The 41,727-nt window shown below is 36.6% G+C and carries 48 protein-coding genes; 35 read left to right on the top strand and 13 right to left on the bottom strand.

Annotation, left to right across the window (positions count from 1 at the left end; all coding sequences use genetic code 11):
- Positions 1 to 100 precede the first annotated feature (100 nt).
- Entirely contained in the window at positions 101 to 289 is a 189-nt protein-coding gene (locus CHI06_RS07695) for a YkvS family protein (protein WP_090758199.1), read from the bottom strand.
- Between the two features lie 220 nt (positions 290 to 509).
- Between CHI06_RS07695 and CHI06_RS07690 the strand changes: the two genes are divergently transcribed.
- From CHI06_RS07690 to CHI06_RS07650, 9 genes are all read left to right on the top strand, one after another.
- Positions 510 to 704 carry a hypothetical protein gene (locus tag CHI06_RS07690; RefSeq protein WP_095247841.1) on the top strand — a complete coding sequence of 65 codons (195 nt, stop codon included), beginning with the start codon at positions 510 to 512 and terminating at the stop codon, positions 702 to 704.
- A gap of 65 nt (positions 705 to 769) precedes the next feature.
- Positions 770 to 2,260 (top strand): glycerol kinase GlpK, encoded by a 1,491-nt coding sequence (gene glpK / locus CHI06_RS07685; RefSeq protein ID WP_095247840.1) that lies wholly within the window; start codon positions 770 to 772, stop codon positions 2,258 to 2,260.
- Between the two features lie 35 nt (positions 2,261 to 2,295).
- Entirely contained in the window at positions 2,296 to 3,951 is a 1,656-nt protein-coding gene (locus CHI06_RS07680; RefSeq protein ID WP_095247839.1) for a glycerol-3-phosphate dehydrogenase/oxidase, read from the top strand.
- 326 nt (positions 3,952 to 4,277) lie between these two features.
- Positions 4,278 to 4,544, top strand: coding sequence for a phosphocarrier protein HPr (locus tag CHI06_RS07675; protein ID WP_095247838.1), 267 nt, complete (start codon positions 4,278 to 4,280; stop codon positions 4,542 to 4,544).
- Positions 4,544 to 6,256, top strand: a complete 1,713-nt coding sequence (gene ptsP, locus CHI06_RS07670; RefSeq protein WP_095247837.1) for a phosphoenolpyruvate--protein phosphotransferase — start codon at positions 4,544 to 4,546, stop codon at positions 6,254 to 6,256. The genes CHI06_RS07675 and ptsP overlap by 1 nt, the downstream gene beginning before the upstream one ends.
- 111 nt (positions 6,257 to 6,367) lie before the next feature.
- A complete protein-coding gene (locus CHI06_RS07665; RefSeq protein ID WP_095247836.1) occupies positions 6,368 to 7,153 on the top strand; it encodes an SDR family oxidoreductase in 786 nt (261 codons plus the stop codon).
- Positions 7,154 to 7,244: 91 nt separating this feature from the next.
- Entirely contained in the window at positions 7,245 to 7,718 is a 474-nt protein-coding gene (locus CHI06_RS07660; RefSeq protein ID WP_095247835.1) for a hypothetical protein, read from the top strand.
- A gap of 157 nt (positions 7,719 to 7,875) precedes the next feature.
- Positions 7,876 to 8,754 carry an NAD(P)-dependent oxidoreductase gene (locus CHI06_RS07655; protein ID WP_095247834.1) on the top strand — a complete coding sequence of 293 codons (879 nt, stop codon included), beginning with the start codon at positions 7,876 to 7,878 and terminating at the stop codon, positions 8,752 to 8,754.
- Between the two features lie 68 nt (positions 8,755 to 8,822).
- On the top strand, positions 8,823 to 9,002 hold the full coding sequence (locus CHI06_RS07650; protein WP_095247833.1) for a hypothetical protein: 180 nt from the start codon (positions 8,823 to 8,825) through the stop codon (positions 9,000 to 9,002).
- Positions 9,003 to 9,020: 18 nt separating this feature from the next.
- Here CHI06_RS07650 and CHI06_RS07645 read toward each other — a convergent pair whose 3' ends face one another.
- The 3 genes from CHI06_RS07645 to CHI06_RS07635 all read right to left on the bottom strand — a co-directional run bounded on the left by CHI06_RS07645 (position 9,021) and on the right by CHI06_RS07635 (position 11,194).
- Positions 9,021 to 10,187, bottom strand: a complete 1,167-nt coding sequence (locus CHI06_RS07645) for an aminotransferase A (protein ID WP_095247832.1) — start codon at positions 10,185 to 10,187, stop codon at positions 9,021 to 9,023.
- 166 nt (positions 10,188 to 10,353) lie between these two features.
- Complete coding sequence (locus CHI06_RS07640; RefSeq protein ID WP_095247831.1) at positions 10,354 to 10,554, bottom strand: hypothetical protein; 201 nt, start codon at positions 10,552 to 10,554, stop codon at positions 10,354 to 10,356.
- A gap of 163 nt (positions 10,555 to 10,717) precedes the next feature.
- On the bottom strand, positions 10,718 to 11,194 hold the full coding sequence (locus CHI06_RS07635) for a YkyB family protein (protein WP_095247830.1): 477 nt from the start codon (positions 11,192 to 11,194) through the stop codon (positions 10,718 to 10,720).
- A gap of 238 nt (positions 11,195 to 11,432) precedes the next feature.
- On the opposite strand from CHI06_RS07635, the gene CHI06_RS07630 reads away from it, so the two are divergent.
- Positions 11,433 to 11,720, top strand: a complete 288-nt coding sequence (locus CHI06_RS07630) for a hypothetical protein (RefSeq protein ID WP_095247829.1) — start codon at positions 11,433 to 11,435, stop codon at positions 11,718 to 11,720.
- 85 nt (positions 11,721 to 11,805) lie between these two features.
- Here CHI06_RS07630 and CHI06_RS07625 read toward each other — a convergent pair whose 3' ends face one another.
- On the bottom strand, positions 11,806 to 12,684 hold the full coding sequence (locus CHI06_RS07625) for a metallophosphoesterase (protein ID WP_095247828.1): 879 nt from the start codon (positions 12,682 to 12,684) through the stop codon (positions 11,806 to 11,808).
- 205 nt (positions 12,685 to 12,889) lie between these two features.
- Positions 12,890 to 13,714 (bottom strand): C39 family peptidase, encoded by an 825-nt coding sequence (locus tag CHI06_RS07620; protein ID WP_257009195.1) that lies wholly within the window; start codon positions 13,712 to 13,714, stop codon positions 12,890 to 12,892.
- A 159-nt stretch (positions 13,715 to 13,873) separates the two neighbouring features.
- Between CHI06_RS07620 and CHI06_RS07615 the strand changes: the two genes are divergently transcribed.
- The 13 genes from CHI06_RS07615 to CHI06_RS07555 all read left to right on the top strand — a co-directional run bounded on the left by CHI06_RS07615 (position 13,874) and on the right by CHI06_RS07555 (position 24,588).
- Entirely contained in the window at positions 13,874 to 15,085 is a 1,212-nt protein-coding gene (locus tag CHI06_RS07615; RefSeq protein WP_095247827.1) for an EAL domain-containing protein, read from the top strand.
- Between the two features lie 68 nt (positions 15,086 to 15,153).
- Positions 15,154 to 15,393, top strand: coding sequence for a hypothetical protein (locus CHI06_RS07610; protein ID WP_095247826.1), 240 nt, complete (start codon positions 15,154 to 15,156; stop codon positions 15,391 to 15,393).
- A gap of 182 nt (positions 15,394 to 15,575) precedes the next feature.
- The gene (locus CHI06_RS07605) at positions 15,576 to 16,079 is read left to right on the top strand and encodes a DUF3993 domain-containing protein (RefSeq protein WP_095247825.1); all 504 of its coding nucleotides are present in this window, start codon (positions 15,576 to 15,578) and stop codon (positions 16,077 to 16,079) included.
- Positions 16,080 to 16,258: 179 nt separating this feature from the next.
- A complete protein-coding gene (locus CHI06_RS07600) occupies positions 16,259 to 16,495 on the top strand; it encodes a YkuJ family protein (protein ID WP_095247824.1) in 237 nt (78 codons plus the stop codon).
- Between the two features lie 137 nt (positions 16,496 to 16,632).
- On the top strand, positions 16,633 to 17,085 hold the full coding sequence (gene cbpB / locus CHI06_RS07595) for a cyclic-di-AMP-binding protein CbpB (protein WP_095247823.1): 453 nt from the start codon (positions 16,633 to 16,635) through the stop codon (positions 17,083 to 17,085).
- Between the two features lie 51 nt (positions 17,086 to 17,136).
- A complete protein-coding gene (locus tag CHI06_RS07590; protein WP_095247822.1) occupies positions 17,137 to 18,648 on the top strand; it encodes an MDR family MFS transporter in 1,512 nt (503 codons plus the stop codon).
- A gap of 112 nt (positions 18,649 to 18,760) precedes the next feature.
- Entirely contained in the window at positions 18,761 to 19,642 is an 882-nt protein-coding gene (locus CHI06_RS07585; RefSeq protein ID WP_095247821.1) for a LysR family transcriptional regulator, read from the top strand.
- A 78-nt stretch (positions 19,643 to 19,720) separates the two neighbouring features.
- The gene (dapD, locus tag CHI06_RS07580; protein ID WP_095247820.1) at positions 19,721 to 20,431 is read left to right on the top strand and encodes a 2,3,4,5-tetrahydropyridine-2,6-dicarboxylate N-acetyltransferase; all 711 of its coding nucleotides are present in this window, start codon (positions 19,721 to 19,723) and stop codon (positions 20,429 to 20,431) included.
- A gap of 62 nt (positions 20,432 to 20,493) precedes the next feature.
- Entirely contained in the window at positions 20,494 to 21,612 is a 1,119-nt protein-coding gene (locus tag CHI06_RS07575) for an N-acetyldiaminopimelate deacetylase (RefSeq protein WP_095247819.1), read from the top strand.
- Between the two features lie 153 nt (positions 21,613 to 21,765).
- Positions 21,766 to 22,314, top strand: a complete 549-nt coding sequence (locus CHI06_RS07570; RefSeq protein WP_095247818.1) for a peroxiredoxin — start codon at positions 21,766 to 21,768, stop codon at positions 22,312 to 22,314.
- Positions 22,315 to 22,385: 71 nt separating this feature from the next.
- On the top strand, positions 22,386 to 22,841 hold the full coding sequence (locus CHI06_RS07565; RefSeq protein WP_095247817.1) for a TlpA family protein disulfide reductase: 456 nt from the start codon (positions 22,386 to 22,388) through the stop codon (positions 22,839 to 22,841).
- Between the two features lie 111 nt (positions 22,842 to 22,952).
- Positions 22,953 to 23,858: a DUF4349 domain-containing protein gene (locus CHI06_RS07560; protein ID WP_095247816.1), complete on the top strand. Its 906-nt coding sequence runs from the start codon at positions 22,953 to 22,955 to the stop codon at positions 23,856 to 23,858.
- Between the two features lie 70 nt (positions 23,859 to 23,928).
- The gene (locus CHI06_RS07555; protein WP_095247815.1) at positions 23,929 to 24,588 is read left to right on the top strand and encodes a potassium channel family protein; all 660 of its coding nucleotides are present in this window, start codon (positions 23,929 to 23,931) and stop codon (positions 24,586 to 24,588) included.
- Positions 24,589 to 24,740: 152 nt separating this feature from the next.
- On the opposite strand, the gene rnjA is transcribed toward CHI06_RS07555, so the two are convergent.
- On the bottom strand, positions 24,741 to 26,408 hold the full coding sequence (gene rnjA / locus CHI06_RS07550) for a ribonuclease J1 (RefSeq protein ID WP_095247814.1): 1,668 nt from the start codon (positions 26,406 to 26,408) through the stop codon (positions 24,741 to 24,743).
- A 6-nt stretch (positions 26,409 to 26,414) separates the two neighbouring features.
- A complete protein-coding gene (locus CHI06_RS07545; RefSeq protein WP_095247813.1) occupies positions 26,415 to 26,624 on the bottom strand; it encodes a DNA-dependent RNA polymerase subunit epsilon in 210 nt (69 codons plus the stop codon).
- 530 nt (positions 26,625 to 27,154) lie between these two features.
- On the opposite strand from CHI06_RS07545, the gene CHI06_RS07540 reads away from it, so the two are divergent.
- Positions 27,155 to 27,925 (top strand): Cof-type HAD-IIB family hydrolase, encoded by a 771-nt coding sequence (locus tag CHI06_RS07540; protein WP_095247812.1) that lies wholly within the window; start codon positions 27,155 to 27,157, stop codon positions 27,923 to 27,925.
- 43 nt (positions 27,926 to 27,968) lie between these two features.
- Here CHI06_RS07540 and def read toward each other — a convergent pair whose 3' ends face one another.
- Positions 27,969 to 28,523, bottom strand: a complete 555-nt coding sequence (gene def / locus CHI06_RS07535) for a peptide deformylase (RefSeq protein WP_095247811.1) — start codon at positions 28,521 to 28,523, stop codon at positions 27,969 to 27,971.
- Between the two features lie 185 nt (positions 28,524 to 28,708).
- Between def and CHI06_RS07530 the strand changes: the two genes are divergently transcribed.
- The 5 genes from CHI06_RS07530 (at position 28,709) to lpdA (ending at position 34,689) form a co-directional block, all read left to right on the top strand.
- A complete protein-coding gene (locus CHI06_RS07530) occupies positions 28,709 to 29,377 on the top strand; it encodes a YkyA family protein (protein WP_095247810.1) in 669 nt (222 codons plus the stop codon).
- A gap of 341 nt (positions 29,378 to 29,718) precedes the next feature.
- Positions 29,719 to 30,834 carry a pyruvate dehydrogenase (acetyl-transferring) E1 component subunit alpha gene (gene pdhA / locus CHI06_RS07525; protein ID WP_095247809.1) on the top strand — a complete coding sequence of 372 codons (1,116 nt, stop codon included), beginning with the start codon at positions 29,719 to 29,721 and terminating at the stop codon, positions 30,832 to 30,834.
- A 3-nt stretch (positions 30,835 to 30,837) separates the two neighbouring features.
- A complete protein-coding gene (locus CHI06_RS07520; RefSeq protein WP_095247808.1) occupies positions 30,838 to 31,815 on the top strand; it encodes an alpha-ketoacid dehydrogenase subunit beta in 978 nt (325 codons plus the stop codon).
- A gap of 120 nt (positions 31,816 to 31,935) precedes the next feature.
- On the top strand, positions 31,936 to 33,270 hold the full coding sequence (locus CHI06_RS07515) for a dihydrolipoamide acetyltransferase family protein (protein ID WP_095247842.1): 1,335 nt from the start codon (positions 31,936 to 31,938) through the stop codon (positions 33,268 to 33,270).
- A gap of 3 nt (positions 33,271 to 33,273) precedes the next feature.
- Positions 33,274 to 34,689 carry a dihydrolipoyl dehydrogenase gene (gene lpdA, locus CHI06_RS07510; RefSeq protein WP_095247807.1) on the top strand — a complete coding sequence of 472 codons (1,416 nt, stop codon included), beginning with the start codon at positions 33,274 to 33,276 and terminating at the stop codon, positions 34,687 to 34,689.
- Between the two features lie 414 nt (positions 34,690 to 35,103).
- Here the strand turns inward: lpdA and CHI06_RS07500 are convergent, their stop codons facing one another.
- The gene (locus CHI06_RS07500) at positions 35,104 to 35,538 is read right to left on the bottom strand and encodes a DUF1885 family protein (protein ID WP_095247805.1); all 435 of its coding nucleotides are present in this window, start codon (positions 35,536 to 35,538) and stop codon (positions 35,104 to 35,106) included.
- Between the two features lie 161 nt (positions 35,539 to 35,699).
- On the opposite strand from CHI06_RS07500, the gene CHI06_RS07495 reads away from it, so the two are divergent.
- A complete protein-coding gene (locus tag CHI06_RS07495) occupies positions 35,700 to 35,999 on the top strand; it encodes a DUF3055 domain-containing protein (RefSeq protein ID WP_095247804.1) in 300 nt (99 codons plus the stop codon).
- A 167-nt stretch (positions 36,000 to 36,166) separates the two neighbouring features.
- Positions 36,167 to 36,289 carry a GapA-binding peptide SR1P gene (locus tag CHI06_RS07490; protein ID WP_095247803.1) on the top strand — a complete coding sequence of 41 codons (123 nt, stop codon included), beginning with the start codon at positions 36,167 to 36,169 and terminating at the stop codon, positions 36,287 to 36,289.
- 52 nt (positions 36,290 to 36,341) lie between these two features.
- Here the strand turns inward: CHI06_RS07490 and CHI06_RS07485 are convergent, their stop codons facing one another.
- On the bottom strand, positions 36,342 to 37,814 hold the full coding sequence (locus CHI06_RS07485; protein ID WP_095247802.1) for an aminotransferase class I/II-fold pyridoxal phosphate-dependent enzyme: 1,473 nt from the start codon (positions 37,812 to 37,814) through the stop codon (positions 36,342 to 36,344).
- Between the two features lie 203 nt (positions 37,815 to 38,017).
- Between CHI06_RS07485 and CHI06_RS07480 the strand changes: the two genes are divergently transcribed.
- Together CHI06_RS07480 and CHI06_RS07475 are read left to right on the top strand one after the other, a co-directional pair.
- Entirely contained in the window at positions 38,018 to 38,977 is a 960-nt protein-coding gene (locus CHI06_RS07480) for an NAD(P)H-dependent flavin oxidoreductase (protein ID WP_095247801.1), read from the top strand.
- A gap of 45 nt (positions 38,978 to 39,022) precedes the next feature.
- The gene (locus tag CHI06_RS07475; protein ID WP_095247800.1) at positions 39,023 to 39,295 is read left to right on the top strand and encodes a UPF0223 family protein; all 273 of its coding nucleotides are present in this window, start codon (positions 39,023 to 39,025) and stop codon (positions 39,293 to 39,295) included.
- 144 nt (positions 39,296 to 39,439) lie between these two features.
- Here the strand turns inward: CHI06_RS07475 and CHI06_RS07470 are convergent, their stop codons facing one another.
- On the bottom strand, positions 39,440 to 40,072 hold the full coding sequence (locus tag CHI06_RS07470) for a YktB family protein (RefSeq protein ID WP_095247799.1): 633 nt from the start codon (positions 40,070 to 40,072) through the stop codon (positions 39,440 to 39,442).
- 177 nt (positions 40,073 to 40,249) lie between these two features.
- Here CHI06_RS07470 and CHI06_RS07465 point away from each other — a divergent pair, with 177 nt between their 5' ends.
- Positions 40,250 to 40,444: a hypothetical protein gene (locus tag CHI06_RS07465; RefSeq protein WP_095247798.1), complete on the top strand. Its 195-nt coding sequence runs from the start codon at positions 40,250 to 40,252 to the stop codon at positions 40,442 to 40,444.
- Positions 40,445 to 40,637: 193 nt separating this feature from the next.
- On the top strand, positions 40,638 to 41,435 hold the full coding sequence (locus CHI06_RS07460; RefSeq protein ID WP_095247797.1) for an inositol monophosphatase family protein: 798 nt from the start codon (positions 40,638 to 40,640) through the stop codon (positions 41,433 to 41,435).
- A gap of 35 nt (positions 41,436 to 41,470) precedes the next feature.
- Here the strand turns inward: CHI06_RS07460 and CHI06_RS07455 are convergent, their stop codons facing one another.
- On the bottom strand, positions 41,471 to 41,656 hold the full coding sequence (locus CHI06_RS07455) for a YlaF family protein (protein WP_095247796.1): 186 nt from the start codon (positions 41,654 to 41,656) through the stop codon (positions 41,471 to 41,473).
- Positions 41,657 to 41,727: the final 71 nt, after the last annotated feature.

Here is a 41,727-nt window from a genome sequence, read left to right as displayed (position 1 = left end):
CGCGGAAAGCGAAGTGCCTGGAGCGGAAATCAACAGACCATTTACACAGCCTACAAATAAAAAGGCAGCCTTTGGCTGCCTAATCTACAAAGCTATGAAATTAATAAGCGCTTTCTTTTACGATCTTATAATTTTTATGGTTTACAACAGTCCGTTGATCCAATTCTAGATCACGGTAATTATCCATTAGCGTCAGGTCGACTATGACAGAATTTTCATTTACCTTTTCTACAATCCCTTTTAATCCGCCGCGGAATTCAATGATATTTCCAACTTCTGCTTTTTTCATTAGTCTCTCTCCCTTTACTTGACAAATTGTAGATACTTATTTACATAACAGTTTGCACTACTTTTATAGTTTCGTAAAGGGTTTTATTTGACAATTTCGTTAATTATTAATAAAAAATGCAATCGTTTTCATTTGTTACCTTATTTTCAGGGGATAAAGGTGCAAATGTTGACTATTATCATGAATCTTACTATAAAATGTTAGTGAGGTGATGAAGAATATGCAGGAACAATATGTGAACGATATTTTAGAAAAACTAAGATTAGGTGAACTTTCAGAATACTATGTAAAGAAGGAAGACTTTATGGAATTTCGTCAGTTCCTTGTTAAAAGGGAAGACTTTAAACATTTTCGCGGCATAGGTCAGCGGGGTGGAGATGTATTATATCAATATTTGAAAGAGCCTAGAAGCTAACATTAGAATTATCCATCTAGTTTTATAAATAGAAAATAAACCATATAGTGAATAGGGGGATTGCTTTGGAGACATTTATTCTCTCTATAGACCAAGGTACAACCAGCTCAAGAGCTATTCTATTCAATAAGCAGGGAAAAATTGTTTTTTCTGCACAAAAAGAGTTCACTCAGTATTTTCCTAGACCAGGCTGGGTGGAGCATAATGCAAATGAGATTTGGGGTTCAGTGCTGTCAGTTATCGCTGAAGTATTGTCTGAATCGGGAATAAAACCAGAGCAGATTTCTGGAATAGGTATCACCAATCAACGGGAAACCACGGTAATTTGGGATAAGGAAACAGGAGAACCTATATATAATGCAATCGTTTGGCAATCAAGGCAAACAAGTGATATTTGCGAGGAATTGAAATTAAACGGCTATAGTGACCTTTTTCGCTCGAAAACGGGTCTTCTTATAGATGCCTATTTTTCAGGAACAAAAGTAAAATGGATTTTGGATCATGTTGATGGTGCGCGTGAAAGAGCATCGCAAGGCAAGCTTTTATTTGGAACGATTGATACTTGGATCGTTTGGAAGCTTTCTGGAGGTCGTGCACATGTAACCGACTATTCCAATGCATCAAGGACACTAATGTTTAATATATTTGACCTCCAATGGGACGATGAATTATTGAAGATATTGGATGTTCCCAAATGTATGCTTCCTGAAGTGATGCCCTCCTCTCAGGTTTATGCGAAAACCGTTGATTATCACTTTTTTGGCAGGGAAACACCAATCTCTGGGATTGCTGGTGATCAGCAGGCAGCACTTTTCGGGCAGGCATGTTTTGAGCCGGGTATGGCTAAGAATACGTACGGAACAGGTTGTTTTATGTTGATGAATACTGGAGAAAAAGCAGTCCGGTCAGAGAATGGCTTATTGACAACTATTGCCTGGGGGCTGAACGGGAAGGTCGAATATGGTCTTGAAGGAAGTATCTTTGTTGCAGGCTCTGCTATTCAATGGCTTCGTGATGGTTTGAGGATGTTTAAGGAAGCTAAGGATAGTGAGTCCTATGCTGGCAGAGTGGAATCCACGGATGGTGTATATGTTGTTCCTGCATTTGTTGGATTGGGGACGCCCTACTGGGATAGTGATGTACGAGGTGCTGTTTTTGGCTTAACAAGAGGAACCATGAAAGAACATTTTATCCGGGCCACTCTCGAATCATTAGCCTATCAAACCAAAGATGTACTATCAGCTATGGAATCAGATTCATTAATAAAACTGAAAACCCTTCGCGTAGATGGTGGTGCCGTGAAAAATAATTTATTAATGGAATTCCAATGTGATATTTTAAATGTACCAGTAGAAAGAACGAAAGTAAGTGAAACAACTGCGCTTGGAGCTGCCTATTTAGCAGGTCTTGCAGTAGGGTTCTGGGAAAGTCAGGAAGAAATATCAAAACAATGGGCAACCGATCGAAAATTCATTCCGAAAATGGCAGAAGAACAGCGTGACAGCTTATATAATGGCTGGAAAAAAGCAGTGGAGGCTGCGATGACTTTTAAATAAAATTAATGGTCTTTTTCTATTTAGGAGGAAAAGGGATGAAATTTTCTAACATAAATAGAAATGAAATGATTGGTAGCCTTAAAAATAAGGAATTTGATGTTCTAGTTATTGGCGGGGGGATTACTGGTGCAGGGATTACACTGGATGCCGCAACTAGAGGTATGAAAACTGCACTAGTTGAAATGCAGGATTTTGCTGCTGGAACATCTAGCCGTTCAACCAAATTGATTCATGGCGGACTTCGTTATTTAAAACAATTTGAAGTAAAAATGGTAGCTGAAGTAGGTAAAGAAAGAGCAATTGTTTTTGAAAACGGCCCTCATGTAACAAAACCTGTATGGATGTTACTTCCGATTTATAGAGAAGGAACTTTTGGAAGGCTGAGCACATCGATAGGCTTAAGACTGTATGATTTTCTGGCAGGAGTAAAAAGTAATGAGCGAAGAACCATGTTAACAAAAGAACAAACATTAGAAAAAGCACCATTGCTAAAGAAGGCAGGATTAATAGGGAGCGGCTACTATGTCGAGTATCGGACGGATGACGCGCGTTTGACAATTGAAATCATGAAAGAGGCATTTCTATTTGGTGCATCACCAATAAATTATACAAAGGTTGTTAACTTTGTTTATAAAAATCAAATGGTTGCTGGTGTCGTTGTTGAGGATCAGTTAACAGGAGAAAAATATCAGATTTGTGCTAAAAAAATTATTAATGCTGCGGGTCCATGGGTGGAGGAAGTGCGTGAACTCGATCATTCTAAAAATGGGAAAACCTTGCAATTGACTAAAGGTATCCATCTTGTGATAGATCGAAGCACTTTTCCCTTGAACCAATCCATTTATTTTGACACCCCTGATGGAAGGATGGTATTCGCTATCCCTCGTGATGGAAAAACGTATGTTGGCACAACGGATACTTTTTTTAATCAAGATAAGCTCCAGCCTTTCATTACTAAAAACGATCGAGAATACTTAATCAATGCAATTCAATACATGTTTCCTGAAGTGGCAATTAACGATGCTGACATTGAATCAAGCTGGGCTGGGTTAAGGCCACTCATTTATGAAGAAGGCAAGGAGGCATCGGAAATATCACGTAAGGATGAAATTTGGGAGTCAAAAACTGGTTTGCTTACGGTAGCTGGAGGAAAATTAACGTGTTATCGAAAAATGGCAGAAGCCATTGTTGACCGATTATCAGTAAGTCTGGAAAAGGAACAAAGAATCAGTTACCAAAACTGTAAAACAAAGAAATTGCCTATCTCCGGTGGTCATGTAGGAGGTTCGCACAATTATCCTGCTTTTACAAAAGAAAAAACGGCTAAGGGTATCGAAAAAGGGCTAACTTCATTAGAGTCAGAAAAGTTAGCTCACATGTATGGTTCCAATGTTGATGTGGTTTATGATTTACTATTGGAGAATAAAAGTGATGCGTTAAAATACGGTATTCCAAATCAGCTGTTTGCAAAGCTAGTTTATTCGATCCAATGTGAAATGGTAGCAACACCAACAGATTTCTTTACAAGGAGAATTGGAGCTGTCCTATTTAATATTCATACTGTCCACTCCTATAAACAACAAGTAATAGATTATATGGCCGAGAAATTAAAATGGGATGACACAATCAAAGAATTGCACACAAAAGAATTGGAAACGGCTCTGAAAATTGCATCTGATACAATTAATTGAACGAAGACGAAGCTGCCTAAATGGTCAGCTTTTCTTTTTTTAAAACAGGTGAAAGATGTGACAAAATAGTGAACTTTATTAAAAATACAAGATGTCGATTTTTTAATGCGCTTACATAAATGGTTTTTTGTTGTCTGTATTGTTTGAAAATGTTATCCTAGCAATTGTATGAATTTCAAAAAATAAATGAGGCTAGCTGTTTACATACTCCATCTTCTTTTGGAGAAAATATAACAATTAGTTCAGTTATACTTATCTGACTATATGCTGTTAGATATGGAATAGCCAGTGTCATTTTACATTAACGAGAAGGAGTTTGATTGAACATGGCAGAAAAACAATTTAAAGTAATAGCTGATACAGGGATTCACGCAAGACCTGCAACCCTGCTTGTACAAACTGCGAGCAAATTTGATTCAGAAATCAATTTAGAATATAAGGGTAAAAAAGTTAACTTAAAATCCATTATGGGTGTTATGTCTCTTGGAATTGGCCAAGGAGCAGATATCTCAATTAGTGCAGAGGGCAGTGACAGTGCAGAAGCATTAAGAAGCCTTGATGAATTATTGAAAAAAGAAGGACTGGCTGAGTAATGACATTTTTACAAGGAATTGCTGCTTCGAATGGCATTGCCATTGCAAAAGCATATCGGTTAGTAGAACCAAACTTATCATTTGAGAAACAAACAATAGAGGATGCAGATTCAGAGGTATCTCGTTTTAAGGAAGCTATAGAGAAATCTAAAGCAGAACTTGAGGCAATTCGCGATCGTGCTCAGGTTGAACTTGGTGCAGATAAAGCAGCAATCTTTGAGGCGCATTTACTTGTCCTTACTGATCCAGAATTAAATGGACCAATTGAAGATAAGATTAAGTCAGAAAAAGTAAATGCAGAAGCTGCATTAAAAGATACTGCAGACATGTTTGTTATGATGTTTGAACAAATGGACAATGAGTATATGAAGGAACGTGCTGCCGATATACGTGATGTTACAAAGCGCGTTCTGTCACATTTACTAGGCGTACAATTAGTAAATCCAAGTAGGATCGCTGAAGAAGTAATTATTGTGGCAGAGGATTTAACACCATCCGATACTGCTCAATTGAACCGACAGTACGTATTAGGATTTACAACAGATATCGGTGGACGAACTTCCCATTCTGCGATTATGGCTCGTTCCATGGAAATTCCAGCTGTAGTTGGAACAAAAAGTGCTACAGAAGATATTAACAATGGTGATTTAGTCATTGTCGATGGTCTAAAAGGTGAAGTACATATTAATCCGACTCCTGAACTGGTGGAAGAATATCGTAACATTCATCAGCAATATGAGGCTCAGAAAACCGAATGGGCAAAGCTTGTCAATGAAAAAACGGTATCAGCGGACGACCATCATGTTGAATTAGCTGCTAATATTGGTACTCCTAAAGACTTAAAGGGAGTAATTGAAAACGGTGGAGAAGGTGTAGGACTTTACAGAACTGAATTCCTTTATATGGGAAGGGACCAGCTTCCTACTGAAGAAGAACAATTTGAGGCTTATAAAGCTGTTTTAGAGGGTATGAATGGTAAGCCAGTGGTTGTTCGTACTTTAGATATTGGCGGCGATAAGGAGCTTCCCTACCTTCAATTGCCAAAAGAGCTTAATCCATTTTTAGGTTTTAGAGCCATTCGTTTATGTTTAGAGGAACAGGATATCTTCCGTACTCAGCTCCGAGCGCTTCTCAGAGCAAGCATTTATGGTAACTTAAAAGTAATGTTCCCGATGATTGCAACGTTGGATGAGTTCCGTGAAGCTAAGGCAATCCTTGAAGATGAAAAACAGAAGCTTATTACTGCAGGCCAAAAGGTTTCCAACAGTATTGAGCTAGGGATTATGGTTGAAATTCCTTCAACTGCTGTTTTAGCTGATCAATTTGCTAAAGAGGTTGACTTCTTTAGTATTGGTACGAATGATTTAATTCAATATACAATGGCGGCTGACCGGATGAATCAGCGTGTATCCTACCTATACCAGCCATATAGCCCGTCTATTCTACGATTGGTGAAGATGGTTATTGATGCTGCACATGCAGAAGGTAAATGGGCTGGGATGTGCGGTGAGATGGCTGGAGACGAAACAGCAATCCCACTTCTAATTGGTCTTGGATTAGACGAGTTTTCAATGAGTGCAACGTCAATCCTTAAAGCACGGTCACAAATTAAAAAGTTAAGTAAAGCCGAAATGGAGAAGCTTGCCAATCAGGTTTTAAATATGCAAACAACGTCACAAGTAATTGATGCTGTTAATGCTGCAACAAAATAATACATGATTCAAAGAGGCAGAGTAATTCTGTCTCTTTTTGTCGTACATGTTTTAGGAATAAGAGGGAATTTTTAGTATAATGGAAATAGACAAGTTAAAGGGGGATCTATGATGGAATTAAATCTTAGCGGGAAAACAGCACTCGTAATTGCTTCCAGCCAAGGGCTAGGATTTGCTATCGCTCAAGCGTTAGTGAAAGAAGGAACGAATGTAATGATTTCGGGCAGGGATGAGGAAAAACTTAAAAAGAAGGCTGAGGAATTAGAATCTATCGGGATGGGGAAGGTTGTTTTCCAAAAATCAGATATCACAAAGACAGAAGATATTAAACTACTTGTATCAAAAACAATAGATACATTTGGTGGTCTTCAACTACTTGTCAATAATGCAGGCGGTCCACCGGCAGGAACGTTTGAGGATTTAACAGATGATGAATGGCAAAGTGCATTTGAATTAAATTTATTATCATATGTACGTGTCATTCGTGAAGCATTGCCCTACCTAAAAAAGGATGGAGGAAAGATTCTTAACATCGCTTCATCTTCAATTAAAGAGCCAATACCAGGCTTAATACTCTCTAATACCTTTCGAACCGGTATCGTTGGACTATCTAAGTCATTAGCATCTGAATTTGCTTCATACAATATCTTAATCAATACAATCGCGCCAGGTCGCATAGCAACTGATCGTGTTAGGCATTTAGATCAAATTAATGCGGATAAACAAGGAGTCGACATAAATACGGTTGAATTATCAATGAAAGAGACAATTCCTCTTAAGAGATATGGAACACCTGAGGAATTTGCCAATGTAGCAGCCTTTCTTCTATCAGATGCTAATACCTATATGACTGGGAGTTCGTTTTTAGTTGATGGAGGCATGATTAAAGCTATTTAACCTCACAGTTATTATTCCAATAATCAACCTCATTTTACGTTTATTACCAAAAAAATTTGGTTAAGGTAAAAACATAAAGGAGTGTTTAAACATGCTGAGAAGTATAAAACTGGTTTTTGTTCTAGTGTGTATCATGTTTATTGGAACTTCACTTACTGGTTGTGGATTACCCCTATCAAAAGAACTAATTGTTAATCGTTACGCCGATGCCTTGTTAACAAAGAATAATGAACTTCAATTCCGCTTCAGAATCAATAATGAAATATTAGATAGACATGAGTTATATAAAGTAAAGGTTACGATCCATGATGATCAGCTTGCGGCTGCAATTGGTAAACGTGAAATCATATACGGAGAAGATCAAGTTCTAAATGGAGAATATTTAGAGGTAGAGGGTAAAAGTGAAAAATATATTTTTATGGACCCGCTCCCCCTAAAGGAAGATTTACACATCTATGAATTAAAGAATATGATTGAAAAAAATCAAGCAGTTTCAATCGAAATATTCAATAATCAGGAAGTTTTTGGACGTGTCTACTTAACAAATTTTTCATCAGAGCTATGAAATTATTGGTTATCTTGATTTGAACTAGGAGAAACTATGTAAGTGCATAAATTTGGAGATTGAGCACGATAACCGGAAAGTACTTAGTTCCGGTTTTTTTGCGTTACTCCATATATAATAAAAAGGTGAAAATACGAAATCGGAGGATTGATTTATTTTGTTAACTCCAGGAAATACTGTAATTGGTTTTATTGGGACAGGAGTAATGGGGAAAAGTATGGCAGGACATTTAATGGCAGCGGGGTATCCGTTAATTGTTTTTTCAAGGACCAAGGAAAAGTCGGGTGAACTATTAGAAAAAGGCGCTATTTGGGTAGATACACCAAAAGAAATGGCAGAGAAGGCTAATGTTATTATTACAATGGTTGGCTATCCTTCTGATGTGGAAGAAATTTATTTAGGGGAAAATGGCTTAGTTAATAATGCTAGATCAGATAGTTATCTTATCGATATGACGACTTCAGCCCCATCACTTGCAAGGAGAATATATGAGGCTGCAAATGAAAAAGGTATTCATACCATTGATGCCCCTGTCTCTGGCGGTGATGTTGGTGCACAGGAAGCGAAACTGTCCATTATGGTAGGCGGAGAAGAATTAGACGTTGAAGCGATAAGACCACTTCTAAATCTCCTGGGAACAAATATTGTTTATCAGGGAAAAGCAGGTGCAGGACAGCATACAAAAATGTGTAATCAAATTGCGATAGCTTCAAATATGATTGGTGTTTGCGAGGCCATCATTTATGCCGAAAAAGCAGGATTAAATCCAGAATCAGTGTTAAAAAGTATTACCACTGGCGCTGCTGGAAGCTGGTCATTAAGCAATCTTGCTCCAAGAATGCTGAACGGGAATTTTGAACCAGGATTTTACATAAAACATTTCATTAAGGATATGAAAATCGCATTAGAAGAAGCAGAGCAAATGGAAATGAAAGTTCCTGGTTTAGCTTTGGCAAAATCGCTGTATGATCAACTTGCTGAAATGGGCGAGGAGAATAGTGGAACACAGGCATTATATAAATATTGGAAGTCCTAATACGAGTTGTATAAATTCCTCCTGTTTTCAAAAAATAAGCAAGAAGCTGAAATAGGAGGAAACTTTATATGGCTAAACGAACAAAAAAGAATGACCCGCAGCAAAAAAACAAAAAGGGATTCGATTCTGCTGTCTTAAATGAAGAATTTGCTCATGAAATGGGATCTGCAGCAACAAATAAAATTCATAAAGATAAAGCAAAAAAAGAAAAAGCATCCAAAAATAATGGACAATACAAAGGTCAATAACAGAAATACCCTCACATTTTAGCAGTGAGGGTGTTTTTTATTATTTAAAAATTGTTGCATCCTATTTAACCCAGTCTCCAGCGTTTCGAGTGAACAGGCATAGGAAAGTCTAAAATAACCTTCACCGAATTCAGAGAATGCACTTCCAGGAACTACAGCTACCTTTGCTTGATGTACCATCTCAAGAGCAAAGTCAAAACTATTCACAGGGATTGATTCAGGGATTTTAACAAAGAAATAAAATGCCCCATCTGGCTTAACTACACTTAGCCCCATTTCAGTAAGACGATTGTAAACATAGTCTCGTCTTTGGATATATTCCCTTTTCATCGGGATAGCATCATCCATTCCCGTGGTTAATGCTGCTAAAGCTGCTTTCTGAGCAATTGAATTAGCACAGGATACATTGTATTGATGTACCTTTAATATGTGCTTGGTAATATCTTTAGGAGCGAATAGGAAGCCAATTCTCCATCCAGTCATCGAATGAGATTTTGACAATCCATTAATTACGATTGTTTTCTCTTTTAAAAAGGAAGCAATCGAAAGATGGTGCTGATCATAAGTGAGCTCGCTGTATATTTCGTCTGCAAGGACAAAGATTTCTCTCTCTTTCAAGTAATCAGCAATTTCTTTTAACTCAATTTCAGTGAGGCTTACTCCTGTTGGGTTTGATGGGTATGGTAAAACAATGCAGCGTGTCTTATCGGTGATATAAGGTTTAATCATTTCTAACGTAAAACGGAACTGATTCTTCCTTATATCGACATGAACTGGAACTGCTCCACACATACGAATAATTGGTTCATATCCAGGATAAATAGGTCCTGGCAGGATAACTTCGGTCCCTTCCGTTAGAATGGTTCTAAAGGATATATCAATAGCCTCACTTGCACCCATTGTGACAATGACTTCAGATTCTGATTCATAGGAAAGACCATATTTTTTTTTAACAAAATCGCATGCGGCAGTTCGTAATTCAATGATTCCAGCATTAGGTGTATAGGAAGTGAAATTTTCCTCTATGGCTTGAATGCCAGCCAGCTTTACATGCTCTGGTGTATGAAAATCTGGCTGTCCAATTGTAAATGAAATCACATCATCTATATGAGATACCATATTATAAAATTTTCTGATGCCTGAAACCTCTATTTCTTGAACTTTGGTATTAATTAAATGCTCCACCCTTGTTCATCCTTCCATCGCTTTCATGAATACTCTGATTATAAACAGATTTATAGAAATATTCTACAATAATGGACTAGAGTAAGTAGAGAGAATATAAAAACAGCCTGAATGATTTTCAGGCTGTTTTTTTAGGGGGGAGTTTATATCAAATTATAGAGTATTATTAATAACCATAGTCCCAATCAACTTCATCTTCATGCCAGAAAACGGGAGAGACGGAATCGAAAGTAACAATTTTATTATCTAACTTGCAGCTGCATTGATCACAGCCACATTGGTTTTTTATTTCTTCGAATACTGTTTGCTCAACATCTTCAATAAATGTAATCCTCTGGTCTTGAAAAAGAATCGCTGTCCCTTTCATGTTTAAGGCACCTCTTTATGATTTAGTCTTCTTATGATTGTATTGTAAACTTGATCGTTAAAAGGGTCTATAACTTGTGAGAGAGTTCACAAAATTATCAATAAATTGTAGCGAAATTATGTACAAAAAAATACGTAAAAAGGCCAGGTGAAATTTGGCCTTTTTACGTATATCGTTCGCCTAACTTTTTGAAAATCGGTTTTTGATATGGACGGTTTTTTCGATGATTTGAAGGTGGTTGTTCCATTTCTGTAATGCCCGTATATTGCTGTAATATGCCTCTTGCTTGGTTAAGAGAAAGTGAGGTTTTTGGATTTCTCACACTTCCATCTAATTTGCCCAAATGAGGAAGCTCAGCAAAATCAGACTTTGTAGGAGGAATATGAAAAGTATAATGGCCGCACTGAACGAGGACATCCGATTGCTGTTTGCTATTACGAGGATTTTCCGAAAAATGAAGTCCTACTTTTTTTGCTTTGCCTTCATCTATTAATTTTTTTAATGATTCATGCTTAAGTTTATATAAATATTTGGGGTTCGTTGCTGTTTTGGCATGGCGATTAACAATAAAGAGCGCTTGTGAGAGGTTATCTATCGTTAGCTTTCCTTTTGGGTGGGGGATTTCCCTTTCATGAGTCAAGTTATGTACTCCTTTCAAATTAAAAACAGAGCAAACCTAATTCCTATAGTTTCCATATATTCTTTTAGGTTCCTACGGTCAACTTAAGATATAATGTTATTTTTAAGTTTTAGTGAAATAGTCATTATTTTCTTTAAATTGTTTATCTTTATTATGATTTAATTGTAAAATAGAAATACAAGAAAGTAAAAACATTATTGTAAAAAAAGAGAACTTTTTACGTTTAAAGGATGAGAAAATGGATTTCAAAAGCGAATCGAATAAAGAACTAGTACTGGATACAGTGAATAAGAAAATCCAAAAAATTATTTTTGATATAATATTTCAGCATCTCCAGGATATGGTTTATGTGATGAAGGTGGAAGAGGGTCCTTCTTTTCGATATCTGTTTGTTAACGAGGTGGGTTTGAAAAAAGCAAACCTTCCACTAGATGTAATAGCAGTCAAGTGGAGTTCCTTAAGAAAGCTAATTGCCATAAAATTCAGGTATATTATTTTTCAAAGCCTATCCCTGCAAAAGACCTAGAGGAAAAGTTTTTATTAAATAAACACTTTAATGAAAATAGAAGTAATAATTAAAAAATCCTTGCAAATTAGTGAGTAAGGATTTTTTAATCGGTTTCCGTTGAAATCAAGGTAAATACCGTCAATTCTGGTTTTGCCATGAACCGAAAAGGGAGTCGTGTTGTGCCAATCCCTCGATTTACATATAACGACAATGGATTAATCTCACCAATGGAATAATACCCTTCAGGATAATTTTGTGCAAAAGGCGGAATGACAAGAGCCCCCACGAAAGGGATTTTCACCTGACCTCCATGACTATGTCCGCTTAACTGCCAATGTATTTGATAAGTTGAGGCTTCATCGGCAACATCAGGAGCGTGAGATAACAGAAGATTAAACGAGCTCTCTGGTATATGTTTCATGGCTAATTGTAAATCAGGTCTGCCTAGCATTCGATCGTCTATACCTAATAGAGAAATAAAACTTCCATCCTTTTGCTTAATAGGGAGGGATTCGTTTAACAGGAGAGTGAAATTGGACATTTCCATTAGATTTTTATAAATTTCTGAACCATAGCCTCCATGGTCATGGTTTCCATATATACAATATTTACCGATTGTTGCCTTTAATTGCTGTAAAATAGGCGGAACTTTATTTATTTCATTATATTTATTTGGCTCGTCCAATAAGTCTCCTGTGAAAAAAATTAAATCGGGCTGAAGTTGATTAATTTTATCAACTAATTTCTTTAATTGTTTTATATTGTAATGAAAACCTAAATGAGTGTCGCTAAATTGGACAATTTTCACTCCGTTAAAACTAGTAGGAATTAAGGAGTGCTTGATTTCAATGTGATTTATTTCGAGAAGTGAAGGTTCAATTCTATTAGCATAGAAGTAACCGCCTGAACCAAGACCAAAAACAGTTAGAAGTGTACCAAAGGTACTTTTCAGGAAAGATCTCCTTTTCATTTTTTTAGGCATAATTTTATTACCAACCCATCTCCAATTTTTTTCTGTGTAAAAGTAGAGTCATTCGTATTTTCTTTAAAAATGGACGATTTTGCAAGCGAAAAGGCAGAATGAATTTTTATATAAAAAGGTATATAATAGTTCATATTCTAAAATAAATAAAAAATTCCTATTAAAAAGCAGCCTTTTGGCTGCTTTTGTATGTCGCGTCTGCATATTATTTATAACTTACTGCCCGGCTTTGAAGTGCTTTCCAGGAAGCGATAAAATTTTCTTTTCCAACTCTTACTTGTTTTCTGCCAGAAAGCGGGTCATTCAAGTAAACATAATTTGCATCATAACCCACTAGGACAACAGCATGCAAATCCAATGGTGTTTTAATAACTTGCTGTCCGTGATACCAAGACTCCCAGCGGTCAGGTAATCGATAATCTCCTGTTGTCCAAACCACTACAGGGTAACCAGCAGAAACGTGCTCTAGAACTCGTTCAAAGGGCTGGTTTGTTAAGTTAACAGCTCTGCCAGGAAGTTTTTGATTAACCAGTGCTTCCATTGGTTTGTCGAATACTGCATAACCTGCCTGCTTACCGGTCATATCTCCAACAAAACCATCTGCAGGGTTGCCCCAATTTAATATATCACCATTAGAAGATCTTTTGATAGGGTCCGGATCTTTCTGAATGGAGCGATACAAATCCATTTTGTCTGTTTTCACACCTGCAAAGTTTAAAACCATGGCAAGGCTTGTCACTTCACATCCATATCTTAACTCAGGATTTTGTTTAATTAAAGCAACATCCAGCATCATTGAATCCTTTTTAGCTGGTTGTGATACTGGCTGTTTTACGATTGTGTTTGAAATTGTCTGCTTTTTATTTTCAATATTAGTGGTTGTATTTTTAGTTTTTTGAATTTCAGGTTTCGGTACTTGTTCATATATTTCTGTGTAGTTTTGCTTATCTGGCTGTTTAGAAACTGTTTCATCTGCATTATTACATCCAAACAGTGGAAGGATTGATACTATCAAGCAAAATTTTTTCAATTGTTATCCTCCATTCATATGGACTTGGTACTATCATTCGGAAGTTTCGAGTTGCCTATGATGGTATTCTTTTGGAAAAGAACATGATGTGCAAGTTGAGCGTATTGTATATAAGGGTATGGTATAATGAGGAAAATCTTTTTTACGGAGGGTGCTTGAATGGATGCATTGGATATCCTAACGGATCTTGAAAATGTCATTCCTTATTTTCAACCAATTTTTAGTGCCGATGAGCAGCGTGTAATTGCTTATGAGGTTTTAGGTAGATATCAATCAGAGGGCAGCATTATCAGCTTGGGCAGCTTTTTCCATGATGATAGTATTCCAGACGAATACAAATTCGAAGTTGACCAATTGTTAGTTCAAAAAGCGTTAGAACGTGCATTTGATCTTGAAGATGATGTTAGTATCTATTTGAATCGTGATGCCGATTTACTCATGTATCGACATGGAGAGCCATTTTTACAAGAACTGCTGGCTTTTGAAAAAAGAGGCTTGAATTTAAAGAGAATAGTCCTTGAAATTTCTGAAGGAAATTATAAGGGTGATTTTGCTCAATTAGATCATTTACTACAATATTATCGAACGTATGGGATAAAAGTTGCTATTGCAAGTATAAATAGTGACACAAATTTCTTTGAACGAATTGGCCAATTAGGTCCTGAAATTATTAAGATAAATTTACGTGCTTTAAAATCTAATGCAACGGCTGCAAGCTTTACGGATGTTTTATTTTCCTTATCATTATTAGCAAGAAAAATCGGAGCCACATTACTTTTTGAAAATATTGAAATGAGTTACCAGCTTCAATTTGCATGGAAAAATGGCGGGAGATATTATCAAGGATTTTATCTGCATCCCCCTGCCCCGGAATTTATTGAGCGTGAATTACTAAAACAGCGTTTAAAAGTGAAATTCCATGACTTTATCGCATATGAAAAAAGAAAACTGGAAGCAATATATTCAGCAGCAGAATATTTTCAAAATAAAGTACAAGATATATTAATTAAGAATAAAAAGGCAAATTATGAAGAGTTGTTTACTTCGCTCATAAAAGAAATGGATCAAATTGCCTTTCGAATGTATGTATGTGATGAAGATGGTTTTCAGAAATCCTCGAATATTTTAAAGGGTGAAAGCGGCTGGTATTCCCAAAAAGAATATATTGAAAAGAATTGGAGCTGGCGTCCCTATTTTTTAGAAAATATCATTAAAATGAGAAATGAACGCAAGGGGATATTATCTGATTTATATAGTGATATCGAAACCGGAGAGACCATTCGAACTTTCTCCATTCCTATAAATGGAAGTGATTACTTATTTATTGATATTACCTATCAGTATTTATTTGAGAATGACCAATTGTTATAACTTATCTAGTATAGAATGGTTCATACGGTGGAATTTTAATAGAAACATTATTAAAGGAGAAATCGCTCATGAATCTGTTTGTTAATGCCCTATCCATAGTTATTGTTGGAATTCTTGCGGTTTCGCTTATTTATACATTGTCAGTGGCCAGACAGAAAAAAGCAGTTGAAGGAGATTTGGATACAAAAATAGCTGAGCCAGTACAAAGACATATTTATATGAGCAATCCGATTTTTTGGGCATATGGTATATTTTTTACCTTAGTTCTGTTTATCATCCTTTTTGTTGCAATCACTTTCGTACGTTAGGGCCTCATAGAGGCCTATTTTTTATCAAGATTTTTCGGGGACTCTCCTTAGATATGCAAATAATTTGTAGGTTAATGTCTATTACTGATATTTTTTTACGATTTATTTTTGCGATTATTAGGAATATTTGTTGTTAAAATGAATAATAACCTAAGATTTTTACCGTGAGGAGGAAAAGGAAAATGAAGAAAACTTTACTATTACTTCTTGTCATCTTATTATTAATACCTTTGTCCCCAACGGCAAAAGCAAATCTAAGTACTAAAAAAGAGATATTTAGCATGCTCCAGGAAGCCTTTCAAGTTCAGGTCTCTCTGAGTGAACGGACTAGAACAAAAGAAGAAATTTATGATTTATTAAATCCCTACTTTTCAGAAGCTTATCAAAAGTTGTTTTGGAAAGAGAGCGTTTTTGAAGAGAAAGGGAAATTTATTACATATGGTTCGGATTTTGCACTTTTTTATATTCCCTTTTTCCACTATTCGGATAAAACAAAAGTAATCTTTTTACCCGAAAGCATTTATGTTTTTGAATTTTTCCCTGCCACCATAGATGGTCCAGTTGGCTACGAAGATCATTTTGAGGGGGTATTATTAAGAAAAGTGGATGGAGGATGGAAGGTGGACGAATATTTGTATAATAATATCCCTGATAGCATTTTGAAGAAAGCAAATATAAGTAAATAAAAAAAGTTTCCATTTTTTTCACTTTTACATGGACAGATGCGGTCTGTTATTTTATTCTTTTAATATTGGCATATTCACCAGATGAAATTATGCTGGAAAAAATCCATAAGGATAGAAATATACCAAAAGAGAAACATAACAGTAGAAAGTTTGCTTGTGTTTGAAAGGAGACGGAGCATATGTCACAGCTTCAAGGGATATTAACACGGTTAAAAAACCTTCAGGAACAGTCTAATGGAGGTGAGCCGGCACAACGCTATTTTGAAGTAAATGGCGATAGAAAGTGTCAAGTAACATTTCATCCAAAAACAGAAACCTTTGAATTAGAAATATATAATGAAAAGGAAAAGCCAAAACGCTATCAATTTGATAATGTAGACATGATTACAATTGAAATTTTTGATTTAATTCAATAGGAGCCGGCAACGGTTCCTTATTTTTTTCTTTTTTAACTTCATTTCTTATTTATTACTTTTTCATAAAAAAAACCAGTTCTCCGAGAACTATGGTAGAATATACATGTGGTAAAACAAACATTGAGGAGTTTTCGGCGATGATTAGTCTTCACAGTGGTGAATTTTTAGAAATAGATATACGAAAATTAATGATACCTTCTGAACGGGTAGCTCATGTGCAGGTTGGAAATAATCTAGAGCATGCATTATTAGTCCTTACTAAAAGTGGATATACAGCAATACCCGTACTTGATCCGCATTATAAACTACATGGTCTTATTAGCACTCCTATTATAATGGATTCAATTCTTGGACTTGAAAGGATTGAGTTTGAACAATTAGAAAAAAAAAGAGTGGAAGAGGTTATGAATCATTCTGTTCCACGAGTAAAGATTACGGCTTCAATCAAAACCTGTCTTAGACTCTTGGTAAACCATCCATTTCTTTGTGTTGATACGGAAGATGGTTATTTTGAAGGAATATTGCCTCGAAGTACAGTGTTAATGCAATTGAATTTGGACGTAAACAAGATGAATAAAAGTGAAAAATAAGGCTCCCATAAGGGGGCTGTATTATTTTATTGAGAAACATGAGGTGTAATAATGGCTAATCCAATTACCAAATCTAAGAGAGGAAGGACGAATAGACCACTTGTACTAGCAGCCGTAATGCTAGCAATGTTTATGGGAGCGATTGAAGCAACGATTGTTTCAACTGCCATGCCTGCTATTGTTGCTGACTTAGGTGGCTTTACTCTCTATAGCTGGGTTTTTTCAGCGTATCTATTAATGAATGCGGTAACAGTCCTGATTTATGGGAAATTATCTGATCTTTTCGGTAGAAAACCGATTCTCTTTATTGGAATCACTATCTTTTTAATTGGCTCCATCCTCTGCGGCTTTGCGACTTCGATGGAAGCACTTATTATTTTTCGATTAATCCAAGGGTTTGGGGCAGGTGCTGTTACTCCGATTGCAACCACTATTGTTGGTGATATTTACTCTGCCGAGGAAAGAGCAAAAGTTCAGGGGTATTTAGCAAGTGTATGGGGAATCTCTGCTGTTACGGGACCAGCAGTAGGTGGAATACTCGTTCAATATGTAAGCTGGAATTATGTTTTTTGGATAAATATTCCTCTAGGGATTCTTTCTTTGATTGGTATAGGATTCTATCTTCACGAGAACGTTGAAAAGAAAAAACATGAAATTGATTACATAGGTGCATTCCTATTAACTCTGTCTATTTCCTCATTTATGTTTTTGTTAGTGGAGGGCGGAGGACGATGGTCATGGGGCTCCTGGCAAATTGTCAGCTTAATTGTCATATTTATTGTAACGATTAGTCTGTTTGTCTATCACGAAGGCCGGGCGAAAGAGCCTGTAATGCCCTTTAATATTTGGAAGGAACGATCTATTTTTGTTGCGAATGTAACCTCTTTAACTACGGGTATTATGTTGATAGGAATTTCAAGTTTTCTTCCTACATTTGTTCAAGGGGTAATGGAACAAACACCAATCGTTGCAGGATTTACATTAACAGCTATGTCCATTGGCTGGCCTATTGCTTCGACGCTTTCTGGAAGGATGCTTATTTCATTGGGATACCGTAAAACCTCCCTTATTGGAGGTGTCGCCTTAATTATCGGCAGTATAGTATTTGTCACGATGACAGGCTCCTCTGGGCCTCTCTGGGCTGCATTAGGGTCTCTTATTGTTGGCTTTGGTATGGGTTTAACATCAACGGCTTTTATTGTCTCCATTCAAGCAACAGTAAGCTGGCAGCAAAGAGGAATCGCAACAGCTGCCAATATGTTTATGAGGAATTTAGGAAACACAATTGGTGCAGCCTTACTTGGCGGAATTCTCAATAATCGGCTGGGCAATTTTCTTAGTGATAACTCCAAACAATCTGAGGAAAAACTAACCGTGGATTCTGCAAACCTTTTATTAAAGGAAGATGAGCGCTCCAATTTATCTGAATCAGCTCGGGAACTCCTTCAGGAAGGGCTGACTCAATCATTACATTGGGTATATTATGTTGTTCTTACCTTTGCACTTGTGAGTTTAATCCTGATTTCATTTATTCCCAAACATAAAAAAGGCTCTGCTTCGTGATGATGCAGAGCTATTTTTTCTGAAAAAAAAGAAAGCTTATTAATGAAATGTTTTAATATTCTCTATATAATAAGAAATGCGGATGTCTAATAATGCATAAAGGTGGATGGTTTTGTCCTCAATATCTGAATTTCACTTATTATCTGTATTAGCCCAAGAAATGAATATGCGAAAAGCTTCGGAGAGGCTATTCGTATCTCAGCCGGCGCTTTCTCAGCGTCTGCAAACGATAGAGAAAGAGTGGGGAACAAGAATTTTTATCCGCTCTCAAAAAGGACTTTCACTTACCCCAGCCGGAGAACAAGTCATTCAGTTTGTAAATGAGGTGCTGGTTAAAGAAGAAAAGGTCCGGGAAAGTATCCATTCTCTTCAATCGGGGGTATCAGGAACCTTAAAGATTGCAGTTGCTTCGATTGTAGGTCAAAATTGGCTGCCACCCGTTTTAAAAAAGTATAGTGATACCTATCCGCAAGCAAAAATTTCACTCATAACGGGGTGGAGCAGTGAAATATTGAAAAGTCTTTATGATGATCAAGTACATATTGGAATCATTCGAGGTTTGCCAGATTGGAAAGGGGTTAAAATCAAACTTTTTAGCGACCCGCTTTTCTTGGTGGATAGAAACATTACCAGACCTGAACAGCTGTTAGAAACGGATAGGCCCTTCATCCAATTTAAAAGTGATTCTAATTATTATCAAGAAATTCAGGATTGGTGGATGCGTCAATTCAAAACTTCACCTAAAAGAACGATCATTGTTGATCAAATAGAGACATGTAAGCAATTAACCTTCAATGGTTTAGGGTATTCTATCTTACCAGGCATTACGTTGAGTAACACCGAAAAGGAAATTTACAAAATTCCGTTACTTGATGAAAATGGTGATTCCCTTAAACGTGATACATGGTTATTAGCATATGAGTCATCCTTTCAGCTTAAACAGGTGCAGGCATTTGTGGATCTTATTAAAGAACATAGCAGTCATAGCAGTTAATGCTTGTTATTCATTTTTCTTGTTTTCAACACTTTTGTTTGATAAAGTAAATTTTAATTCTAGTTGGAGGTAATACTTATGAAAATGATGGATGCAAATGAAATTATTTCTTTTATTCAAAACAGTAAAAAATCAACACCTGTAAAGGTTTATGTAAAAGGTGACTTAGAAGGTATCGATTTTGGAAGCAATTCTAAAACTTTTATTAATGGTAATACCGGTGTGGTTTTTGGTGAATGGTCAGATATTAACCCTGCGTTAGAATCAAACCAAGGAAAAATTGAAGATTACGTAGTTGAAAATGATCGCCGCAATTCAGCGATTCCATTACTAAATACTAAAAATATTAATGCTAGAATCGAACCGGGAGTAACGATTCGTGACCAGGTAGAAATTGGGGATAATGCGGTTATCATGATGGGTGCAGTTATTAATATTGGCGCTGTTATTGGTGAAAAAACAATGATCGACATGGGTGTTGTTCTTGGTGGCAGAGCTACCGTTGGGAAGAACTGTCATATTGGTGCTGGGACCGTTTTAGCTGGTGTTATCGAGCCGCCATCCGCACAACCTGTTATAATCGAAGATGATGTTCTAATTGGTGCAAATGCAGTAGTATTAGAAGGTGTTAGAGTTGGACAAGGCTCGGTAGTTGCTGCTGGTGCAGTAGTTACGAAGGATGTTCCTCCTTATACAGTTGTAGCTGGGACCCCTGCAAGGAAAATTAAGGATATCGATGAGAAGACAAAATCAAAAACCGAAATCATGCAAGAACTTCGCCAACTATAGAATTATGACAAAGGAGCGTGGATAATTTCCACGCTTTCTTTCTAGTATAGGAGTGGACAAGAATGAACCCTTTTGTTAAGATTCGACGAGATCTTCATCTCATACCAGAATTAGGATTCCAAGAATATAAAACACAAGCATATTTGTTATCATATTTAGAAACCTTATCACAGGAGCGAGTATCCATAAAAAAATGGAAAACAGGACTTTTTGTTAAGGTTAAGGGTTTTCATCCTAGAAAAATAATCGGCTATCGTGCCGATATTGATGGTCTACCGATTGTTGAGGAAACAGGATTAGAATTCTCTTCAACACATCAGGAACAAATGCATGCCTGTGGTCACGACTTTCATATGAGTATCGCTCTTGGTGTTTTAACACACTTTGTACAAAATCCAATTGAGGATGACCTGCTATTTATTTTTCAACCTGCTGAAGAGGGGCCAGGCGGTGCAGAACCAATGCTAAAATCCGACATCATGCAGGAATGGAAGCCGGATATTATTTTTGCCCTCCATATCGCACCCGAATATCCTGTCGGATCTATTGCCTTAAAAGAGGGATTATTATTTGCAAATACATCTGAGTTGTTTATTGACCTAAAAGGCAAGGGTGGACACGCAGCCTATCCACATCTAACAAATGATATGGTGATTGCGGCCTGTTCACTTGTAGGTCAGCTGCAAACAATCATATCACGTAATGTAAATCCATTAGATAGTGCAGTGATTACAATTGGCAAAATTACTAGCGGTACTGTGCAGAATATTATTGCTGAAAAGGCAAGACTTGAGGGAACCATAAGAACACTATCTGATGATTCAATGGATAAGGTCAAACAACGAATCAATGCTGTCGTGAAAGGGATAGAAACCAGCTTTGAATGTGAAGCCCTTATTGATTACGGGTCCATGTACCACCAGGTATACAATAATGAGAATATTACAAGAGATTTCATACAATTTATGAAAGAACAGACCACTATTGATGTTATCGAATGCAGTGAAGCCATGACCGGTGAAGATTTCGGTTACATGTTAAAGGAAATACCCGGTTTAATGTTTTGGCTGGGAGTGGATTCCCCGTATGGTCTCCACCATGCTAAATTAAATCCGAACGAAGAAGCAATAGAAGTCGCTATAAATATGCTCACCAGTTATCTAACATTTAAAGGAAATTGATGTTAATTTCCGCAAGATAGGCGTATTATTTTATTCTTTTGTCTGTAAATGTTAAACTGAAAATTAGAAAAGATTGTTACATATCGTCGTTTATTCTTTATGTAAAAAGGGTAAACCAATGAAGGAACTAATTAATCATTTGGAGGGATTAACATGCCAGAACGTATGGTAGCAAAGCAAGCACCTAGATTTGAAATGGATGCAGTCTTGCCGAACAAAGAATTTGGAAAAGTAAGCCTTGAAGAGAACATCAAAAACGACAAATGGACTGTTTTATTCTTCTATCCAATGGACTTTACTTTTGTTTGTCCAACAGAAATTACAGCAGTTTCAGATCGTTATGAAGAATTTGATGATCTTGATGCAGTTGTAATCGGTGCTTCTACTGATACTATTCATACACACCTTGCTTGGATTAATACAGACCGCAAAAACAACGGTCTGGGTGAACTAAACTATCCGTTAGCAGCAGATACCAACCATGTGGTTGCTCGCGACTACGGTGTCTTAATTGAAGAAGAAGGTATTGCGCTTCGCGGCTTATTCATCATCAGCCCAGAAGGTGAATTAATGTATTCTGTAGTTAACCACAACAATATTGGCCGTGATGTAGATGAGACATTACGCGTACTTCAAGCACTACAAACTGGCGGACTTTGCCCAGCTAACTGGAAGCCAGGACAAGCAACACTTAATGCTTAATTAATACTGAAAAATATAAAGATGATGGCCTAACAATTTGAGTTAGGTCTTTTTTAAAAAGGAGATACGTCATGAAATTACGTGAGCCAATGCCAGAATTATCTGGAGCAGTGGAATGGTTAAATGGGGAAGTTACAAAAGAGGATTTAGTTGGAGAGAAACCAACTCTGATCCATTTCTGGTCCGTCAGCTGTTACTTATGTAAAGAAGCTATGCCGCAGGTTAATCAATTCCGAGATCAATATAAAGATAAATTAAATGTAGTGGCTGTTCATATGCCAAGGTCTGAAGAGGACTTAAATATGGAGCAAATTAAAAAAGTAGCCGCAGAACATGGAATTAATCAGCCTATTTTTGTTGATAGTGAACATAAACTTGCTGAGGCATTTGAAAATCAATATGTTCCTGCTTATTATGTATTTGACCGTGAGGGGAAACTTCGCCATTTCCAAGCAGGCGGCAGCGGCATGAAAATGCTCGAAAAAAGAGTTAACCGTGTATTAGACGAATTAGAGAAAACAGAATAAGTGTGATACAGGTGACTGTTCGTTTTCAACGAGCGGTCTTTTTTATTTTTATGTAACTATATGAACTTTCTATCGTCGATATTAATAAATAGACAAAAGGGGGTAAGTTACATGAAAAAAATGGTGAGATTACTTGCTTTGATTTCTCTATGTCTTTTCCTAGCTGCTTGCAGTTCTAACAGTAAAAGTGAAGAAGCGAAGATGAGCAGTGACCAAAGTGCGGAAATGGATTCAGGACAGGCTGATATGGAAGAAAAATCACAAGTAGCATTAGATAATAGTACAAAACAAGAGGCAGCAGCGCAGGTGGAATTAGAGGTCCCTAATCAAATGGTCATCTATCAAGCAGATTTACAGCTTCGTGTGAAAAAGTTTGAACAAACTATACAAAACATAGAAGCTCAAGTAGTTAAGTATGGCGGCTATATCTCTGAGTCTAATGTATCAAAAGATGGAGTAGAGCAAGTTAGTGGACGAATCACCGTTCGGATACCCCAAAAGAATTTCCAAGCCTTTTTGCATGATGCTGAGGGTCAGGCAGCTGAGGTCCTACAGAGAAATATTACTGGAATAGATGTAACCGAAGAGTTTGTCGACCTGGAGTCCAGACTAAAGTCCAAAAGAGTAGTAGAAGAACGGTTAACCTTATTCATGAAAACAGCAGAGAAAACAGAAGATCTTTTAAAGATTTCAGCTGACCTTGCTGCAGTACAAGAGGATATTGAAACGATACAAGGGAGAATGAAATACCTAGAAAATCAAACCTCACTTTCAACCATCCATATTTCACTTTATGAAAATAAAGTCATTGTGCCTAATCTTGAAGATGAAGATCTTAATACTTGGGATAAAACAAAAAAACAATTTATGAAAAGTACTAACATGCTGTTAGCCGCAATTTCAGGTTTTATTGTTTTTATCGTTGGTAATCTACCTATTTTAGGAATCATAGCAATAGCTGCTGTTTTCATCACGCTATATATCAAGAAAGTTCGGAAAAGAAAAGACAATAACTAAATTAGTACATTCAACTAAATTGGATATGCTAAAATGAAAATGGATAATTGATTTTTGTGGGGGAATAGTAGTGAGGAAGAATTTTGCAGTAATAGGATTAGGTCGATTTGGCGGGAGTATTTGCCGAACTCTTTCTGATGAAGGTTTTGAGGTGCTCGCAATTGATAAAAACGAAGAAAGAGTAAATGCATACGCCATGATTGCCTCTCATGCTGCTGTCGGAGATACAACGGATGAGGCAGTCCTAAAGAGCCTCGGTATTCGTAATTTTGATCATGTAATCGTCGCAATCGGTGATGATATTCAATCGAGTATTTTAACCACTTTGATTTTAAAGGAGCTAGGAGTAACTCATATAACCGTTAAAGCCCAGAATGATTATCATGAAAAAGTACTTGTGAAAATTGGTGCAGATAAAGTTGTTCATCCTGAAAGAGATATGGGTAGAAGAATTGCTCACAATATGGCTTCAAGCAGTGTGTTAGATTATCTAGAGTTATCCGATGAACATAGTATTGTTGAAATTGTAGCAAACAGTAAGATAAGAGGTCATACCATCATTGATTTAGACATTCGAAAGAAATATGGGTTAAATATTGTTGCGATTAAAAGAGGCATGGATATCATCGTGTCTCCAAAGGCAAATGAAGATATCCAAGCGAATGATGTATTAATTGTTATTGGTACCGATGAAGACATCGATCGGTTTGAGAGAAAGGTAATGCAATAAGAAAAGCGGAAGCGCCCTATATAGGCGCTTCCGCATCATCCTTATGAGTGATCACATCATCACTTTTAATTAGATTACGGGCTCTCATCATTTTAAAATTGATAAAAAGACAACAAAAAAAGAGGAAACGCCTAAAAGGCGCTTCCTTTTTCTTATACTTCCATAATGATAGGTAAAATCATTGGTCTGCGCTTTGTTTTTTCGTAAAGGAATGGTGCTAAGGTATCAGTAATTTCATTTTTAATTTCTGACCATTGACTTGTTTTGCGTTCCATTACTTTATTTAAATGCTTCGTAATCAGATTTTGAGCGTCGTTAATTAAATCACCAGATTCTCTCATATAGACAAACCCTCTAGAAATAAGATCAGGTCCTGAAGCGATTTTAAAGTCTTTCATATTAATACTGACCACCACAACGACCAATCCTTCTTCCGAAAGGATTCTCCTGTCACGTAAAACAATATTCCCAATATCGCCAATACCGCTTCCATCAATATAAACGGAGCCGGAAGGAATTTTCCCTGCTACTTGCGCACTGTTCTCAGAAAGTGCTAATACTTCACCATTATCCATGATAAAACAATTTTCTTCTTCCACACCACAGTCGACAGCAAGCTTGGCATGCATTCTTTGCATTCTATATTCACCGTGAATCGGCATAAAGAATTTTGGCTTTATTAAGCGCAGCATTAACTTTTGTTCCTCTTGACCACCGTGACCGGAGGTATGAATGTTGCTTAGTTTCCCGTGAACAACTTCAGCTCCTGCTCTAAATAACATGTTGATGGTCCGGTTTACACTGATCGTGTTCCCTGGAATAGGTGAAGATGAGAATACCACTGTATCGCCCGGGATAATTTGTATTTGTCTGTGAGTACCATTAGCAATTCTAGATAAGGCTGCCATAGCTTCACCTTGGCTTCCAGTACAAAGAATTGTAACTTTATCTGCAGGAAGTCGATTAATTTGATTCGCTTCAATAAATGTCTCTTTTGGTGCAACAATATATCCTAATTCTTGACCTATATTAATGGCTGATTCCATACTTCGACCAAAAACGGCTACTTTTCTTCCATTTGCAACTGCAGCCTCCACAACTTGTTGCAGCCTATAGATATTAGATGCAAAGGTTGCGAATATAATCCGTCCTGAGACCTTTCGGAAAATATCATCAATGCTTTCACCAACAAGTCTTTCAGACATTGTGAATTCAGGAATTTCGCTGTTTGTACTATCTGAAAGTAAGCACAATACACCTTCTTTACCGATTTCTGCCATCTTCGTTAAATTTGCAGGTTCACCTACCGGTGTAAAGTCGAATTTAAAGTCCCCTGTATGAACAACTTGTCCTGGAGGTGTCTTTACGACAATTCCATAAGAATCAGGAATACTGTGTGTTGTTCGGAAAAAAGAAACAGACGTTTTGCGGAATTTTATCACATCGTCTTCTTGAATGGGAATTAGTTTTGCAGTCCTTAAGAGACCATGCTCTTCTAGTTTATTTTTAATTAATCCTAAAGCAAGTTTCCCGCCATAGATTGGAATATTTACTTCTCTCAGTAAATAAGGAATCCCGCCAATATGGTCCTCGTGTCCGTGAGTAATAAATAATCCTTTTATCTTGTCTTCATTTTTGACTAAATAGGTGTAATCCGGGATAACATAATCAATTCCTAATAGCTCGTCCTCTGGAAATTTAATTCCAGCATCGATTAATATTATTTCATCCTGAAATTGTACTGCATATGTGTTTTTTCCAATTTCGCCCAAACCACCTAAGGCAAAAACGGCAGTTTGGTCATTTTTTACAAATTTCATAAATTATCAAATCTCCAATACTTTATAATCTTCATTTTGTTGTTCATATTCTAAAAATGCTCCTGTCACTTGTTGTACTAATTCAACGTTATATCCCCGATCTGCAATTTTCTTGCGGACATCTCTAACAGATTCTCCCTCCACATAGAGAACCTTTGTTTTTTCTCTTACAGGGACTTCGGTAATTCTTTCTTGAAAATAAACTTTAAATACCATAATAAATCGCTCCTTAATCGATCGTGACTTTTTCTATTATATTAAATAATTACATTTTTTTCATTTAATTTCACTTTTCGCCTAAAAAGTAAGCATTTGGGCTTATAGAAAAATATGTAAATAAATACGCTGATAATCAATTTACAATAAGGAATGAGCCCTTCGCAAGTTTGAAGGGCTCGAAAAAAGTTGTTGTTAAGCAATTGATTTTTTTCGTAGTAAATCTTTCCACTGTTTTAAGAGCTTCTTTCTTAGCTTCTTTAACATAGTGGATCATCTCCTTACTTCCTATTTTAAACGATCCTTGTCCAATGTAAAGCAAGCCATGATAGATATTGTAGATTTTTTTTTATTTAGGGATTTTTATACTAATATTATATGGAATAAACAAGAAATCTTTCATGGATAAACATGGCAGAATGAAGAAAGTTTAATAAATTGACAATTATTCTTCTTATGATTAGTGTTTATTTGAGAAATTATTGTAAAGCTTAATCATAATTGAAAAAGCAAAGAGGAGTTAGAATTATATGAAAAAAATTGTTTTCTTTGATATAGACGGAACATTGCTTGATCAAGAAAAAAAACTCCCAAGGAGTACAAAAAAAGCAATCCAATTATTAAAGGAGAATGGTGTATTTGTAGCGATTGCAACCGGTAGAGCGCCATTTATGTTTACAAGCTTAAAAAAAGAGCTGGATATAGATTCTTATGTGAGTTTTAATGGGCAATATGTTGTGTTTGAAAACGAAGCGATTTATAAGAATCCGCTGAAACAATCTGAGTTAGAAAGATTTCTACTGGATACAAAGACGAACGAACATCCATTGATATTTATGAATGAATTAACCATGAAGGCTACTACCCATTACCATTCATATATTGAAACTAGTATGGGCAGCTTATTATTTCCACATCCTGATGAGGACAAATCTTTCTTTATCGACAATGAGATTTACCAATCCTTACTTTTTTGTAAAGAAAACGAGGAAAAGTTCTACTTTGAAAATTTCCCTGAATTTGATTTTATAAGATGGCATCCCTATTCAGTTGATATTTTACCTAAAGGTGGATCTAAAGCTGAAGGGATAAAGAAAATGATTGACAGATTAGGGTTTGACTTGAAAGATGTTTATGCATTTGGTGATGGCTTGAATGATTTAGAAATGCTTAAAGCGGTTGGAACTGGAGTTGCAATGGGGAATGGTGTTCAAGAGGCTAAGGCACTTGCAAATTTGGTTACTACCGATGTATCGGAAGATGGCATTTGGAATGGATTGAAGGAATTACAACTCATTTAAATAGTAAAAAAAGCGCAAGAGCCAGGGAGCACTTGCGCCTTTTTTATCTTTCGATTGCGATTGCACCCTCAATTGGTTTAAAAGGGTCTTTTTTATTAATATGATCATAAAACATAATTCCGTTTAAATGGTCAATTTCATGTTGAAAGCAAATGGCTGGGAGACCCTTTAGGCGAAGCTTCACCTCTTCTCCTTCTAGCGAAATTCCTTTCACAGTAATTCGAGCAAACCTCTCTACGTAACCTGGAATGTCTTCATCTACAGAAAGACAGCCTTCCCCAGAAACTAAATAGGCTTTTTCTACTGAATGGCTGACAATTTTGGGATTATACAATCCGTAACTATACAAGCTGCCTTTGTCGTCATGGAGGTGAATGGCAATCATGCGCTTGGAAACGTTTATCTGTGGTGCAGCTAAACCGATTCCAGGCCGTAATCCATTTTGTAAAGAAACTTCAGGATTTTGACTATTCTTTACATATTCTAAAAGGCTTTCAAGTATTTTTCTGTCTTCCTCCGATGGCGGCATAGGTACTTCAACTGCTACTTTTCTTAGTGTAGGATGGCCGTCTCGAATGATATCATCCATCATTAACATGATTGATTCACTCCTGTTTATAAACTAAAGATATTGATATTCATTAGTCTATCAGACTATTCCTCAAAAGTTAATTGTAAGTATCAACAATTATTCTGATTAATGTTAGAGAATTTCCAATGGATATTGTCAAAAATAAGAAGTATAGATATAGTAGGAATTGTAATCAGTAAGGGGGTTGCGACTTGTCTATTATTAGAATTACACGAATTATTTTAGCGGTAGTAATTAGTGGTTTCTTATTAACTGGCTGCAATAGCAATGAGTATTCAACTGAAAAGCTGTATCAAGTGTTAGAAAATGTTGTGGATGCAGAGAAAGAATTTGAAGAGCAGCAAGAACCGCTAGTAGAGTTAGAAAGGCAAGAAAAGGAAATTTATAATGAAATTATGACTTTAGGGATGAAGCAGCATGAAAAGATTGTCACACTTTCTGACGAAGCTCTTTCGATTATTGAAAAAAGGAAAAACCATTTACAACTGGAAATTGACAGTATAAATGCTTCTAAAACGGAATTTAAGAAAGCTGAAGAAATAATAAGTAATATAAAGGATTCTGAACAAAAGGATAAAGCAGAAGATTTATCGAAAATAATGAAGAAAAGATACCAATTACATAATAGGCTTTCAAAGGAATATTCAAGTGCACTAGATCGTGATAAAGAATTATATCTAATGCTTAAAGAGGAAAGTATTTCTTACGACAAGCTTGAAGCACAAGTTGCGGATTTAAATTCTACCTATCAAAAGGTACTGGATGCAAATGAAGAATTCAATGATTTAACAGCACAATATAATGAGAAGAAGCTTAAATTTTACAAAGAATCAGGTCTAAATCTAAATGATGAGAAGTAAGAAAAAAGTCGGCTGCCATGGTCGATTTTTTTTTGCATAAATGAAAATATATTGATATAACAGAATAAAGTGGTGAGTGATACAGAGGTTTAAAGTAACATTTAGTTATTACTGTAGAAATGTTAAAAAATAATAAAACATAGTATTTGACGAGCGTATTTAGATGATGTAAACTCAATATGGAATTATTTATTGTACCATTAATTTTTTTAAAAGTAATAGTACAGAACGACGGACGATTAAAGTGAATAATCGTTTATGTTGTTTAAGATTTTTGGGTAATCTAATACGAGTGAATTTATTTTTACATTTTTGTAATGAAAGAAAGGAAGATGTGACGAATGGCTTCTAAAACTCAGAACGCTCAAGTCGATGCTAAAAAAGTACTTGAAGTAGTAGAAGATCAATTTACAACGCTTCAAATTTTAAATGAAGAAGGCGAAGTTGTTAATGAAGCAGCAATGCCAAACCTAAGTGACGAGCAGCTGCAGGAATTAATGCGCCGAATGGTATATACACGAATTTTGGACCAACGTTCGATTTCATTGAATCGCCAAGGACGTCTTGGTTTTTATGCACCAACTGCAGGACAGGAAGCATCACAATTAGCTTCACAATTTGCGCTTGAAAAAGAGGATTTTATATTACCTGGTTATCGTGACGTACCGCCAATCGTATGGCATGGTCTTCCGTTATACCAAGCATTTTTATGGTCCAGAGGCCATTTTGAAGGCGGACAGATTCCTGATGGAGTAAATGTTGCTATCCCTCAAATTATTATTGGTGCTCAGTACGTACAAACAGCAGGTGTTGCATTAGGCATGAAAAAACGTGGAGTTAAAGCTGTTGCTCTTACATATACAGGCGATGGCGGAACCTCTCAAGGTGATTTCTATGAAGGAATGAACTTTGCAGGAGCTTTCAAAGCGCCAGCTATCTTTATTGCTCAAAATAACCGTTTTGCTATCTCGACTCCTGTTGAAAAGCAAACCGCAGCAAAAACACTTGCTCAAAAAGCAGTTGCAGCTGGTATTCCTGGTATCCAAGTAGACGGTATGGATGCATTAGCAGTGTATGCAGCAGTTAAAGAGGCACGTGAGCGTGCAGTTAACGGTGAAGGACCTACGTTTATTGAAACTTTAACATATAGATATGGTCCACATACAATGGCCGGAGATGATCCAACACGTTATCGTACAGCTGAACTCGATAATGAATGGGAAAAGAAAGATCCGCTTGTACGTTTCCGTAAATTCCTTGAAAAGAAAGGTCTTTGGAATGAGGAAAAAGAAAATGAAGTAATTGAGCAGGCAAAAGAAGATATTAAAGAAGCACTTAAAAAGGCAGATGCTGCCTCTAAACAAAAGGTGACTGATCTAATCTCTATTACTAGCACAGATTTACCTTATAACTTAGAAGAACAATATGAAATATATAAAGCAAAGGAGTCGAAGTAAGCCATGGCTCAAATGACTATGATTCAAGCAATTACAGATGCAATGCGTGTAGAACTGAAAAATGATCCGAATGTATTAGTATTCGGGGAAGATGTTGGCGTAAACGGCGGTGTTTTCCGTGCAACGGAAGGGCTGCAAAATGAATTTGGTGAAGATCGTGTATTTGACACACCACTTGCAGAATCAGGAATTGGCGGTTTGGCAGTTGGTCTGAGCTTACAGGGCTTCCGTCCCGTTCCGGAAATCCAATTCTTTGGCTTTGTTTATGAAGTAATGGATTCTATTTCTGGTCAAGCGGCTCGTCTTCGTTATCGTACTGGAGGCAAATTCAATGCTCCAATAACATTCCGTTCACCATTTGGAGGGGGCGTACATACTCCAGACATGCACGCTGATAGCTTGGAAGGCTTAATGGCACAACAACCTGGCTTAAAGGTAGTTATTCCGTCAACACCTTATGACGCCAAAGGTTTACTAATTTCATCTATTCGCGATAATGATCCAGTTATTTTCCTTGAGCATATGAAATTATACCGTTCTTTCCGTCAAGAAGTTCCTGAAGGTGAATATACAATTCCACTTGGAAAAGCGGATGTGAAACGAGAAGGTACTGATATTTCGATTATTACTTACGGTGCGATGGTTCATGAGTCATTGAAAGCAGCTGAAGAATTAGCAAAAGAAGGCTTTTCTGCTGAAGTTATTGACTTGCGTACGGTTAGCCCAATCGATATTGAAACAATCATTGCTTCTGTTGAAAAAACAGGGCGTGCAATTGTGGTTCAAGAAGCACAAAAGCAAGCTGGTGTTGGGGCAAATGTTGTGGCTGAAATTAGTGATCGTGCTATTTTAAGTTTAGAAGCACCTGTATTGCGTGTAGCAGCGCCAGACACTATTTATCCTTTCCCGCAGGCTGAAGCAGCTTGGCTTCCAAACTATAAAGATGTAATTGAAACAGCTAAAAAAGTATTAAATTTCTAATGAAAGATGGGGAATAGGATTCCTGTTTCCCGCTTTTTCTTATATTTGAACGTTCGAAAATATGCATAAATAGGAGGATGAATCGCAGTGAGCGCAACCGCAACCACATTCCAATTTAAAATGCCTGACATTGGTGAAGGTATTCATGAAGGCGAGATTGTTAAATGGTTCATAAAGCCAGGTGATAAAGTCCAAGAAGATGATATCCTTTGCGAAATCCAAAATGATAAAGCAGTCGTTGAAATTCCATCTCCTGTTGAAGGATCTGTTATTGAAGTGAAAGTAGCAGAAGGAACTGTAGCTACTGTAGGACAGGTTCTAGTAACATTTGATGCTCCAGGATATGAAAACCTGCAATTTAAAGGTGACGATCATACTGAAGAGGCACCGAAGCAAGAAACAGCAGCACCAGCTGCTCCAGCACCTGCTGCAGTGCAAGATGCTCCTGTAACACCACCACCGGCACCACCTGCTTATGGTATTGGTGTGACACAACCACAAGGACAAGTGGAAGTAGACCCTAATCGCAAAATTATTTCTATGCCATCTGTTCGGAAATATGCCCGTGATAAAGGTGTGGAAATTACACAAGTTCCTGGCTCAGGTAAAAATGGTCGCATCGTGAAAAGTGATATTGATGCATTCTTAAGCGGCGGTGCAGCTACAGGAGCACCACAAGCGGCAGAAACTCCAGCACCAGCAGCTGCTCAGGCAGAGGCGGCTCCAAAAGCTGCTCCAATTCCACAAGGAGAATATCCTGAAACTCGTGAGAAGATGAGCGGAATCAGAAAAGCAATTGCAAAAGCAATGGTAAATTCAAAACATACCGCACCACACGTAACACTTATGGATGAAATCGATGTAACCAAACTTGTTGCACATCGTAAAAAATTCAAAGAAGTTGCAGCGGCTAAGGGTATCAAGTTAACCTTCTTACCATACATCGTAAAAGCGTTAACTAGTGCTTTACGTGAATTCCCTGCATTAAATACATCACTTGATGATGCGACAAGTGAAGTTATTCATAAGCACTATTATAATATTGGAATTGCAGCGGATACGGAAAAAGGATTATTAGTACCAGTTGTTAAAGATGCAGACCGTAAATCCGTATTTACGATTTCAAATGAAATCAATGAATTAGCTGGAAAAGCACGTGATGGCAAACTGGCTCCTAATGAAATGAAGGGGGCATCTTGTACGATTTCAAATATTGGTTCTGCTGGGGGACAATGGTTTACACCTGTTATCAACCATCCTGAAGTAGCCATCCTTGGTGTAGGTAGAATTGCAGAAAAACCAATCGTACGTGATGGTGAAATCGTAGCTGCTCCAGTATTAGCATTGTCATTAAGCTTTGACCACAGAATGATTGATGGAGCGACTGCTCAAAATGCGTTAAATCATATTAAACGATTATTGAACGATCCAGAACTATTGTTAATGGAGGCGTAACAAATGGTAGTAGGAGATTTTCCAATAGATACAGACACTATAGTCATAGGCGCTGGTCCCGGCGGATATGTGGCTGCTATTCGTGCAGCGCAGTTAGGTCAAAAAGTTACGATTGTTGAAAAGGAATATATTGGCGGAGTTTGTTTAAACGTAGGTTGTATTCCGTCGAAAGCAGTAATTGCTGCTGGACACCGATACGAAGTTGCGAAGCACTCTGATTCATTTGGAATTACAGCTGAAAATGTGAAAGTTGATTTTTCAAAGGTTCAAGATTGGAAAGCTGGAATTGTAAAGAAATTAACTGGCGGTGTCGAGGGGTTATTAAAAGGAAATAAAGTTGACATCGTTCGTGGCGAAGCATACTTTGTTGATGGTAATTCATTACGAGTGATTGGCGAAAATTCTGCCCAAACATACAACTTCAAAAATGCGATTATTGCATCAGGCTCTCGTCCAATTGAACTGCCAACATTTAAATACTCAAAACGAGTACTAAATTCAACGGGTGCATTGAATCTACAAGAGGTTCCAGAAAAAATCGTAGTCATCGGCGGCGGTGTCATCGGAATAGAACTTGGCGGTGCCTATGCAAACTTTGGTACTCAAGTAACAATCTTAGAGGGTGCGGATGATATCTTAGGCCTAGGAGTTTTTGAAAAGCAAATGGCTGCCCTTGTTAAGAAAACAATGAAGAAAAAAGGTGCTGAATTCTATACGAAGGCCATGGCTAAGGGTGTAGAAGAAACTGAAAATGGTGTGGTTGTAACCTTTGAAGTTAAAGGCGAAGAAAAGAAAATTGAAGCAGATTACGTATTTGTTATGGTTGGACGTCGTCCAAATACGGATGAAATGGGACTTGACCAAATTGGTGTGAAGGTCACTGACCGTGGATTGATTGAAATCGACAATCAATGCAGAACTAGTGTCACTAATATTTATGCAATCGGTGATGTTGTTGCAGGTCCTCAATTAGCTCACAAAGCTTCTTATGAAGGGAAAATCGCGGCAGAGGCGATAGCAGGTCATAATGCTATAATTGACTACTTAGGTATCCCTGCAGTAGTTTTCTCAGATCCTGAACTTGCTAGCGTAGGTTATACCGAAGCGCAAGCAAAAGAAGAAGGTATTGAAGTTAATTCTGCAAAGTTCCCATTTGCAGCAAATGGCCGTGCTCTTTCACTAGACAGTGGAGAAGGTTTTGTTAAATTAGTTTCACGTAAAGAAGATGGTGTCTTGATCGGTGCGCAAATTGCCGGTGCAAGCGCATCTGATATGATTGCTGAACTAGGGTTGGCTCTTGAAGCAGGAATGACAGTCGAAGACTTAGCCTTGACCATTCATGCTCACCCAACATTAGGAGAAATCACCATGGAAGCTGCTGAAGTAGCAATGGGTACTCCAATTCATGTTTTAAAATAGCTAAAAAGAAAGTCCTTTCCCTAGATAGTGGAAAGGACTTTCTTATTTTCAATCGAATGATAAATTAATACTTCTGAGCATATATTTAAAACACTACAATCTTTATTTTTAAGAAAAGATGTTGAGTGGTGATAAAAAATGCGAATGTATGTTGTGATTATACTGCAATTAATAATATGGAGTGCTTTTACACTGATTGAATGGATGTCGAAGCATGATCAACTACTATACAAGGTGTTCATGTTTTTTGTGTTTTTTTATTTAGCCTTTGTCCTTTGTAACAGAGTTACCCAATCAACTTCCAAAACACTATTTATTACATCTTTTAGCCTCATGATATATACTTCCATACACTATACACTCGCGCTTTTAACGCATTAAAAAACTCCCGGGATGGGAGTTGGTCCTTTTTTATTACTTCCTTGGATAATAATACATGATTCTCTCATTGAAAAGGTGCAGCTCACCTTGTAATTTCTTTGCAAGGAATTTGCAGAATTCATTTGCTTTCCCCTTATCACCGAACGTGGATTGTTCTGGAAGAGTAACTTGTATGTAGGTTTGAATTCTATCAGTACCATCTTCATCACGAATACTTTCCTGATCTACACCAATTAAAATTGCGTAATAGCGTTCATTAGTAGAATGTAAATAAAACCATTTTCCTTTTCCTTGATCTTTTTCTTTAATTACGTAAGGAAAAGCAGAGTCACCATATTCCCAATCAACTTGATTTCCTGTTTTACCAGTAATATCTTTATAATAATTTAAGAGTTCCTTCACTTCTTCTACAGAAATTGTTTGCTTTGCAGATGAAGGCACAAGTTTAATAAATGCGTTTTCAGCCATCTTCATCCCCCCTATGTCCCATTTGATCATTTGATATCTTCTTTATTCTAGCATTGTAAAAACCATGGTGACAACATTAAGACACATAAATGTCATTTGTTTTATATGAAAAAATAAATTATAATAATATTCTAAATATTATTATAAAAAGGAGGATACTTATGGAATTATTTGATAAGCTCTATGATGAACATGAAAATGTAAAAGTTAGGTTTATTGGATTTACCACTGAACATACTCGTTATGATTTTGGGATTATTTACACAAACATGTTTTTTGGTAAACCCCTAGTTGTCTGCATGCAAACTGGCCGTTCTACTCTCCTCGACCCTAAAGAAATTGAAGACATTGAATACCTTCAAAATGTATTCCGGATTCCAGATAAACAACAAGCCGCAGATTTGGCTGAATTCTTCAGTGAAACCCTTCCGCAAATCCCATTTGTTACCCAATATGAATAATTTGAAAGTAAAAGACCTATTTATAGGTCTTTTTTGTTTGAAAATAATTAAATGTGACATACAATTTAGGCTTGATAATTCTAATGTGTTATATTATTATTAAATTAACAACAATAAAACGTTTTCAATGTAATGAACATTTCAAAATGAAAAGGGGATTGAAAATAATGGGTACAATCGTATGCCAAGCTTGCGACTCAACAATTGATCATTTCGAAGATGAAAAAGTAACAGTTCTCTATTCAAGATGTAATTGTTGCGACGGTCATCATTCAGAAGAAGAACGATAAAAAATATCAAACTTAAAATAGAAACAGGATTCCTCAATGGAATCCTGTATTTTTATTTTATAGCCTTATATTCTTTAATTACACGGATGGTTTTGATCTCATCATCCTCTGGCCCTTGAACAGGCAAACCAGCTTCGAGATTTTCTCGAACATAGTGCAGGTTTTCTTTTGTGATGATTTCACCAGGAATGAAAATTGGAATTCCTGGAGGGTAAACCATAATAAATTCTGCAATAATTCTTCCTTCTGACTGTTCAAATGGAATAACTTCCGTATCTGCATAAAAAGCATCTCTTGGAGTCAATGCAAGAATAGGAATATCAGGAAGAAGAACTTGGATAGGTTCGAACTTTTCCTCTAGGTGTTCTCGTTCCTGGGCAAGGTCTTTTAACGCATTTACCAAAATTTCGCCTTCTAAATCTGTATCGCCAATTGTAATGATACAAAGAATGTTATAAAGGTCAGACATTTCTACTTCAATATTGTGTTTCTCACGTAACCACTTTTCAACCTCATAACCAGTTAATCCTAATTCTTTTACAGAGATAATTAATTTAGTTGGATCATAATCAAAAGTTGCTTTTGAACCTAATATTTCTTCCCCAACACAATGTAGATGATCTATTTCATTAATTCTTTTTCTAATTAATTGTGCAAGATTAATCGTATTATCAATTAATTCTTTTCCTCTGGTTGCTAATTGTTTTCTAGCAACGTCAAGAGACGCAAGTAATAAATAGGAGGTTGAAGTTGTAGTTAGCATACTTAAAATTGCTTGGACGTGCTTTGCTGAAACAAGGCCTTCTTTTACGTTTAATATAGAGCTTTGTGTCATTGATCCGCCTAGTTTATGGACACTCGTTGCAGCCATATCAGCACCGGCCTGCATAGCAGATAGAGGCAAATCATCGTGAAAATGAATATGAACCCCATGTGCTTCATCCACAAGGACTGGGACATTATGTGAGTGTGCAATTTCGACTATTCTTTTTAAATCTGCCGAAATTCCAAAATATGTCGGGTTAATCACAAGGATAGCTTTTGCATCTGGATGTTGATTTAGTGCTTTTTCAACGGAATCAGTCGTGATTCCATGAGATATACCTAGATCCTCATCAATTTCCGGATGAATAAAAACAGGGATTGCACCGGAAAAGACTATAGCAGACATGATTGATTTATGAACGTTCCTTGGTACAATGATTTTATCCTCAGGTCCACAAACAGCCATGATCATAGCAATAATCGCGCCGCTCGTTCCTTGGACTGAAAAAAAGGTTCTATCTGCACCAAATGCTTCAGCTGCCAAATCCTGTGCTTGCTTAATTATACCTTTTGGCTGATGAAGGTCGTCGAGTGGACCGATATTTATGAGGTCTATCGATAAGGCATTATCACCAATGAAGTTTCTAAAATCAGGATCGATTCCAACACCTTTTTTATGACCAGGGATATGAAATTGGATAGGATTTTTTTTTGCATGTTCTAATAAACCGCTAAATAACGGTGTTTGGTTTTGAGACAATTTATTTCCACACCTCTTTATATACAAATTGCTTTTAGATAAATACAAAACAAATGAATTATAGCACTAATACCAGCGCTTGCATAGAATTTTGTGTCAATGTTAAACCACTTTTTATAGTGTTACGTTAGTTTCTCAATTAAACAGGAAAATTAACCTTTAAGAGCGAAATATGATGGTAACAATAATTAGGAGGGGTTTCATTGAATTGGCAAACGCGAGTTACTGAAATACTTAATATCCAATATCCTATAATACAAGGAGGTTTAGCTCATCTAGCCTATTCTGAACTTGCCGCAGCTGTTTCCAATGCAGGTGGACTTGGTCAAATTACTGCAATGTCTCTAGATAATCCGGATCAACTTCGGGAGGAAATTAGAAAAGTTAAGGAGCTGACTAATAAACCATTCGGAGTAAATTACGCAATTGGACAGCATAATCGCCCCTTTGAAGAAATGCTTCAAGTAGCCATTGATGAAGACGTGCCGGTTATTTCTATGACAGGTGGAAATCCTGCACCGATATTTGAACAGTTAAAAGGAACATCGATTAAAAAATTAGTTCTTGTGGCGGCTAGGAGGCAGGCTGAAAAGGCTGAAGAATTAGGCGCAGATGCAGTAATGGTAGTGGGGCAGGAAGGTGGCGGCCATCTTGGACGGGATGATATCGGAACGATGGTATTAATCCCTCAAGTGGTTGATGCAGTTTCTATCCCTGTAATTGCCTCAGGTGGTATTGGAGATGGCAGAGGACTAATGGCAGCTCTCAGTTTAGGAGCAGAAGGAATTGAAATGGGGACGAGATTTATTGCAACAAAGGAATGTGTACATGCAAATGATCTTTACAAAAAAAGACTAGTTGAGGGCTCAGAAGCTAATACAGTGATAATTAAACGTACACTAGGTGCACCAGCACGTGTTATTTCAAATAGTTGGACAGATAAAATTTTAGATATTGAAAAAGAAAACGGCGGTTATGATCAATTGAAGAATTATATTAGCGGACAGGCAAACAAACGATATATACATGATGGAGTAGAAAGTGAGGGTTTTGCATGGGCAGGTCAAGTGATGGGACTCATTAAGGATATACCAACCGTTGAAGAATTATTTAATCGAATGATTACTGATGCAGAGCAAATTCGTGGAAAATGGGCAAAATAAGGGTATTATACATATATGTAAATAAAGTAAGCAGGTGAAAACAACTTGGAATACCAATACCCAATTGATTACCATTGGACAACCGATGAAATTGTTGATGTAATTAAGTTCTACGAGGCTGTTGAAAGAGCATATGAAAAAGGAATTGACCGTGAAGAACTCATGAATATTTACCGGAGGTTTAAAGAAATCGTACCGAGTAAAGCAGAAGAAAAAACACTTTGTGGTGAATTTGAAGAAATGAGTGGTTATTCTTCCTATCGGGCAATAAAAAAAGCAAAAGATGCCTCTTTTGGTGATAGGATTAAAATGAAATAATGAGAAAAAACTCTGAACTAGGTTCAGAGTTTTTTCATTTAGAGCTCTTATAGGATGAGAGCCCGAAATGTTATAAAAAGAGTAGCAGTGGTCACTCACAAGAGAGATGAGAGCCCGTACAAAGTTTATTGATTTATTCGTCTTTTATTTGATATTAAGAGCAATTTTATATAAAGGTGCAACTTTATTAAAAACATAGTCAATTCGCTGTAGGAAGTCTTCTTCGCTTAATTTAAGAACGTCATCACGCTTAATTTCATATCCGCATAATATTTCTGCTTTTTTCACTTGTTCCAGCCTTTCAAACATGCCACGTAAATCTTCTTTTGAAAGATTTCCATGTGGCACCGATTCTGCTTTTGTATGATCTAATGACCAAACAAAGTCTATTGGTGTTTCCTTATAAATTTTATTAATTTTTTTGGTAAATCTTTTCGCAAAATCTTGTTTTTGGGGTGCTTCATAAATAACAGCAAACCAAATAAATACATGAGTATTCCACAGTCCGATTTGAAAATGTGGAAGCATTTTGTATCCACGTGGATTATTTGCAAATGCAACCCATGTATCTTTTGGCGGATTAATCGTTCTCCTAGCATGTTTGGCAACATGAACAAATAGTTCATCCCCAGTCAAAGTTGTTAACGCAGGTGCAAAATACTGTCCTAGACTTTCTAATTTAGGGCGGATTCTCTCTTTAAGTGCATCCATTCTTGCCTCTAATCCATCTATTTGAAAAACATCGAAATCTTCATTAGTAAAGTTTTTAAAGTCCATGATGAACCTCCATATGCAGACATTTGTCATTCATTGTAGCATACTGGCGAAAATTCTTGAAACGAACTGCTTATATAGGTTAACGCACATATTTGTTGCAACCTTGCATGGTGGCTCATATTATATTACTAAAAATAGTCTGAAAAATTAAAAAACGATTGAAAGGAGAAAGCTTAAATGAAACAATTAATGAATACTTCACTAAAAAAAGTTGGCGAGAAGGAAAGAATGGCATATTTACGATTAGAAATGGATTATGAGCTGGCAACATTATTTGAAGCTCTTGAAGAAAAAAACGAAAAAAAGATGAAGGAATGCAAACAAAAGTTAGAGAAAATCCGCCTGGAGTTATTAAAACTAAAAGCTCTTTGATAATTTGTTTTCAAAGGGGATACAATTTAGAATGAAAATAAAGAAATTTATATTGAAATTATAAAACGAACTCTGAGTAGGGAAGTAGAGAGTTCGTTTATTGTTTTGCCCTGTTAGTATAGGATTGTTAAAAGTTGAAGGCTTACCTAATTTTGATTAAGCTAAGGATAATACATATTATGGGAGGGAAAATATGGACTGGGAATACATTGATCTTCAAGCTAAGCAATGGGTATTGGAAGCTGGGGATAAAATTAGGGATTCTTTTTCTAAGACGTTAAATATCCAAACCAAATCAAATCCCAATGATTTAGTAACCAATATAGATAAGGAAATTGAACAATTTTTTATTAATAAAATCAGAAAGACTTTCGTGAACCATAGAATATTCGGTGAAGAAGGTTTTGGGGATGAAGTAAGTAATCTTGATGGAGTTGTATGGATTATTGACCCGATTGATGGGACAATGAACTTTATTCATCAACAGCGAAATTTTGCCATATCTTTAGGTGTTTATGAAAATGGTATTGGTAAAATTGGGATTATTTATGATGTTGCTCACGGTGAATTATATCATGCAATTAGTGGTAAAGGAGCCTTTATGAATGAAACCCAGCTGCCTCCATTAAATAAAGTGACAGTTAATGAATCAATCATAGCATTAAATGCAAGTTGGGTAATGGAAAACCATCGTATTGACCATAACCTGCTAATACCACTGGTTAAAGAGGCAAGAGGTACAAGATCATATGGTACTGCTGCACTTGAAATGGTGTTTGTGGCAACGGGAAGAGTCGATGCCTATATTTCGATGAGACTTTCCCCTTGGGATGTGGCTGCAGGTGCTGTTATTATTGAAGAATTAGGTGGTATTGTAACCAATCTAAGAGGGAAAAAGCTAGATTTCCTTTCAAAAGATTCACTGCTCGTCGCAAAACCAGGATTACACCCAACCATCATAAATGATTATTTAAAAGAAGGGAAATGGTAAAATGAAGCCTAAATAGGCTTCTTTTTACCATTTTCCTATAATTTTCCATTAGCTCTAAATTTAGCTTTTGTTTTAAAACCGAAGCCCATCACAAGTATTAATGCCATGATACTGCCGATGATTCCTAAAATACTTTCTTCACCAATTGCCACACCAATTCCCATAATACTTACGGTTGCAAGTATAGCGTAAAAAACAAAAATCCATTTAATTTGCTTCATTTTTAGCTAGTCCCCTTCGTCATCTAAATAAATGGCTGTATTATAGGTAAATGTTGGATTTTAAAACCCTG

Origin of the sequence: Bacillus sp. 7884-1 (assembly GCF_002272245.1) — a bacterium.
Classification (GTDB): Bacteria; Bacillota; Bacilli; order Bacillales; family Cytobacillaceae; genus Neobacillus.
The sequence above is the reverse complement of the archived record's forward strand: the minus strand, read 5'-3'. Positions and strand labels throughout refer to the sequence as shown.

Excerpts from the sequence above, each read along its gene's own strand:
- CHI06_RS07695 (WP_090758199.1), bottom strand. The coding sequence starts at position 289 with ATGAAAAAAGCAGAAGTTGGAAATATCATTGAATTCCGCGGCGGATTA.
- CHI06_RS07690 (WP_095247841.1), top strand. The coding sequence starts at position 510 with ATGCAGGAACAATATGTGAACGATATTTTAGAAAAACTAAGATTAGGT.
- CHI06_RS07680 (WP_095247839.1), top strand. The coding sequence starts at position 2,296 with ATGAAATTTTCTAACATAAATAGAAATGAAATGATTGGTAGCCTTAAA.
- CHI06_RS07675 (WP_095247838.1), top strand. The coding sequence starts at position 4,278 with ATGGCAGAAAAACAATTTAAAGTAATAGCTGATACAGGGATTCACGCA.
- ptsP (WP_095247837.1), top strand. The coding sequence starts at position 4,544 with ATGACATTTTTACAAGGAATTGCTGCTTCGAATGGCATTGCCATTGCA.
- CHI06_RS07665 (WP_095247836.1), top strand. The coding sequence starts at position 6,368 with ATGGAATTAAATCTTAGCGGGAAAACAGCACTCGTAATTGCTTCCAGC.
- CHI06_RS07660 (WP_095247835.1), top strand. The coding sequence starts at position 7,245 with ATGCTGAGAAGTATAAAACTGGTTTTTGTTCTAGTGTGTATCATGTTT.
- CHI06_RS07650 (WP_095247833.1), top strand. The coding sequence starts at position 8,823 with ATGGCTAAACGAACAAAAAAGAATGACCCGCAGCAAAAAAACAAAAAG.
- CHI06_RS07640 (WP_095247831.1), bottom strand. The coding sequence starts at position 10,554 with ATGAAAGGGACAGCGATTCTTTTTCAAGACCAGAGGATTACATTTATT.
- CHI06_RS07630 (WP_095247829.1), top strand. The coding sequence starts at position 11,433 with ATGGATTTCAAAAGCGAATCGAATAAAGAACTAGTACTGGATACAGTG.
- CHI06_RS07625 (WP_095247828.1), bottom strand. The coding sequence starts at position 12,684 with ATGCCTAAAAAAATGAAAAGGAGATCTTTCCTGAAAAGTACCTTTGGT.
- CHI06_RS07615 (WP_095247827.1), top strand. The coding sequence starts at position 13,874 with ATGGATGCATTGGATATCCTAACGGATCTTGAAAATGTCATTCCTTAT.
- CHI06_RS07610 (WP_095247826.1), top strand. The coding sequence starts at position 15,154 with ATGAATCTGTTTGTTAATGCCCTATCCATAGTTATTGTTGGAATTCTT.
- CHI06_RS07605 (WP_095247825.1), top strand. The coding sequence starts at position 15,576 with ATGAAGAAAACTTTACTATTACTTCTTGTCATCTTATTATTAATACCT.
- CHI06_RS07600 (WP_095247824.1), top strand. The coding sequence starts at position 16,259 with ATGTCACAGCTTCAAGGGATATTAACACGGTTAAAAAACCTTCAGGAA.
- cbpB (WP_095247823.1), top strand. The coding sequence starts at position 16,633 with ATGATTAGTCTTCACAGTGGTGAATTTTTAGAAATAGATATACGAAAA.
- CHI06_RS07590 (WP_095247822.1), top strand. The coding sequence starts at position 17,137 with ATGGCTAATCCAATTACCAAATCTAAGAGAGGAAGGACGAATAGACCA.
- dapD (WP_095247820.1), top strand. The coding sequence starts at position 19,721 with ATGAAAATGATGGATGCAAATGAAATTATTTCTTTTATTCAAAACAGT.
- CHI06_RS07575 (WP_095247819.1), top strand. The coding sequence starts at position 20,494 with ATGAACCCTTTTGTTAAGATTCGACGAGATCTTCATCTCATACCAGAA.
- CHI06_RS07570 (WP_095247818.1), top strand. The coding sequence starts at position 21,766 with ATGCCAGAACGTATGGTAGCAAAGCAAGCACCTAGATTTGAAATGGAT.
- CHI06_RS07565 (WP_095247817.1), top strand. The coding sequence starts at position 22,386 with ATGAAATTACGTGAGCCAATGCCAGAATTATCTGGAGCAGTGGAATGG.
- CHI06_RS07560 (WP_095247816.1), top strand. The coding sequence starts at position 22,953 with ATGAAAAAAATGGTGAGATTACTTGCTTTGATTTCTCTATGTCTTTTC.
- rnjA (WP_095247814.1), bottom strand. The coding sequence starts at position 26,408 with ATGAAATTTGTAAAAAATGACCAAACTGCCGTTTTTGCCTTAGGTGGT.
- CHI06_RS07545 (WP_095247813.1), bottom strand. The coding sequence starts at position 26,624 with ATGGTATTTAAAGTTTATTTTCAAGAAAGAATTACCGAAGTCCCTGTA.
- CHI06_RS07540 (WP_095247812.1), top strand. The coding sequence starts at position 27,155 with ATGAAAAAAATTGTTTTCTTTGATATAGACGGAACATTGCTTGATCAA.
- def (WP_095247811.1), bottom strand. The coding sequence starts at position 28,523 with ATGTTAATGATGGATGATATCATTCGAGACGGCCATCCTACACTAAGA.
- pdhA (WP_095247809.1), top strand. The coding sequence starts at position 29,719 with ATGGCTTCTAAAACTCAGAACGCTCAAGTCGATGCTAAAAAAGTACTT.
- CHI06_RS07520 (WP_095247808.1), top strand. The coding sequence starts at position 30,838 with ATGGCTCAAATGACTATGATTCAAGCAATTACAGATGCAATGCGTGTA.
- CHI06_RS07515 (WP_095247842.1), top strand. The coding sequence starts at position 31,936 with ATGCCTGACATTGGTGAAGGTATTCATGAAGGCGAGATTGTTAAATGG.
- lpdA (WP_095247807.1), top strand. The coding sequence starts at position 33,274 with ATGGTAGTAGGAGATTTTCCAATAGATACAGACACTATAGTCATAGGC.
- CHI06_RS07500 (WP_095247805.1), bottom strand. The coding sequence starts at position 35,538 with ATGGCTGAAAACGCATTTATTAAACTTGTGCCTTCATCTGCAAAGCAA.
- CHI06_RS07495 (WP_095247804.1), top strand. The coding sequence starts at position 35,700 with ATGGAATTATTTGATAAGCTCTATGATGAACATGAAAATGTAAAAGTT.
- CHI06_RS07490 (WP_095247803.1), top strand. The coding sequence starts at position 36,167 with ATGGGTACAATCGTATGCCAAGCTTGCGACTCAACAATTGATCATTTC.
- CHI06_RS07470 (WP_095247799.1), bottom strand. The coding sequence starts at position 40,072 with ATGGACTTTAAAAACTTTACTAATGAAGATTTCGATGTTTTTCAAATA.
- CHI06_RS07465 (WP_095247798.1), top strand. The coding sequence starts at position 40,250 with ATGAAACAATTAATGAATACTTCACTAAAAAAAGTTGGCGAGAAGGAA.
- CHI06_RS07460 (WP_095247797.1), top strand. The coding sequence starts at position 40,638 with ATGGACTGGGAATACATTGATCTTCAAGCTAAGCAATGGGTATTGGAA.
- CHI06_RS07455 (WP_095247796.1), bottom strand. The coding sequence starts at position 41,656 with ATGAAGCAAATTAAATGGATTTTTGTTTTTTACGCTATACTTGCAACC.